A 56,578-nucleotide genomic window follows, 5' to 3' on the forward strand; every position below is an offset into this window, starting at 1 on the left:
TCTCACCGGCCGCGGCGGTGGTCCGCAGGATCCGCCGGGCCATCTCCGTGTTCCTGGTCTCCGAACCGTCCGCGTAGGCGGTGGTGGTCAGGGCGATGAGGGCCTCCCCGATGGCCCTGCCCGTGGCACCGGTGCCGTCGTCGAGGTACTCGGCCTGGGCCAGCAGTTGCTCCGCCAGACCAGGATCGGTCGCGGCACAGGCTTTCGCCGCGGTCGCGAGGACGCTGCCCCAGGCATCCGCGTCGGCGGCGGCCGGCCGCCGGAGTCGTGGCTCGGTGCGCCGCACCAAGGCAGGATCGTGTGCGGCGGCCAGCTCGAAGACCTCGATCAGGGAGCGGATGTCCGCCGAACCGAAGTTCTTCCTGACCTTCGCCAGAACATGCAGGCACGCGCGTTCCAGGTAGCGGCCGACGAGGACGGTTCGCTGATCGGCCGCGGCGCGGGCGAGCCTGAGGTACGCGTAGGCCAGCCACTCGTCGCTCGTGATCAGGCCCGCGGAGCGCTCGGCCCGCAGCAGGTCGTGCCTGGCCACCCCCTCCACGAGCCAGGCCACGTGAGTGTCCGTGCCTGCCGTCCCGGTGGCGTGGTCGTCGACGAGTTGCCGCCACAGACGTGTGAAGCGCCCCTTCGGCTGCTGTGCCGGGAGCTGTGGGGGAGGTGTCCGACGCGGCCCGAGCACTGCCCGCTCGGCCGCGTCGAGCAGGGAGCGGGTCTCCGCGCTGTCCTCGTACGTTGCGTCGCAGAGCACACTCTTCCAGACGAGGGCGACTAGATGCGGTTCCTGGACATGGGCGACGATCTGAGCGACGCGACGCGCGACATATCCGTTCTCGGCCAGTTCCTCCGCCAGCCGCGACAACCGGAGCCAACGGCCGCGGTCGTCATCCGGCCCGGACAGCACGGCCTGCTCCACCATGTCCACGATCCGGGCTCCGAAGACGGGAGACACGCGCGTCGCCGAGGCGGCGGTCGCCCAGAGCCACGAGCCTCCTGGCGACTCCCGCGTCATGAGGAAACACAGCTCCCGCACCTTCGCCTCGATGCCCGGCAGGAGGAGCTGCGCCGACGAGGGTTCGCGGGCGGCCAGTGCGGCCGCGAGTTCCACGACGTCCGGGAGGTCTTCGCCGTCCATTACGGGCAGCTGCCGTGCCACCCGCTCGACCCAGGGGCCGGCCCTGTCGGGAGCCACCCGTGCGATCACCGCCGCGGCCTGCACCGTCCGGGCCGCGTCACCGTGCGGGCTCAGCAATGGCTCGGCCGCCGTGAGCAGCTGTCGGGCCCCGCCCGCGTCCGGCGCCTGCTCGGCCAGCTCCAGCAGCACCCAGCCGAGGTGCTCGTCCCCGACCTCCCGCAGCGTGAACCGGCGCGCGGCGTCGACGTCCTGGCGTGCGAGGGCGTCGGCGATCCAGAACATCGCACCTGCGCGCACCGCCGGATCCTCGACGCACCGGGCGAGCCGCACCGCACGGTCCAGCGGCGGGAGCAGCACCACGTCGCCGTCCCCGAGCCCACCGGCCCGCTGGGCCGAGGAGTCGTCGAGGACGGTTGCCGGGGGCGCACCCTCGGTGGGGCCGTGGCCGGTGGCCAGGGCGCGGATCCCGCGCAGCCGGCGGCCGACCTCGCCCGCGTCGGCCGGGCGCGACCGCGGATCGCGCTCCAGCAGGTGCGCCACCAAGTCTCCGACACCAACGGGCAGATCGGGGCGCAGGGTGTCCAGACGAGGGGCGTCCTCGGACATCTTCCGCGCGATGATCGCCCAGGCGTTCTGCCCCATGAACGGCGGTTGCCCGGTGAGCATCGCGTACAGCACCCCGCCCAGTGCGTACAGGTCTGCGCTCGGGCCGCCGCGCTCGCTGCCGAACTGCTCGGGCGCGGCGAACTGCGGGGTGCCCGCCGGGGCGAGCGCCGAGGAGTGGGCCAGTGAGAAGGTGGCCTGCAGGAAACCGGCGATTCCGAAGTCCACCACCTTCACCGTGTCCGAACCCGTGATCATCACGTTCTGCGGTTTGAGGTCGTAGTGGACGATGCCCGCGGCGTGCGCCGCGGACAGCGCGTCGCAGATCTGGGCCGCCAGTGACAGGGCCCGGCCCACATCGATCCGCCCGTCCCGGTCGATGAGGTGCGCGAGCGAGGCGCCCTCGACCTTCTCCATCACGAGGAAGAGCAGGTCGTCGTGCACGCCGCTGTCGAAGAAGGCGACCACGTTCGAGTGACTGATCTGCGCCCCGGCGACGGCCTCGCGCTCGAACCGCTGACGCAGTTGCGACTCCGCCGGGTCCCCGGGGGCCAGCAGCTTGACGGCGACCGCACGGTGCAGCCGCTGGTCCCAGCCGGCCCAGACCTCGCCCATCCCACCGCGCCCGAGCCGCTCCACCAGCTCGTAGCGGTCGGCCACCCGTACTCCACGCTCCACCACAGCTCCCGCAGTGATCCGTGCCGCTCCTCATGGCCCCCACGAGGTCACGACTCGTACCAGAACACCCCGTCGAGCCCCTCCTCCGCGATGGTGCGGGTCATGACGTTGCCGTCCAGGAAGTAGCGCCGGTGCGTGTCGGTGAGGAAGAAGTCGAAGGCGGCCTGGGCGGTCGTGGCGTTGCAGGCGAGGTCGCCGCGGATGCAGAAGCGGGCGACCGGGATGCCCGCGAACTCCTCGGGGCCCGGTCCCGCCGAGGTGAAGCCGAAGGTGCCCACGCCGCGCGGGACCTTGGCCCACATGCCGGTGCCGGGCTGCTTCGGGTCGGCGTACAGCATGCCGTTGACCAGGTCCTTCGGAATGCCGGTGGCGCCGGCGGCGATGGTCTGCAGTACCGCGTCGGCGGCCTGCGCGCCCTGGGAGTAGCCGACGATCGTGAGCCGCGCGGACGGGTCCTTGCGGTGGGTCTCCTCCGCGGCGGCCAGCAGGTTCCTGTACCCCTGCGCGACGCTGCTGTCGTAGCTCGGGGCGAACAGGTCCGGCTGGTTCCGGCCGTTGAGCCAGGGGCCGGCGGTGGCCGGGTAGCAGACGGGGACCGGTGTGCCGCCGTCCAGGTGCTGGTTGGCGTAGCCGTACGTCCTGGTGCAGCCGGGCGCGTCCGCCGCGGAGCCGGTGCCGCCGAGTTCGACGTAGTAGTGGTGCGGGGCCGCGTCGGCGTGGGCGACGGTGGGCGTGAGGGTGGCGGCCGCCGCCACCGCCGCCGTGAGGGCGGCGGTCCTGGCGCGGCGCGTGAGCCTGCTGGTCTTCAGCATTGGGTGTTCCCCCGGGAGCCGATGGCGTGCTGGTGATGGACGGGACGGTGTCCGACGGTAGGGAGCGGCGATGAAATCGCCATGACACGCGAGCCGGTGACGGTTCATCCGCGGCGGTGGGCCTCCGCGAGGTGGCTCTGCAGCCGGGCGTGGCGGAACTGGTAGACCGCGCCGGCCTGGCGCAGGACGCCGCGCCGGTAGGCGTCGTCGAGGAAGGCGGCGACGGCCCAGGGGAGGCGTCCGGTCAGCGGCAGCCAGAGGCGGGAGAGCAGGCACCACTGGCCCCAGGCGGTGAGGGTCAGGGTGTAGCCGAGGGCGCCGCCCAGACCGCTGATGGTGCCGAGCATGAGATCGGCCGTGGTGTCCGGTGGGAGCAGGCCCAGGTACCCCTGCAGCAGGTGGACCACCAACCCGGCCCCGAGCCCGACGGCCAGGCCGAACGCGGGTGCCCAGACCGCCAGTTGGGTGATCACCGTCGCCCGGTCGGCGTTCAGGACGCTGCGCGGGCTGACGGCGGAGACGATGTCGAGGGGGGTCTCCAGCAGGCCGAGGAGGCAGAAGGTGAGTCCGGCACCGCCGCCGAAGACCAGGCCGAAGACGATCGCGTCGACGAACCCGAGGTGCAGCGCGGACGGGAGCCCGGCCTGCCGGGCGAACGCGCGGATCAGGCCGACCGCGAAGCCGTAGGCCAAGCCGAAGAGCGCGCCGCCCAGGGTGCCGATCAGCAGCCGGGGACCGGCCGTCCACGTGGTGGTCCCCGTGCGGCCGTGGATCCGCAGGCGGACGGCGGACGGCGCCACGTCCTTGCCCGTGACCGTGTACGTCAGCCAGTGCACGAGCCCGAACAGGAAGCCGGAGAGGAGCCCGACGACCGTCCCGTCCACGAGGCTGCCGACGAGCGGGCTCCCGAACGCGGCGGCGACGACGCCGTCGACGAGTCCGATGACCAGCCCGGTCATCAGGGCGGTGACCAGGGTGCGGGTGGAGTCGCGCAGCCCGTTGCCGAGCCGCCACCAGGCCAGGTCGGGGGTCCTGAGTTCCGTCAGGTGGTGGGCGAGGTAGCCGAGCCATCGCCGGGCCCGGTCCGGGTCCCAGTCGTCCGGACCAGGCCGCGGCCGGGGCGGATAGACGGTGGGCAGGAAGTCGTCGAGCAGGTGCTCCTCCAGCTCCTCCGCGGTGGCGAACCGTTCGGTGTCGAGCAGGGCCACCGGATCGCGGCCCGGGGTGTCGCTGTAGACGGTGCGGGCGAGCGCGACCATCAGCGGAGTCGACAGGACCGTGGCGAGCGGGGCCGCCGTCCCCTCCGGTGACGGCTCGCGCAGTTTCTTCAGTACGGAGTCCCAGGCGCCCGCCGCCGGGTCCGAGCGGTCGGACTTGCGGGTGGTGCGGGGCAGGTAGTGGTCCAGGTCGTCGAGGGTCAGGTCGGTGAGTTCGATCGGCGCGGCGGCGGTCAGCACGTCGGTCTCCTCGACCGCGGCGGCGTACTCGGCGGGGCGGCTGGTGAGCACCAGCGGGAGCGTGGTGGCGTTGAGGGCCTCCAGCGCCGGGCGGCGCAGCCCGTCGGCCACCTCGTCGAAGCCGTCCAGCACCGGCAGTACGCGGCCGGAGTCGACCAGCGCGGCGGCCAGGCTCGCCCTGCCGGGTCCCCGGGCGGCCGTACCGGGGTGGTCGCGCGTCAGCCGCTCGGTCAGCCAGTCGCGCAGCGTGATGGCGGTGGGGTCCCAGGCGCCGATGCTGAAGATCACCGGGACGGGCTCCGCGGGCGTCCGCGACTTCAGGTGGTCGAGGACGAAGCGCAGGGTCAGGATCGTCTTCCCGGACCCGGACCTGCCGAGGACCACCAGCCGCCCGGAGGGGATGCTCCGGTAGGTGTCCGCGATGTCGTCCAGCCCGCCGCTCAGGTCCAGGGGATCGCTCGCGGCTCCCGGCGGGAGGCGGCGGATGTTGGCCCAGTGGTCGGTGAGTGTCCGGCAGGCGGCCTTCCAGCGGACCGGCAGCGGGAAGGGATCCTGGACCCGGCGCTGCTCCTCCTCCCGCAGCCAGCGCGCCGCCACCGCCTTCGCGAGTTGCTCGGCCGCGTCCGCGAGCGCCCTCTCCGTCGCCGAGGCGGGGTGCTGCGCGGCGGACGGCTCGGAGGCCGGTTCCTCCGGCCCCGGCCCACCGGGGGCGCCCGCGCCGCCGTCCGGGTGCCCCGGGACGGCGGCCCGCAGTAACTCCTCGCGGTCCGCGCGGTTCAGGGCGAGCGCGTCGGCCAGCTTCTGCACCGTGGTCATCCGCGGGTTGCCGCGCCTGCCGTTCTCCAGACCGCGGATGGTGCTCACACTGATCCCGGAACGCCGTTCCAGCTCCTCCTGGGTCAGCCCCGCCCTCTCGCGCAGTCGTCGCAGCACCGTGCCGAACTCACTGGCCACAAGTCACGGCCTTCCCCCAGAGTTGTCCGTGTTTTCGCAGGTGAGGACTCTAGCGCCGACACCGGTCACATATGACCGGTTCAATGCTCTGTCCACATTTCCTGCACGGCGGCCAGTCTCGGCGGCACCGACGAGACCGACCGGGGCGAGTGGATCGACCGGTCCCGAGAACGGGGAGCCGCCATGCCGACGACGACACCAGCCGGGGGCGATCCGGGCGTCACGGCCCTCACCGATGAGGAGCGCGAGGTGCTGTACGCGCTCGGCTGCGGCCTGGGGGACGCCGAGATCGCCGGCGCCCTGGCCCTGCCCGAGCACGCGGTGGCCGAGCGGCTCGGCCGCGTCCTGGCGAAGCTGGGGCTGCGGGACCGGGCCGCCGCGATCGTGCACGCCTTCGACTGCGGTCTGGTCGTGCCGGGACAGGGCCCGCGCGGGCAGGCACCGGGGCCGGGGACGACCGCCGGGCGGCGGACGGGCACCGCACCCGGCCCCTGGCTCCGGGTGTCGGTGCTCGGCCCCCTGCTCACCACGCTCGCGGGGCGGCCCGTGGACGTCGGCCCCGTGCGGCAGCAGGCCGTGCTGGCGGCGCTGGCGCTGAGCGCCGGCCGCTCCGTCAGCCGGCGGCGGCTGCTGGAGGACGTGTGGGGCAGGGAGATGCCGGACGGGAACGTCGTACCGGTCTACGTGTACCGGCTGCGCCGGCGCCTGCGGCTCGGGGAGTCCCCGGAGTCGGTGATCCGGCGCGACCGGTACGGATACGGGCTGGTCCCCGGTGTCGCCGAGGTGGACGTGCTGCGCATGGAGGACCTCGCCACCCGGTCGGCGGAGGCCGAACGCGCCGGCGACCTGTCCGAGGCCGTGCGGCTGTGCGGCCGGGCGCTGGACCTGTTCCGCGGTGAGCCGCTGGCCGGACTGCCCGGGCCGTTCGCCGAGGCGGAGCGTCTGCGGCTCACCCGGCGCCGGGTCGCCCTCGCGCAGCGGAAGGCGGACGGGCAGCTGAGGCTCGGCCGGCACGCCGAGGCGATCGCCGGGCTGTCCGCCCTGGCCCAGGAGGAGCCGCTGAACGAACCCGTCGCCGCGCTGCTGATGCACGCGCTGTGGCGCGGCGGCCGGCGGGCCGAGGCACTGGCCGTCTTCGACCGCGCCGGCCGGCGCCTCGCCGACGACCTGGGCGTGGGGCCGGGCGACGTGCTGGTGCGGGCGCGGCGGGCGGTCCTGCGCGGGGACGGCGCCGGCACCGGTCTCGTGCGGGCGCGTGCGGCGTGAACGCGGGAGCCGCCGGCGGACGCGACGAGGAACTGCTGCTGGCGCGGATCTCCGCGGCCGCCGGCCGGGCACGTCTCGGCAGGCGGCGCGTCACCTACCGGGCACCGCGCACCGCGCCCGGGGCCCGGTGGGCCGCCACCGCGGGCGCGTGGCTCCTGCCGCGGACCGGCGGCGGGCCGGCCGCGAGGGCGGGCGCACGGCTGGACCTCTACGAGTACGGGATGACGGCCGCCGTCGGCAAGCGGATCCATGTCGTTCGCTTCGACACCACGGTGGTGCGCCGCCGCTGGGTGCTGTCCGCGCGGGGCGTCACCCGCGCGCTGGTGCTCGTGGACGTCGACGGCGACCGGACGCTGCTGCGCTGCGGTGCCTTCGGCCGGCCGGCGCGGTGGTGGCCCGAGATCCGCCGGGCCGTCACCGACGCGCAGGCGCCGCGGGCCCTGGCCGCGCTGCGGCTGGGCGCACGGCTGGACTTCGGCCCCCTGTGGATCACCAGGGACGAAGTCGGCTCCGGCCGGACGGCCCTGCGGTGGGCGCAGGTCGAGCGGATCGAGAGCCGCAACGGCTCCGTCGTCGTCCGCGCCACCGGCCGCTGGCAGGTGTGGGCCACGGGCGCGTCCGGCATCCCGAACCTCTGCGTCTTCCAGGCCCTCGCCGAGCAGCTCGCCGGTGCCGAGCGTGACGAGGACTGACCTACGGCCGTCCCACACGGCCGCTTCACCGGCCGCTCCCGGCGTCCGAGGACCCGGCCGGCGGTCACCCGCGCGACCCACGAACCGAAGGAGACAGTCATGGCCGACAGCTACCGGTACCGGTGCGGCGAGTGCGGGCACCACACCGCCTGGGGGAGCGAATCGCAGGGGGAGGAGGCGATCGAGGCGCACTACGGCCGAAGCCACCCGCATGTCGTTCCCGGCGGGATGGTCGAGTTCCGCAAGGGGTCGTCCTCCGGCGGCTGCTCCGGGTGCCTGATCGCCCTGGGCGTCCTGGTGCTGCTCCTGATCCTCGCCTCGCGGCACTGACGGCACGGAGGGCACGGACGACGGCCGGCGACCCGGCACGTCGAGCACACACAGCGGACACGGCAGACACGGCAGACACAGGAGTACGGCGATGGAAGCGGAACTGGCGGCACTGGTGCACCTGGCCGCGTCGACGGTGGTCGGCGCGATGGCCACGGCCGGGTGGGAGAGCGCGCGGCGGGCGATGGGCGAGCTGTGGCGCCGGGTGCACCCCGAGCGGGCGGACACGGTGGTGGCCGAACTGGAGGAGGCGCGCGCCGACGTGCTCGCCGCCCGGGAGCGCGGGGACGAGCGGGCCGAGAGCGAACTCGTGGGCGAGTGGCAGACGCGGCTGCGCCGGCTGCTGGCCGCCGACCCGGAGTTGGTCCCCGAACTCCGGCGGATCGTCGACGAGTTGCGGCCCGTGGCCGAGCAGGCGGGACCGCCCGCCGGCGGTATCCGTCTGACCGCGAACGCGTCGGGGCGGTCGCGCGTCACCATGGCCGGCCGAGACGTCAACATCACCAAGGGGTGACCTCTTGGACTACGGAGGGTCCCCGGGCGGCACCGGGCAGGACGGCGCCGACGGTGGCGGGACGCACATCAGCGCACGAGCGGACGGCCGGTCCACGATCACGGTGGCCGGCCGGGACATCAACAGCATGTACTTCATCAGCGCCTCGTCGGCGGCGCTCGCCGCGCTCGTGGGCCTCGTGATCCTCCTCGGCATGTGGCAGCCGTGGCAGGAGACGGCCGGGTCCGGCACACGCGACCGCACGGGGACCGCCGCCGGACCGGAGCGCCCCGGCGGGTCCTCCACGACGACGGCGCCGAACCGGGAGCCGACGCCCGCCGCCGGGGACGACGAGGAGCCGGAGGACTCGGGGAGCCCGGAAGCCTCCCCCAGCCCCAGCCCCAGCGACTCCCCGACCCCGGACCCGCCGGATCCGGTCGACGTGGCGTTCGCGTCCGCCGGCGTCGGCACCTGCCTCAACGTGTACGACGCCGGCTGGGGCAGGCTGAACCGCGACCGGCCGGCCGCCGTCGACTGCGGTGCCGACTTCGCGTTCTCGAAAGTCACCACGGTGACGACTCTGGCCGCCAACTGCCCGAGCGGACCGGGCAGATGGGGCTGGGGTCACGTCAACCACGACGGGTCGTCCACCGCCCTCTGCCTGGACCGCGTGTTCGCCGCGGGGCAGTGCTTCCCCGCGAAACTGAGCAGACAGGCCGACGGGACGATCCGCGGCGAGGGACGGTTGTTCAGCGTCTGGGGCTGCGACCGGACGCAGGTGCCGAAGGGGCTCAACGCGATCATGGTGATCACGGCCGTGCTGAACGGCGGCGGCTGCCCCCAGCGCACCGACCGGCAGACCCTGTCGTGGCCGGTCTTCAGCGGCGCGGCCACCGTGTGCGCCGTGCAGAGGCCGAACTGACGGGCGCGCGGCCTGCGGCCGGTGTACGCCGCGGGGGCCGGCACCCGTCGGTGCCGGCCCCCGCGGTCCCTCACCGGTTCACCCCTTGCGGCGGCAGGCCAGCCACAGCAGAACGGCAGTGCCCCCCGCGATCAGCAGGGTGCGGTTGTCCCGCGCCCACCGCGCGCTGCGGGCGGTGCTCTGGCGTACCGGCTCGGGAGCCTTGTCCTGCCACAGCCGGCCCGCCTGCGCGGCCTTGGCGCGGGTCTGACCGGCCACCTGGGACGCCTTGTCCTTGAAAGGGTCGGGGAGCTTGTCCTGCGCCTGCTGCGCGATGCCGGCGGCCTTGTCCTTCAGCTGCGCGGCCTTGGTGGCGGCCTGTTCCCTGACCTCGGCGGCCTTCTCCTGGGCGCGAGCCCGGACATCGGTCTTCTCCGCCAGCGCCTGCACCGTGGCGCCGAGCTCGTGGCGGGTCTGCTCCACCTGCTCACGCAGCTCCTCGGGGCCGGCGGCGGTGGGCTCGTCGTGGGGCGGCTGGGTCATCGGTGCGCACTCTCCTTGATCTCGGCCACATCGGCCTTCACGTTGTCGATGGTCTGCTCCGGTGCGGGGGGCGCGGCCTCGGCGATCTGCTTCTTGCCGGTCAGCGCCATCACCGCGGCGATCGCACCGAGTACGGCGGTGACGATCAGGGCCGCGGCCCACACCGGAAGCGCCACGGCCAGGGCCGCGATGACGGTGGCGACCAGGGCCTGAAGCATCAGGAACCCGACCAGCCCGGCGCCGCCGAACAGGCCGCCGCCCTTGCCGTAGCGCTTGCCCTTCTCCTTCATCTCCGCCTGGGCCAGGCGGAGCTCGCCGCGCACCAGCTCGGTCAGCTGCTGCGAGGCACGCTGCACCAGTTGGCCCACCGGTTCGGAGCCCTGCGCCTGGGGGCCTGTCTCGTGACGAGGCTGCGTACTGGTCACGGCGATTCCCTTCCGGATTCTCTGTGCATGACATGCGGTCCTGACGTCGTGAGCGCGCGGGTACCCCGGTGCGGGCGGTTCAGGGGTCACCTAGCTCTTGGTTCCGGTCTGCCGGGGCGCGTCGGCCGGGTCGTCCCCCCGCATCGGCAGCCGCAGCGGGCGCCCCTCGCGATGCGCCCAGACGTCGCGGAGGACGACCTGGACCATCCCGGCGACGGGGATGGCCAGCAGGGCGCCGAGGATTCCGGCGACTTCGACGGCGAGGAGGATGGCCGGCAGCACGGTGAGCGGGTTGAGCTTCACCGTCCGGGACAGGATGACCGGTTGCAGGAGGTGATTCTCGACCTGCTGGTAGACGATGAAGAACACGACGGCGCCGATGCCGGCCGGCAGGGAGTGGATGAACGCCGCCAGGGAGGCCGCGACGGCCCCGAGCGTGGCCCCGACCAGCGGAATGAGGTCGGCGATGGCGACGAACAGGGCCAGCAGGGCCGCGAACGGTACCCCGGCGATCAGCAGCACGGCATAGGTCAGCGCGCCGCAGATGACGCTGATCAGCAGGTTTCCGGTGAGGTAGCCGTTCACGGTACGCGCGCACCCGGCACCCACGCGGCGGATACGGGCGGCCTGCGCCTCGTCCAGCCGCGACAGGGCGCCGTCGACGGCCTTGGGTCCCTCGAGGACCATCAGATACGCCAGGACGAAGATGGTGACGGCGCCCGCCAGGCTGGTGGCGGTGGAGCGGACGAACGCCCAGGCGGGGGTGCCCAACCCGGTGGCGAAGGAGCGGATCTGCCGCTGGTGCCGCTGGACGTAGCGCAGCTCGTCACCACCGCCTACCTCAAGGCCCCGCACCGCGAGCTCGACGAGGAGCGCACCACCGAGGGCGACCCGTACCACCCGCACACCCGCGCGGTGCCGGTCGAACCGGGGCGGATCGAGGAGTACGTGCTGCGCGTCTACCCGTTCGCGGCGACGTTCCTGCCGGGCCACAAGCTGGTCGTGGAGCTCTCCAACGACGAGCCCCTGGCCGACGAGCACAACGCCCTGCCGCCGCCGGACGCCTTCCACCTGCCGGTGGGCCGCCCCGTCACCCACAAGATCTACCGCGACGCCGCACACCCGTCCCGGCTGGTGCTGCCGTTCACGACGGCCGAGGGGGCGACCGCGACGGGACGTCACTGACCGTGTCCGCCTGCGTGTGCCGTGGCGACGCCGGGTCACTAGGCTCGTCCTCGTGTCCACCGTGCACGCGATGTCGGCCTCCCTGATCCCCGCCGGGATCACGGTCGCGACGCGCTACCTCGACCTCGCCGGGGTCTTCTCGTGCGCGCTGCTGGGCGGCGCCGTGGCCCGCACGGCCGGGCTGGACCTGTTCGGGTTCCTGGTGGTGGGCATCCTCTCCGGTCTGGGCGGAGGCATGATCAGGGACGTGCTGCTGCAGCACGGCACACCGGTCGCGCTGACCGACTACGCCTACCTGCCGACCGCCGTGGCCGGCGCCGTGGTGGTCTTCCTCATCAAGATCAGCGAGGCGTCCTGGACCCGGCTGTTCACCGCGCTCGACGCCGCCGTCCTCGGGTTCTGGGCGGTCACCGGGGTCAACAAGACGCTCGCCGTGGGGCTGGGATGGCTTCCGGCCGTCCTCCTGGGCACCGTGACCGCCGTCGGCGGCGGCGCCCTGCGCGACGTCGTCCTCGGCCGGATGCCGGCCGTCTTCGGCGGCAACGGCCTGTACGCCACCGTCGCCGTCGTGGTCGCCGGAGCGACGGTGGTGTGCGCGTACCTCGGCGTGCCGGCGATCGGCGTCGCCCTGGGCATCACCCTGGCCCTGGCCTTCCGGCTCACCGCCGTGCGGTTCGGCTGGAACCTGCCCACCAGCCTGGACTGGCAGCCCCGGCCGCCGATCCCCGCGACGCTGCGGCACGGCACCCGCACCACCGCCCGGAACGGGGAGGAAGAGCAGCCCCACCCGCGCAAGGAGACGCCGTGACCGACCGAAACCGCGCAGTGCTGTCCGGCCTCTCCGGGATCCGCTCCGGTCTCGAGGACCTCTACCGGGACCTGCACCGGCATCCCGAACTCGGCCTGCGGGAGCACCGCACGGCCAAGAAGGTGTCCGACGCGCTGCGGGACCTCGGGTACGAGGTCACCGACGGTATCGGCGGGACGGGCGTGACCGGCGTGCTGGCCAACGGCGACGGACCCACCGTCATGGCCCGCGCGGACATGGACGCCCTCCCGGTACGCGAGCGGACCGGCCTGCCGTACGCCTCCACCGCGACCCTGACCGGCCCGGACGGCACCGAGCAGCCGGTCATGCACGCCTGCGGGCACGACGTGCACGTGACCGCCCTGCTCGGCTGCGCCCGGCTGCTGGCCGAGGCCCAGGACGCCTGGCGCGGCACCTTCGTGGCGCTCTTCCAGCCCTCGGAGGAGAACGGCGACGGCGCCCGCGCCATGATCGACGACGGTCTGACGACCAGGGTGCCCCGGCCCGACGTGGTCCTCGCCCAGCACGTCCTGCCCTACCCGGCCGGCTACGTCGGCACCCGCCCGGGCCCCTTCCTGTCCGCCGCGGACAGCCTGCGCGTCACCGTCCACGGCCGAGGGGCGCACGGCTCCATGCCCCAGGCCGCGGTCGACCCCGTGGTGATGGCCGCCATGATCGTCGTACGGCTGCAGACCATCGTCTCCCGGGAACTCGCCGCCACCACCCCCGCCGTCGTCACCGTGGGCAGCATCCGCGCCGGCAGCGGCCCCAACGTCATTCCGGACAGCGCCGTCGTCGAGCTCAACGTCCGCACCTACGACACCGCCACGCGCACCCAGGTCCTGAAGGCGATCGAACGCATCGTCCGGGCCGAGTGCGAGGCGTCCGGATCGCCGGCGGAACCCGAGTTCGAGCGGACCGCCGCCTTCCCGCCCACCGTCAATGACGAGGAGGCGACCCGGCGCGTCGCCGAGGCGTTCGCCGCCCACTTCGGCGACGACGCGCACACCATCGACCTGCAGACCGCCAGCGAGGACATGAGTGAGATCCCCGCGGCGTTCGGCGTGCCCTTCACCTACTGGGGCATCGGGGGCATCGACCCCGGCCGGTACGCCGAGGCCGCGCGGAAGGGCACCGTCGCCCAGGACGTCCCGGTCAACCACAGCCCCGCCTTCGCCCCCGTCGTCCAGCCCACCCTGGACACCGGCGTCAGCGCCCTGACGGTGGCGGCGCTGGCCTGGCTGGGCGGCTGAGACCGAAAAAGGCCGGCGGCCGGACCCGATCCGCGGACCAGGGCCCGGCCGCCGGCCGGTGGCGTGGAGCGGGGGCCGTTCAGCCCAGTTCGGCTCCCTTGGCCGCGGCCTCCTTCTCCGTGTGGGACCGGCCGGTGGCGAGGGTGCCGCCCGAGCTCTCCAGGTGCGCCCGGACGAACCACTGGAACTGCTCCAGGTCGCGCAGTTGCCCGATGAGCAGGTCCTCGGTGGCGGGGTCGATGTCCCCGGCCTCCTTGACCGCGGCCCGGACACCCTCGATCACTCCGGTGTAGACCAGGTCGAGCGCGCCGAGATGGGCGATCGCGTCGGCCCGGCCGATGGAGTAGTCGTCCCAGGTGCGCTCGGCGACGAGCACTCCCGGGGTGCCCTGGGCGACACCGCCGAGTGCGGCGATGCGCTCGGCCACGTCGTCGGCCATCTCCCGGACCCGGTCCACCTGCGGGTCGATCATCTCGTGCACGGCGATGAAGTGCGGCCCGACCACGTTCCAGTGCACGTGCTTCAGGGTCAGATGGAGATCGTTGAGTGCGTGCAGGCGCAGCCGGAGCGTGCCGATCAGCCGGCCGGCCGCCTCGCGCTCGATGCCGGGGACCGTGTACTTCGGGGTCAGATCCTGCGTCATGGCTCACCTCGGTGTTGCCTCGGGGGGTAGCTGCACCCTCCCGGTTGCCCAGGTTCGGCCAGGTCAGACATGTCCGACGGACCCGCTGCGTGGGTCAGTCGCCGCCCAGGGCGTCGACCGCCTCCTGCACGCTGGGGTGCAGGACGAAGATCTGGTCGAGTCCCGCCACGCGGAAGAGCTGGGACATGGCGGGGCTGAGCCCGCCCACCGAGAAGGACGAGCCCATGGCCTGGGCGCGGTGGAAGGCCGTGATGATCACGGTGATGCCCGTGGAGTCGCAGTAGTCCAGTCCCGACAGGTCGGCGACGATTCCCGGGCCGCCGGGAGTGCGCAGCAGGTCCTCGACGGCCTGCCGCAGGTCGGGACCCGTGTAGTGGTCCAGCTCTCCGGCCAGGCGCAGCACCACGGGCCCCGCCGGGCTCGGATGCGTGCTGATGGCCAGAGCGCCGTCTGTCTCGTTCACCAGGTCTCCTGTGGGGCGAGTCGAAAAACGACCGGGGCGGCGGATCGTGTTCCGGCAGTCCTCGTGAGCGGGGCGCACGCCCTCTCCGACCCGCGCACCTGCCGTGCGCCACCCGCGCGGGTTTCCCCGCCCGCCGGGATTATCCTACGGGGTCGCGATTGCTCGCCTTGTCGAGCGGACGGCGTCCGCCGGCGTCGGGCGGCGGTTCGGGGGCAGACGGCAAAGGCACGCGGACGGCCGCGTGCGCGTTGGGCACGGGAGCGGCCTCGGGGCGGGCCGGCACGAGGAGACGGGTGTCGTGGTGGAGCGTAGGGACGAGTCCGGCCACCGGCCGACGGCGGCCGACGGCGACGTGTTCGCCGCCGACCGCGAGGTGGGTGCGGACCTCGCCGCGGTGGACTGGGCGGCCACCCCCCTCGGTCCGCCGCGGGACTGGCCGCAGAGCCTGCAGACGGCCGTCAGCATCCTGCTGTCCTCCCGGTTCCCCATGTGGATGGCCTGGGGCGAGCAGCTGACCTTCTTCTGCAACGCCGCGTACCGGCGTGACACGCTCGGCCGCAAGTACCCGTGGGCGCTGGGGCGTCCCGCGAACGTGGTGTGGGCGGAGGCCTGGGAGGACGCCGGCCCCCGCATAGAGACCGTGCTCGGTACGGGCGAGGCCACCTGGGACGAGGGGCTGCTGCTGTTCCTGGAGCGGGCCGGCTACCGGGAGGAGACCTACCACACCTTCTCCTACAGCCCGCTGCGCGACGACGCCGGTGACGTGGTGGGCATCCTGTGCGTGGTCAGCGAGGACACCGAGCGGGTGATCGGCGACCGGCGGATGGCCACGCTGCGGGACCTGGGTTCGGACCCGAGCGTGATCCGTACCGAGCGGGAGGTGCTGGCCTTCACCGACCGGCAGCTGGCCGGCAACCGGCGGGACCTGCCCTTCACCCTGACCTACCTGTTCGACGGCGACACCGCCCGGCTGGCCGGTGCGACCGGCATCACCGCGGACCATCCGGCCGCACCGGCCGTGCTCGCCGTCGACGACCCCGGCGCCGTGTGGCCCGCCGCCGCTCTGGCCCGCGGTGAGACGGCCCTGGTCCCGCTGGCCGGCGGTGTCTTCGCCGGCCTGCCCGCCGGCGACTGGCCCGAACCGCCCGTGCAGGCCCTCGTGGTCCCGCTGCCGCAGCAGGGGAGCGCCCCCTACGGCTTCCTGGTGGCCGCGCTCAACCGCTACCGCGTGCTGGACGGCGGCTACCGGGGGTTCGTCGAGCTGGCGGCGGGGCACATCGCCTCCGGCATCGGCAGGGCCCGGAGCTACCAGGCGCAGCAGCGGCGGGCCGAGGAACTGGCCGAACTGGACCGGGCCAAGACCACCTTCTTCTCCAACATCAGCCACGAGTTCCGGACCCCGCTGACCCTGATCATGGGGCCCGTCGAGGAACTGCGCACCCGGTTCCCCGACGGACGGGAGCCGGTGCGGCGGGAACTCGACCTCATCCACCGCAACGTGCTGCGCCTGGGCAAGCTGGTCAACACGCTGCTGGACTTCTCCCGCATCGAGGCCGGCCGCGTGCAGGCCCGCTACGAGCCGGTCGACCTGGCCGGGGTCACCGCGGAGCTGGCCAGCGTCTTCCGCTCGGCCGTGGAGCGGGCCGGACTCGCCTTCGAGGTGGACTGCCCGCCCCTGGACGAGCCGGTGTACGTCGACCGCGGCATGTGGGAGAAGGTCGTCCTCAACCTGCTGTCCAACGCGCTGAAGTTCACCTTCGACGGTGCGGTCCGCGTCGGCGTCCACCGGGCGGGCACGCACGCGGTGGTCACCGTCGCCGACACCGGGACCGGTGTGCCGGCGGCGGAGATGCCCCGGCTGTTCGAGCGGTTCCACCGCATCGAGAACGGCCGCGCCCGCTCCAACGAAGGCAGCGGCATCGGGCTGGCCCTGGTGCAGGAACTCGTCGCGCTGCACGGCGGCGCGATCACCGCCGAGAGCACCGAGGGCGAAGGCACCACCTTCACCATCCGGTTGCCGTTCGGGGCCGGTCACCTGCCTGCCGAGGCCGTGGCGCCCGAGGCGGGCCGCACCGCGGCTCACGCCGGCGCCGACCCCTACGTCCAGGAGGCCCTGCGCTGGCTGCCGGCCGGTGACACCGGCACCACCGCCGACGACACGGCGGTGCGGACCGGGGCGGGCGGCGGCGCGTCCGGCGCGGGAGCGGCCGCCGGCGCCCGGGTGCTGGTGGCCGACGACAACGCCGACATGCGCGAGTACCTCACGCGCATGCTGGCCGGGGCGGGATACGACGTCACGACCGTGAACGACGGTGTCGAAGCCCTCCACTCCGTCCGCCGCGACACCCCGGACCTCGTCGTCAGCGACGTGATGATGCCCCGCCTCGACGGACTGGAGCTGGTGGCCCGGCTGCGCGGTGACCCCCGTACGGCCTCGGTGCCCGTGCTGCTGCTGTCGGCGCGGGCCGGGCAGGAGGACTCGATCGAGGGCCTGCGGGCCGGCGCCGACGACTACCTGGTCAAGCCCTTCGCCGCCGCGGAACTGCTGGCCCGCGTGCGCGCGAACGTCGAACTGGCCCGGCTGCGCAGCCATCACGCACGCTGGCGGACCGCGCTCATCGACTCCCTCCAGGAGGCGTTCTTCGTCTGCGACGAGTCCGGGGCCGTCCTGGAGATCAACGCGGCCTTCACCGACATCCTCGGCTACGGCCCCGAGGACCTGCCGTACGCGCCGGTCCAGCCCTGGTGGCCGGACGCCGCCACCGACCCCGAGGCGCACCGCCGGGTCGGTGACGCCTTCGCCGACCTGCTGGTGCGGGGGCAGGGCTCGTACACCATCCCGGTCACCCACCGCGACGGCCATCGCCTGTGGGTGGCCGTCACCTACAACAAGGCCCAGGACCCCGACACCGGACGCGAGGTGACCGTCGGCACCTTCCGCGACGTCACCGCCGAGCACTACGCCGTCCAGCGCGAGACGGCGCTCGCCGCGCTGCACACGTCCCTGTCCCGGGCCGCCAGCCTGCCCGAGGCGCTGTCCGGTGCCCTGGCCGAGCTGAGCACCCTGTGGCGGGCGCGGAACGTGGTGGCCGCCCTCTTCACCCGCGGTGACGTGCCCGCCCTCACCACCACGGCACCGGACCTGCGGTGGGAGGACCTGCCCGCGCGGCGCCGGGAGGCGATCACCGGACTGCGCGACCGGGCACCGCTCACCCCGGTCGCCGAGGACAGCGGCGCCGGTGTCCTGCTGGAACACCCCGACGGCCCGCTGGCCGTGTGGATCGACCTGGGCGAGAACCGGCCGTTCACCTCCGAGGACCAGTTCCTGCTCTCGCTGCTCGCCGGGCACCTCGCGCAGGGCCTGGTCCGGGCGCACCAGATCGACCAGCAGCGGGAGACCGCCATCGCGCTGCAGCGCGCCATCCTGGGCCCGGCCCGCCTCCCCGAGGGCTTCGCCGTGCGTTACGAGCCCGCCACCCGCCCGCTGGAGGTGGGGGGCGACTGGTACGACACCGTCGCCCTGCCGGACGGGCGGATCGGCATCGTCGTGGGCGACTGCGTCGGACGGGGCCTGGAGGCGGCCAGCGTCATGGGGCAACTGCGCAGCGCCTGCCGCGCGCTGATGCTGCAGGACCCCGGCCCGGCCCGGACGCTGACGGCACTCGACCAGTTCGCCGCGAGCGTCCCCGGCGCGCTGTGCACCACCGTGTTCTGCGGTGTCCTCGACCCCGGCACCGGCGAGCTGACCTACTCCAGCGCCGGGCACCCGCCGGGCATCCTCGCGCATCCCGACGGCACCACCCGGCTGCTGGACGAGGGGCGCTCGCTCCCGCTGGCGGTACGGCCCGGCAGGGAGCGCCCGCAGGCCGCGTGCGTCCTGCCCGCGCGGTCGACGCTGCTGCTGTACACCGACGGGCTCGTCGAACGCCGCCGGCGCCCGCTCAGCGCCGGGATCGACGAGGCCGGCAACGCCGTGCAGGAGGGCCGCGACGCGCCCGTCGACGACCTCGCCACCCAGGTGATGACGCGGCTCGCCCCGGCCGGCGGCTACGACGACGACGTGGCGCTGCTGCTCTACCGCCACCCGGCGCCGCTGGAGATGTCCTTCCCGGCCGAGTCCGCCCAGCTCGCGGCGGTCCGCAAGGCGCTGCGCGGCTGGCTCGCCCAGTGCGATCTGCCGCCGGACACCGTGCAGAACATCCTCGTCGCCGCCGGGGAGGCGTGCGCCAACGCGATCGAGCACGGCCACCGGTACGCCCCGGGCGGCGGCGTGCGGCTGCGCGCCGAGGCCCTCGTGAACAGCCTGCGCCTGACGATCGCCGACAGCGGCCGGTGGAAGACCCCCCAGCCGGAGCTCAACACCCACCGCGGCCGGGGCGTGGCCCTCATGCGGGCCATGATGCAGCAGGTCACCATCACTCCCGGCCCCACCGGAACCACCGTCGACATGCAGATGAGGATCGCCCGATGACCACCCCGCTCACCCTCACCCCAGGCCGGCGCCCGGACGGCACCGCCCGGCTCACGGTCGGCGGCGAGATCGACATGAGCAACGCCGGCTCCCTGGCCGACGCCCTCGACGGTGGTTCGGGCCCCCTCCTCCTCGACCTGACGGCCGTGGAGTACCTCGACAGCGCCGGTCTGAGCGTGCTGTTCGCCCACGCCGACCGGCTGGAGATCATCGCCACGCCGCTGCTGGAGCCCGTCCTCACCGTCTCGGGCCTCGCCCAGCTGGCCATCGTCCGCGGCCTCGGCACCGACGGCGAGCGGCCGCCCGGCCCGGTGTGACACGGGGGGTTTCCGACATCCCCGGGGGTGCGCCGGTGCGCGCGGCCCGCCGGGATCGCTCAGGGCGCCGTCGGGGCGCCGAGGTGGGCCGGTACCGTCAGGTCCGCCGCCGTGGCGGCCCGGATCTCCTCGACGGTGACCCCCGGGGCGGTCTCGGCCAGGACGAAGCCGTCCGCGGTGACGTCGACGACCGCGAGGTCGGTGATCACCCGCTGGACGACGGCCCGGCCGGTGAGCGGCAGGGTGCACGAGGACACCAGTTTGGGGCTGCCGTCCTTGGCGGTGTGCTCCATGAGGACGACGACCCGGCCGGCGCCGTGCACGAGGTCCATGGCGCCGCCCATGCCCTTGACCATCTTGCCGGGGATCATCCAGTTGGCGAGGTCGCCGGCGGAGGAGACCTGCATGGCGCCCAGCACGGCGGTGTCGATGTGGCCGCCGCGGATCATCCCGAAGGACAGGGCGGAGTCGAAGAACGCGGCGCCGGGCAGCGTGGTGACGGTCTCCTTGCCGGCGTTGACGAGGTCGGCGTCGAGCTCGTCCTCGGTCGGGTAGGGGCCCACGCCCAGGATGCCGTTCTCGGACTGCAGGACCACCTCGACGCCGGGCGGCAGGTGGTTGGGGATCAGGGTGGGCAGACCGATGCCCAGGTTGACGTAGCTGCCGTCGGCGAGTTCGCGGGCGGCCCGGGCCGCCATCTGCTCACGGGTGTACGGCATGTCGGGCGCCGCCTTCCTGTCGAACGGTACGGCGCTCGATGCGCCGCTCGGCCGCGGGGTCGCCGGGGGTCACGCGCACCACGCGCTGCACGAAGACGCCGGGCAGGTGGACCTCGTCGGGGTCCAGCTCGCCGGGTTCGACGAGGTGGTCCACCTCGGCGACGGTGATCCGGCCCGCCATGGCGGCCAGCGGGTTGAAGTTGCGGGCGGAGGAGCGGAAGACGAGGTTCCCGTGCCGGTCGCCGATGGTCGCGCGGACCAGCGCGAAGTCGGTCGTGATGCCGTGTTCGAGCAGGTAAGGGCGTCCGTCGAACTCCCGGGTCTCCTTGGCGGGCGAGGCCACGGCGACCGAACCGTCGGCCGCGTGGCGCCAGGGCAGTCCGCCCTCGCCGACCTGGGTGCCGGTGCCCGCCGGGGTGTAGAAGGCGGGGATGCCGGCGCCCCCGGCCCGCAGCCGCTCGGCCAGGGTCCCCTGCGGCACGAGCTCGACCTCCAGCTCCCCGCTCAGGTACCGGCGGGCGAACTCCTTGTTCTCCCCGACGTACGAGCTCGTCATGCGGGAGATCTGCCCGGCGGCGAGCAGCAGCCCGAGGCCCCAGTCGTCGACGCCGCAGTTGTTCGAGACGATCCTCAGGCCGTCCACCCCGCGCTGCCGGAGGGCGTCGATCAGCGTGCCCGGTATGCCGCACAGCCCGAAGCCGCCGACCGCGAGCGAGGCCCCCTCGGGGATGTCGGCCACCGCCTCCGCCGCGCTCGCGACTGTCTTGTCCAGACCCATACGGTCCCTTCCCTCGGGCAGCCGGGATGACGTTGCTGGTCAGAGCCGGTGCCAGTACTACGGACGGGCAGCGAGCCTAGGCAGGCGGAACAGGCGCGACCATGGGTGCCGCCCACACATCAACCTCCGGGGAGATGGTGGTGACCACCTCCCCGGAGGGGCTGCGACGGCGAGGCGGTCAGCCGGTGCAGCCCGAGTCGGCGATCACGTAGTAGCCGGGCGAGGTCTGCTCGAGGGTGTGCGTGGTGAAGGTGTTCCACAGCCCCATGGCCTGCTGCGATCCCTGGGCGTAGGTGTAGCCGCCGCTCTGGTGGGCGCGCCCGGCGACCGTGTGGTCGTAGTTGCTCGCCGTGTCGCAGGTGGGGGTGAAGCCGGTGGTGGTCGCCGTCACCGCGGCCGAGGCGGCGCCCGCGGTACCCGAGGAGTCGACGGCGGCCACGGTGTACCGGTACGCCGTCCCGGTGGCCAGGCCGGTGTCGGTGTAGCCGGCCGACGCGGTGGTGCCGACCTTCGTGCCGCCCCGGAAGACCTGGTAGGAGGCCGCGCCGTCGACCGCGTTCCAGGTCAGGGAGGCGGTGGTGTCGGTGGTCCCGGTGACGGTCAGCCCCGTGGGGGCCGGCAGCGCGCCGGTGCCCGTACCGCCGCCGTCGAGTCCCCAGAACCGGGCGGTGTGGTAGCTGGAGCAGATGGTGTCGAGGTAGTAGGTGCCGGTGCTGCCGCACTGCTCGGTGCCGCTGCCGGGGTCGACCGCGAGCCCGTGGGCCATGCCGGAGATCGAGTAGACCTCGACCGCGGGCCGCCCGGAACCGTCGTCGTAGACGCTCAGGGTGGTGCCGCCGGTCAGGCTCTCCGTGCGGGAGGGGGTCTGGCCGATGCCCCACACGTTCGTCCACTGGTCGCGCAGCTCGGTGGCGTTGGCGGGTGCCACGGTGGTGTCGGAGGTGCCCTGCCAGATCGCCACGCGCGGCCACGAGGTGGTTCCGGCGGGGGCGGCGGAGCGCACCAGGTCGCCCCACTGGGCCGGGGTCCTGTCCGGCGGGCTGTACATGCACGTGTAGGCCGAGGCGGTGTCGTTCGCGCAGTACGCGGGCAGGCCGGAGTCGATGGAGCCGCCCGCGAAGACGTCGGGGTAGGCGGCGAGCATGTTCGCGGTCATGCCGGCGCCCGCCGACAGGCCGGTGATGTAGACCCGGCCGGTGTCGCTGCCGTACTGCGCGACGGCCTTGTCGACCATCTGCTTGATCGACAGGGCCTCGCCCTGGCCGCGCGTGGTGTCACCCGGCTGGAACCAGTTGAAGCAGGAGTTGCCGTTGTTCGCGCTGCTCGTCTGCGGGAAGACCAGCGCGAAGCCGTAGAGGTCGGCGAACTTCGGCCAGCCGGAGTGGTCGTAGTAGTCGCTCGCGCTCTGCGTGCAGCCGTGCAGGGCGATCACCAGGGGCCTGCCCGCGGACAGGCCGGCGGGCGCGTACTCGTACATGGAGAGGTTGCCGGGGTTCGTGCCGAACCCGGTGACCTGGGTCAGGCCCGCGGCGGACGCCTGCGGTCCGGCGGCGACCAGGCCGGCGGTCAGCGCCAGGGCGCCCGCCGCGGCGGTGACCCAGCGGCGGACGCCCCGGACGAGGCGACTTACCTCGGTGGAACGGTGTGGAGGGTAGGGCTGGCCCATGTCGGCTGCCTCCTGAGGTGGGGAACACGGGGGCGTGCATCATCTGCGTGTCCATGCCACCGACGGCATGGGTGGGGCCCCCAGGGTTCACAGGGGCGCTGTGTAGGGGCCATCCATGGCCGCGCCCGCCACCAGGCCGATGTCCCCGGAGCCCGGGGAGGCAAGCCCCTTCCCGGCCACGTCGGTCCCCTTCTCCCCGCTTCTCCCCGAGCGGTCCCCTATAGCGGTGGAAGCCACTACCCGACGTCGCTTTGTGGTGGTCGTCCACATGGGAGGAGTCCGGCGTGCTCCCTACTGTTTCCGGCCATGACGAACACATTTCCCGCCCCGGCCTCCCTGCCGCCGCCCACCACCGCCGTCGACCTGAGCGGTCGTACGGCGCTGGTGACCGGCGGCGGCAGCGGCATCGGCCGGGCCTGCGCGTTCGCCCTGGCGCAGGCCGGGGCGTTCGTGCACGTGGTCGACCGGGACGCCGACGCCGCCAAGGCCGTCGCGGAGGTCACCGGCGGCGAGGCGCACGTCGTCGACCTCGCGGACCCGGGCGCCGTCGACCTCCTCCCGGCCGGGACCGACATCCTGGTCAACAACGCCGGACTGCAGCACGTGGCCCCGATCCCCGAGTTCCCGCCGGAGCGCTTCGAGCTGATCCAGAAGGTCATGGTCACGGCGCCGTTCCTGCTGATGCGCCGGGCCCTGCCGCACATGTACGCGCGCGACTGGGGCCGGATCGTCAACGTCTCCAGCGTCCACGGCCTGCGGGCCAGCGCCTACAAGTCGGCCTACGTCGCCGCCAAGCACGCCCTGGAGGGGCTGAGCAAGGTCGCCGCGATCGAGGGCGCCCCCCACGGTGTCACCAGCAACTGCGTCAATCCCGGATACGTCCGCACCCCGCTCGTCGAGGGCCAGATCCGGGACCAGGCCGCCGCGCACGGCATCGGCGAGGACGACGTGCTCGCCGACGTCCTGCTGGCCCGCTCGCCGGTCAAGCGGCTTCTGGAGTCCGAGGAGGTGGCCGCCGCCGTGCTCTGGCTGTGCGGTCCGCACTCCGGCTACCTCACCGGAGCGTCCCTGCCGCTCGACGGCGGCTGGACCGCCGGCTGACCCCCGGCCGCGCCGTCCCGTTCCACCCCCGTCCCCCGTACTCCGTTCGAAACCCGGTGAACCCATGTCCGACACCACCACGCCGAGAGGCGGCATCGCCCGCATCGTGGCCGCGAGCCTGATCGGCACCACCATCGAGTGGTACGACTTCTTCCTCTACGGCTCGGCCGCCGCCCTGGTGTTCAACACCCAGTTCTTCCCCACCGCCGACCCGCTGGTGGGCACGCTGATCGCCTTCATCACGTACGCCATCGGGTTCGTGGCCCGGCCGCTGGGCGGTGTCGTCTTCGGCCACTTCGGCGACAAGATCGGCCGCAAGAGGCTGCTCGTCGTCAGCCTGCTCATGATGGGCGGCGCCACCTTCGCCATGGGCCTGCTGCCCACCTACGGGAGCATCGGCGTCGGGGCGCCGATCCTGCTGACCGTGCTGCGCCTGGTCCAGGGCTTCGCGCTCGGCGGCGAATGGGGCGGGGCCGTGCTCATCGTCTCCGAGCACGGCGGGGCCGAGCACCGCGGCTTCTGGGCGTCCTGGCCGCAGGCCGGCGCCCCGGGCGGAAACCTTCTGGCCACCGGCGTGCTGGCGCTGCTCGCCGCCGTCCAGTCCGACGCCGCCTTCCTGTCCTGGGGCTGGCGCGTGCCCTTCCTGCTCTCCGGTGTCCTGGTGATGATCGGGCTGTGGATCCGGATCTCCGTCACCGAGTCCCCGGTGTTCCTGGCCGCGCAGGCCAAGGCCGAGGCCGAGGCCGCCGAGGGCGCCAAGGAGACCGCCCCCGTCGTCCAGGTGTTCCGCCGCAGCCGGCGCGAGGTCCTGTCGGCCATCGGCACCCGGTTCGGCGAGAACATCTCGTACTACATCCTCACCTCCTTCATCCTGGTGTACGTCACCGTCCACCTGGGACTGCCGAAGAGCACGGCGCTGAACGCGGTCCTGATCGGCTCCGCCGTCCACTTCGTCACCATCCCGCTGTGGGGCGCCCTGTCCGACCGCATCGGCCGCCGGCCGGTGACCCTGATCGGCTCGGTGGGCATGGCCGCCTGGGCGTTCGCCTTCTTCGGCATCGTCGACTCGAAGTCGTCCGCCGAGATCACCCTCGCGGTCATCGCCGGACTGCTGCTGCACGGCGCCATGTACGGGCCGCAGGCCGCCTTCATCTCCGAGATGTTCGACACCCGGGTCCGCTACTCCGGCGCCTCCATGGGAGCCCAGCTCGCCTCCATCGTCGCCGGCGCCCTCGCCCCGATCATCGCCGTCGACCTGCTCAAGAACTACGGCTCCGCCACCCCCGTCAGCGTCTACCTGTGCGCGGCGGCCGTGGTCACCACCCTCACCGTCGCCGTCACCCGGGAGACCCGGGGCCGCGACCTGACCCGCGCCGAGACCGAGGACACCGCGGACCCGGCGCCCGCCGTCACCGCGGGCGACCCGGCGTAGCCTCACGTCCCACGCGAGCCACCCGGTCCGCCCCGGCGACAGCAGGACGCCGGCGGGCCGGGTCGCACCCGCTCCCGTCACCGGACCACGCCAAGGAGGAGGCGCCATGGCCGCCGGCCGCCCCGCCCCCGCCGACACCCCGGGGCCCGCCGCGGTGGCCGTGCGCCGGCTGCTGGACCTCCTGGCCGCCGACGCGCCCGCCCAGGAACTCGCGGCCCAGCCGGCCCGCCTGCGCGCCGCCGGGGCGGACCCCGCGGACCTCACGTGGACCGAGGCGGCCACCGGGGCCGCCCTCACCGTGCGGCGCGTGCTCGACCAGTACCGCCGCCGCGAGGCGGAACTCGTCGCGCTGTACGACACCGCGGGCGACCTGGCCGGGCTGCGGGACCTCGACGCGGTGCTGCGCGCCATCGTCCGCCGGGCCAGGACCCTGCTCGGCGCCGACGTCGCCTACCTGACCCTGAACGACCCGGCCGCCCGCGACACGTTCATGAGGGTCACCGACGGGTCCGTCTCCGCGGCCTTCCAGCAGCTGCGCCTGGGCCTGGGGGAGGGGCTGGGCGGCCTGGTCGCGCAGACCGCCCGGCCCTACGCCAGCCGCGACTACCGCACCGACGCGCGCTTCCACCACACGGGCGCCATCGACGACGGGGTGGCCGAGGAGGGGCTGCGCGGCATCCTGGGCGTCCCGCTGCGCGTGGGCGAGGAGATCATCGGCGTGCTGTTCGCGGCCGACCGCACCCCGCGCGAGTTCACCCCCGACGCCATCGCCCTCCTCGGCTCGCTCGCCGACCACGCCGCCGTCGCGATCGACACCGCCCGCCTGCTGGAGGGCCAGCGCACCGCCCTCGCCCGTGTGGAGGCGGCCAACGAGACGGCCCGCGCCCACAGCGAGGCGCTGCGCCGCGCCTCCGACGCACACGACCGCCTCACCAAGCTCGTGCTGCGCGGCGCCGGCATCGACGACGTGGCGGCGGAGATCGCGACCCTGCTCGGCGGCGGGCTGGCCGTCCACGACACCGACGGCAGCGAACTGGCCCGGGCCGACACCGACCCGGTCACGCCCCGCGCCGAGGCCCTGGCCGCCTCCCGCGCCGACGGCCGCGCGGTGCTCGCGGACTCCCAGTGGACCTGCGCGGTGCTGGCCGGGACCGAGCCGCTCGGCAGCATCACCCTGACCCGGCGCACGGACCTGTCCGAGGCGGACCGCCGCCTGTTCGAGCGGGCGGCGCTGGTCACCGCGCTCCTGCTGCTGATGCGCCGGTCCGTGGCCGAGACCGAGGACCGGGTGCGCGGCGAACTCCTCGACGACCTGCTCGCCGGCCCGTCGCCGGCGGCACGCTGGGACAGCGGCAGCCTGACCCTGCGCGCCCGCCGCCTCGGCGTCGACCTGAACCGGCCGCACGCCGTCGCCGTCCTCGACTGCGACCCGTCCCTGCGCTCCCGGCTGACGGCCGAGACCGCCCGCAGGGCCCGCTTCCTCGACGGCCTGGCCGGAACCCGGCAGGGCCACGCCGTGCTGCTGGTGCCCTGCGACCGGCCCGGCACGCTGGCCGCCACCCTGGCCGCGGACCTCACCCGCGTGCTCGGATCCCCCGTGACGGTGGGCGCCGCCGGCCCCGGGCACGGACCGGACCGCCTCCCGGCGATCCACGCCGAGGCCCTGCGCTGCCTGCGGGCGCTGCACGCGCTCGACCGCACGGGCGACGGCGCCGACATCGCCGACCTGGGCTTCCTCGGCGTTCTCCTCGGCAACCGCGCCGACGTCGCCCCGTACGTCGAGCGGGTCCTCGGCCCCGTCCTCGCCTACGACGCCGAGCGCGGCACCGAACTGCTGCGCACCCTGCGCGCCTACTACGAGCAGGGAACCAGCCTCTCCCGCGCCAAGGAGGCCCTGCACGTCCACGTCAACACGGTCGTCCAGCGCCTGGACCGCGTCGCGCAGCTGCTCGGGCCGGACTGGAACACGCCGGCCAGGGCCCTGGAGACCCAGCTGGCGCTCCGCCTGCTCCAGCTCACCCGCGACGCGGACGCCGGACCGGGCGCCCGGCCCGGCCCGTGCGGGGCATGACGCCGGGCCGCCCCGGTGCACCGGGGCGGTGCGTCAGGACTCCCGCCGCCCCGACCCGAACGCCCGCAGGATGCCCTCCGCGGCCAGCGTCGCCGTCAACGTGCCCTCCCTGACCCGCTGTTCCAGGCCGGGAGCGGCCTCGCGCACCCCGGGGCTCGCGTGCAGCCGCCCCAGCAGCTCGTCGCGGACCATCGACCACGTCCAGTCGACCTGCTGCTCCCGCCGCTTGGCGGTGAGCCGGCCGGTGGAGTCCAGGAGCGTGCGGTGCTGCTCCAGCCGCTCCCAGACCGTCTCCAGCCCGGTCGACTCCCGGGCGCTGCAGTGCAGGACCGGCGGGGTCCAGAACGCGTCCTTGCCGTGCATGAGCCGCAGCGCGCCCGCCAGTTCCCGGGCCGCCGCCCGCGCGTCCCGCTCGTGGGGGCCGTCGGCCTTGTTCACGGCGATCACGTCGGCCAGCTCCAGGACGCCCTTCTTGATGCCCTGGAGCTGGTCGCCGGTGCGGGCCAGGGTGAGCAGGAGGAAGGAGTCGACCATGTTCGCGACCGCGGTCTCGGACTGGCCGACGCCGACGGTCTCCACGAGGACCACGTCGTAGCCCGCCGCCTCCATGACCACGATCGACTCCCTGGTCGCCTTGGCGACCCCGCCCAGCGTGCCCGCGCTGGGGGAGGGCCGGACGAAGGCGTCCGGATCGACCGCGAGCCGTTCCATCCGCGTCTTGTCGCCGAGGATCGAACCGCCGGTGCGGGTGGAGGAGGGGTCCACGGCCAGGACGGCGACCCGGTGGCCCAGCGAGGTCAGCAGGGTGCCGAACGCGTCGATGAACGTCGACTTGCCGACACCCGGCACCCCGCTCACGCCGATCCGCCGCGCCCGGCCGCTGTGCGGGAGCAGCTCGGTGAGCAACTCCTGCGCCAGCGCCCGGTGCTGCGGACGGGTGGACTCGACGAGGGTGATGGCGCGGGCCACCAGGGCCCGCTTCCCGTCGAGCACACCCTTCACATACGTGTCGAGATCGATCGGTGCCATCGGCGCTACAGGTCGTGGCCGAGGTCGGCCGCCAGCCGCCGCACCAGGCCGCCGGCGGCGTCCGGGATCACCGTCCCGGGCAGGAACACCTCGGCCGCGCCCATCTCCAGCAGCGTCGGCACGTCCTGCGGCGGGATCACCCCGCCGACCACGATCATGATGTCCTCCCGGCCCTCCTCCGCCAGCTTCTCCTTCAGCGCCGGGACGAGCGTCAGGTGACCGGCGGCCAGCGAGGACACGCCGACCACGTGCACGTCCGCCTCGACCGCCTGGCGGGCGACCTCCTCCGGCGTCTGGAACAGCGGGCCGACGTCGACGTCGAAGCCGAGGTCGGCGAACGCGGTCGCGATCACCTTCTGGCCGCGGTCGTGGCCGTCCTGGCCCATCTTGGCGACCAGGATGCGCGGCCGGCGCCCCTCGGCCTCCTCGAACCGCTCCACCAGGGCGCGGGTGCGGTCCACGGACGGGGACTGGCCTGCTTCGTTGCGGTACACGCCGGAGATCGTACGGATCTGGCTCGCGTGCCGGCCGTACACCTTCTCCAGGGCGTCGGAGATCTCCCCGACGGTCGCCTTGGCGCGGGCCGCCCGCACGGCCAGCTCCAGCAGGTTGCCGTCGCCGTCGGCCGCCCGGGTCAGCGCGTCCAGGGCGTCCCGGCAGGCGGTCTCGTCGCGCTCCGCCCGCAGCCGCCGCAGCTTCTCGATCTGCTGGGCGCGCACGGAGGAGTTGTCGACCTTCAGCACCTCGATCTGCTCGTCGCTGTCGACGCGGTACTTGTTCACGCCGATCACCGGCTGGCGGCCGGAGTCGATGCGGGCCTGGGTGCGGGCCGCCGCCTCCTCGATGCGCAGCTTGGGGATGCCGGCGTCGATCGCCTTGGCCATGCCGCCCGCCTGCTCGACCTCCTGGATGTGCGCCCAGGCCTTGCGGGCGAGGTCGTACGTCAGCCGCTCCACGTACGCGCTGCCGCCCCACGGGTCGATGACCCGGGTGGTGCCCGACTCCTGCTGGATGAGCAGCTGGGTGTTGCGGGCGATGCGCGCCGAGAAGTCCGTCGGCAGGGCGAGGGCCTCGTCGAGGGCGTTGGTGTGCAGCGACTGGGTGTGGCCCTGGGTCGCCGCCATCGCCTCCACGCAGGTCCGCGTGACGTTGTTGAACACGTCCTGCGCGGTCAGCGACCAGCCCGAGGTCTGCGAATGGGTGCGCAGCGACAGCGACTTGGTGTTCTTCGGGTCGAACTGGGAGACCAGCTTGGCCCACAGCAGCCGGGCCGCGCGCAGCTTGGCGACCTCCATGAAGAAGTTCATGCCGATCGCCCAGAAGAACGACAGCCGGGGCGCGAACGCGTCGACGTCCAGGCCGGCCTCGCGTCCCGCCCGGATGTACTCCACGCCGTCGGCGAGGGTGTACGCCAGCTCCAGGTCGGCCGTCGCACCGGCCTCCTGGATGTGGTAGCCCGAGATGGAGATGGAGTTGTAGCGCGGCATCCGCTGCGAGGTGTACGCGAAGATGTCGGAGATGATCCGCATCGACGGCTTCGGCGGGTAGATGTAGGTGTTGCGGACCATGAACTCCTTCAGAATGTCGTTCTGAATGGTCCCGGCCAGCTTCTCGGGCGGTACGCCCTGCTCCTCCGCCGCCACGATGTACAGCGCCAGCACCGGCAGCACGGCGCCGTTCATCGTCATCGACACGGTCATCCTGTCCAGCGGGATCCCGTCGAACAGCTGCCGCATGTCGAGAATCGAGTCGATGGCCACGCCCGCCATGCCGACGTCGCCGGTCACCCGCGGGTGGTCGCTGTCGTAGCCCCGGTGCGTGGGCAGGTCGAAGGCGACCGACAGGCCCTTCTGGCCCGCCGCCAGGTTGCGCCGGTAGAAGGCGTTGGACTCCTCGGCGGTGGAGAAGCCCGCGTACTGGCGGATCGTCCAGGGCTGGTTGACGTACATCGTCGGGTACGGGCCGCGCAGGTACGGCGCGACGCCCGGGTAGGTGCCGAGGAAGTCCAGGCCCTCCAGGTCACGGCCGGTGTACAGCGCCTTGACCCCGATGCCCTCCGGGGTCTCCCACAGCGGCTCTTCGGCGCCGGTCGCCCGCTCGACGGCGGCACGCCACTCCTCGGCGCCGCCGTCGACGGCCGGCGTCCCCAGCTCGATGCCGGAGAAGTCGGGGATTCCCATCAGGACACTCCCATGCGGTCGAGGGTCGCGGAGAGCACGTCTATGGCGTCGCAGCCCGCGAAGACGTACGAGTCGATGCCGGAGTAGTCGGCCGGACGCCCCGCCAGGACGACGTGCCGGGCCCCGGCCGCGCGCAGCGACTCGGCGGTCCGCTCGGCCTGTTCGGCGTACACGGCGTCGCTGGAGCACAGCACGGCCTCGGTGGCCCCGCTGTCCTCGAAGCGGCCCCCGGTGACCGGCTCGATGCCGCCCGCCTGGAAGAGGTTGGCGGCGAACGTCGAGCGGGCCGTGTACGCGGCGGGCGAGCCGAGCGTGGCGAGGAAGATCCGGGGGCGCGCGCCGGTCGCCGCCAGGTGGGCGTCGGAGCGGGCGCGCAGCTCCTCGTACGCCTCGTCGCGGCGCACCCGCGGCAGCCCGCCGGAGGGCGGCTCGGGCGCGGGCGTGCGCTCCACCGGCTTCTCCGACAGCAGCGGGAACTCGCTGACGCCGGTGATGGGTTCGCGCCGTTTGGCGAGCCGCTTGGAGCGCTCCGCCCACGTCGTCGCCAGGTCCGTGCGCAGCCGGCCCGAGCGCAGCACGGCCGCCAGGCCGCCGTCCCGCTCGATGGTCCGGAAGAACGACCAGGCGGCCTCGGCGAGTTCGTCGGTGAGCCGCTCCACGTACCAGGAGCCGCCCGCCGGGTCGATGACCCGGGCCAGGTGGGACTCCTCGACGAGGATCGTGGAGGTGTTGCGCGCGATGCGGCGGGCGAACGCGTCCGGCAGGCCGAGGGCGTGGTCGAACGGCAGCACGGTCACGGAGTCCGCGCCGCCGACCCCGGCGGCCAGCGTCGCGACCGTCGTGCGGAGCATGTTCACCCACGGGTCGCGGCGGGTCATCATCACCGGCGAGGTCACCACGTGCTGCGCCTGCGCGCCGGCCTCCGGCGCCCCGCACACCTCGGCGACCCGCGCCCACAGCCGGCGCGCCGCGCGCAGCTTGGCGATGGTCAGGAACTGGTCGGCGGTGGCCGCGTACCGGAACTCCAGCTGGGCGGCGGCCGCTTCGACGCCGAGCCCCGCCTCCGTCAGCTCCCGCAGGTAGGCCACGCCGGTGGCCAGGGAGGCGCCCAGCTCCTGCGCGGCCGAGCCGCCCGCCTCGTGGTACGGCAGCGCGTCGACCGTCAGCGTGCGCAGGCCCGGGTGGGTCCCGGCGCAGCGCGCGGCCAGCGCGGCGAACGGCGCGAAGTCCAGCGGGGTGCCGGTGCGGGCCTCGTGGCCGAGCGGGTCGGCGCCCAGGTTGCCGCGCACCGCCTTGGGGTCGGCGCCCGTCTCCTCGTACCGGCGCAGCAGCGCCTCGGCGGCGGCCTCCGTCTCGCGGCCCGCCTCCAGGACGACCGGCGCCAGGTCGAGGTGGACGCCGTCGAGTGCCCGGCCGAGGTCGGCGACCGGGATGCCGCCCTCGCCCAGCACCAGCCACAGCGAGGTGACGCCGTTCTCCAGGTCCGCCAGCACGGCGCCGTCGGCGAGCGCCGCGTGCCGCTGCCGGACGTCCCAGCCGCCCGCGGTGGCGCCCTCGGGGCGGCCGCCGCGCACGTACGGGGCGAAGCCGGGCAGGCCGGGGTCGGGCGCGGCGTCGCGCGCGGTGTACAGGGGCCGGGTGCGCAGCCCGTCCTCGAGCGTCGTGGACAGGGCGTCCTCAGCTGCCGCTCCCGAGACTTCCCGGCCCGACTTGCGCAGCACACCCTCGACCAGGCGTTGCCACTGCTCGTGTGTCGCGTCAGGGAACTCGGCGGCCAGTGGGAGCCCGTCGTCAGGCAGGACCGTCATGGCTCGGATGCTAGGGCAGGGCACTCGACCGGGAGCAGAGCGGGGCTTGTGACGTTTCCCTCGCCGTGGTTGTGACCTGTGCCTCCCCGGACCGGGAGTGCCCGTTTTCCTCCGGTTGGTGCGGCTGTCCGCCGAGGTCCGGGAGGCGTCGGGCGCGCCGTGGGCGGACATGCCGGCGACCGGGCCGGCGGGGGCCCGGTCGCCGGTGACGCCGGCTCAGCCGCGCAGGCCCAGGTCGGCCGGCCGCACGTCCCGGGTGGAGAGCGTCTGCGGGCCGCCCGTGAAGGCGCGCAGCCGCAGGTAGGTGTGGATCCCCACGTGCACCGGGTAGCCGCCGGAGGGCGCCCGCAGCTCCACGGTCGCCGTGGCGTGCGCGGGGATCGTCGCCGGGCCGCGCCGCAGGGACCAGTACCGGCTCATGCCCTGGCCCGTGGTGAGCATGTAGTGCGGGGTGAGCGGGGTGCCGCCGGTGTTGGTCACCCGCAGGGTCAGCGCGCCCACCGCGTGTGCCGAGGCGCGCCGCGCCGCCGTGATGTCCATGCGCAGCGGCGGCCGGCCGGTCACCGCCAGGGTCGCGCTCACCAGCGCGGGCAGCACCAGCAGCACCATCGTCCCGGCCAGCACCGGGCGGCGGCGCGGGCCGGTCAGCCACGCGGGGCGCGGCTGCCAGGCGCGGCCGAAGTCCGTGAGGGGCGCGGTGACCGCCGCCGCCAGCCACAGCGGGGTCATCATCAGGTAGTAGCCGTCCTGGGAGCGGGTCGCCAGGTAGAAGGCGCACCAGGGCAGCACGGTCGCCGCCGGGCCCAGCCGCCGCACGAACAGCACGAACAGCGCCAGCAGGGCGGCGGCGAACAGCATGCTCGCGTGGCCGTACCAGTCGAGCCGGTCGCTGCCGTGCGTGAAGTACAGGGAGACGTCCACCAGGCCCTGGCCGTGCAGGATCGCGCCCTGCGTGAGCGGCAGGGCGATCCCGTCCAGCCAGGGGCCCGGCTCGTGGACGATGAAGTACGTGTTGATCAGCAGCCAGGTCGTCGCGGCGATCCCGAGGATCCGCAGCAGCACCGCACCGGCCGCCCGGCCGCCCAGTTCGCCCCGGCGCACCGCGTACAGGCCGGCCAGCAGGAACGGCGTCACGAACCAGGGCAGTTGCTGCGTGGCGCACGCGGCGCCCAGGCACACGGCGCGCGCGATCCCCGCCGCGCCGAGCCGGCCGCCCGCGCCGATCCGCGGCCAGCGCACCACCACCGGGACCAGCAGGGCCAGGGCCACGATCGCCGGGTAGCCCTGGCGGGCGTACGACGGCAGGAAGCCGAACCCCAGGCAGACCATCGTCGCCGCCGAGCGCCACGGCACCGGCAGCATCCGCCACAGCACCGCAGCGCCGGCGACCAGTACGAGGGTCGCCGCCGCCGTCGCCGGGGCGCCGCCGTGGCCCAGCCACAGCAGCGGGGCGGTGAGCAGGGGGGCCAGCGGGGGGTAGCCGTAGGTGAAGTCGTACCCGCCGTCGATGGTCGCCGTCAGCGCGACGCCCTTGGCGTGGAACAGCCAGGGCCACGGCTGGTCGTACATCGGGTGCCCGGCGACCAGTTCGTGCGCCGCCTGCGTGGTCAGCACCGCCTCGTCGCCGCCGGCGTGGTCCAGCGCCCAGGTGCACAGCACGAGCGCGACCGCGGTCAGCAGCACGAGCAGGTCGAGGCGGGCCAGCGAGCGCGCCCGGCGGACGGTCAGCACGAGGACGCCGCTGACCAGGATGGAGACGTAGCAGACGCTGATGACCGCGGCGAGCACCGGCCGGTGGCTCGCCGCCTGGTTCCAGACCCCCCGGGTGCCGATGAAGAGGCTCACGTCCGCGAGCAGGGTCAGGACGCGGTGCCACTGCGCGGGGCCCTCCGGGGCGCGCGTGACGGCCGTGAGGGCGGGGGCCTTCGCGGCCCGCGCGGCGGTTCGGGGTCCGGCGGACACCACCGACCGCGTCCCCCGGCCGGGTGTCACCTCCTGCGTTTCTGCCAAGTGCACGCGACCGGACGCTAGTGGCGGCCGGTGAGCGGGGCGTGGCGCCTGGTGAAGAGTCCGGTGTGAGGGCGGTAAGAAGCGGGCGTATTCGTACATGTGCCGCAGGGGGTGGGATGCCGGTGCGGTCGCGCAGTGTGTCGCTGTTGGGCCGAACGGGTGACTTGGCGTAAGAATTGGCTGGTGCAGGCAACGAGTGCAAGTCAGGTCAGGGGGAGCCGGTGAGCCGTTACGACGTCACCGATGAACAGTGGGAGGGGCTCGCCCAGGTCGTGCCGCTGCGGGGCCGGGACGCCTGGCCGTCCGCGGTGGACCACCGCTCGCTGCCGGACGCCGAGACGGAGACCCGGCGCCGGTTCGTCGTCCTGCGCGTCAACGTCTTCGCGGACGCCCGCGACGTCGCCGAGACGCTGATGGCCGGGGCGCCGGTCCTCCTGGACCTCTCCAGTGCCGAGACGGAGGTCGCCAAGCGCGTCCTCGACTTCAGCACCGGCGTCGTCTTCGGCCTGTCCAGCGGGATGCACCGCGTGGACCGCAACGTCTTCCTCCTCACGCCGCCCGGCACGGAGGTCAGCGGGCTGATGGAGGGTGCGGCCGTCTCGGAGGGCTGAGGGCGGGGCGCCGGCGGCCGGCACCGGTCACCGGCGTTCGCCGGCCTGTCCCCCGTTCGTAGGAACCGGCGGCGGGCAAAACGGTTCGGCGTGTCCGCGCGGGCCTACCGTCCGCATGTGCCCGTGTCTTCCGCGCCCGCCGCGCCCGCCCCGTCGCCGTCGCCCCCGGTCCCGGGCGGGCCCGTCGACGTGCGGGCCCGGGTCACCGAGGTGCGGCTGTCCGCGTTCGCCGGGCACCGCCGGGCCCGGTTCCCGCTCGGGCCCGTCACGTTGCTCGCCGGGCCCAGCGGGGTGGGGAAGTCGACCGCGCTGGCGGCGTACGAGGCGCTGGCGCGGCTCGGGGGCGGGGCGGCGCTGGACGAGGTGTTCCCGGAGCCGGGCGCCTGCGTGCCGGAGCGGGCGCGGCCCGACGGCCAGGGGCGGCGCGGGTTCCGGATCGGGTGCACGGCCGACGGCGCGGCGGGCCCCGTCCGGCTCGACGTGGCCGTCCAGGCCGAGCCGCGGCTGCGGATCGTCGGCGAACGGCTGACGGCGGGCGACGTGGTCCTGCTGGAGACCGCCCTGCGCGACCCCGGGAGCCGGACCGTCCAGGCCGCCTGGCACACCGCGGGCTCCGCCCCGGTGACCCGCGCCCCCCTGCCCGACGACCAGCTCGGCACCGCCCTGCTGCCGCTGCGGGTGGCGGGCAAGACGGACGGGCAGCGCCGGGTGCTCGCCGCCGCCGAGCAGATGGTGGTCGCCCTGCGCTCCGTCTTCCCGTGCGACCCCCGCCCCGGGCGCATGCGGGCCCCCGTCCCGGCCGGCTCGGGGCGGCTCCTGCGCGGCTGCGACAACCTCGCCGACGTCGTCTGGCGCACCCGTTCCGAGTGCGGCCGCCGGCACGCCCTGCTGGTCGAGGCGCTGCGATCGGGCTGCGCCGGACCGGTGGCCGACCTGGTCGCCGAGCCGACGGCCGACGGCGCCGTCCGGGCGCTGCTCGACCGCGGCGACGGCTTCCGCACCGACCTGGCCCGGCTCGGCGACGGCGAGCTGCGCTACGTCGCCCTCGCACTGGTGCTGCTGACCGGGCCCGGTGTGCTGGACGTGGACACGCCGGGCGAGGTGCCCGACGCCCTGCGGACCCTGACCGTGCTCGCCGACGGCTTCGACCGCGGCCTCGACCCGGGCCAGCGCGGCGCCCTGCTGCGCACGGCGGTCCGGATGGGCGAGCGGGGGCACATCCGCTGCGTCGGCGCGGTGAGCGACGCCTCCTGGGCCACGGGAACGCAGGGCGTCACGGTGGTACACCTGGACCCGTGACGGAACACCCCGACCTGGCCGGACTCCAGCGCAGGCTCGCCGAGTTCGCCGCCGCGCGCGACTGGCAGCCCTACCACACCCCCAAGAACCTCGTGGCCGCCCTCAGTGTGGAGGCCTCCGAACTGGTCGAGATCTTCCAGTGGCTGACCCCGGAGGAGTCGGCCCGGGTGATGGACGACCCCGGCACCGCGCACCGGGTCAGGGACGAGGTCGCCGACGTCCTCGCCTACCTCCTGCAGTTCTGCGAGGTCCTCGGCATCGACCCGCTCGCCGCACTGTCCGCGAAGATCGACCGCAACGAGCACCGCTTCCCCGCGCCGGGCGCGCAGGACGGCTCCTGACCCGCCGCCAGGTCCGCGCCGCTCCGGAGTGGCAGGCTCCGCTATCACTCTCCGGAGTCAACTCCTGTGTCGCATCCGAATTGTTGTCCATTAATTTCCGTCTTGCTCTGGCATTCCGTTCCAGTCGCCCTCACTCTGGGTAATGAACAAGGGAGTTCGGCTGGCGTGCGGCCGACGCACGGAGGACGGGACGGGGGCAGCGCATGGATGCGGTGCGGCTCATTGCGACGAGCAGGCGGGCCCTGGCGGGTGGCGCCGACATGCCCGAGATGATGGCGGAGGTGTGGCAGGCACAGGCCCTGGCCCAGGCGATCGGCAGCCGCCTCGCGGTCTCCGGGCCGCCGGAACTGCGGGGCGAGGCGCTGGGCCTCACCGAACTGGCGGGCCGGGGCTGCGGAGCCCTGGACCCCCCGGTGCTCGACCCCGGCGACCTGCGCGCCGCCCAGCTCACCGAGCTGGACGACGCCCGCCAGGCCCTCCTCTGCCTCGGCGGGCTGCTCGGCGAGGTCGGCATGGCCCTGGTCGGCATGGCCAGCGCGGCGACCGACGAGACGACGTACTGGCAGTGCATGGAGGCCATCGACGCGGCGGACGAGTCCCGGGACCGCGTCCTGGAGATGCTGCGCAAGCTGGCGGCACGGGAGGAGGTCTTACCCGGGCGGACGGAGGACAGCCCCTCCGGGGTGTGAGAACAGGGCGGCGGTCCGGTGCCTGCACCGGTGGAGCCGCGCCCGGCGGCACCGGTGAGGCCGACGGGGCCGGGGCCGTGCAGGATGGAGGCATGGACCTGCGCATCTTCACCGAGCCCCAGCAGGGGGCCACCTACGACACCCTGCTCACCGTCGCGAAGGCCACCGAGGACCTCGGCTTCGACGCCTTCTTCCGCTCCGACCACTACCTGCGCATGGGCGACGTGGACGGCCTGCCCGGCCCCACGGACGCCTGGATCACCCTGGCCGGCCTGGCCCGCGAGACCAGCCGGATCCGCCTCGGCACCCTGATGACGGCGGCCACCTTCCGGCTGCCCGGCGTGCTCGCCATCCAGGTGGCCCAGGTCGACCAGATGTCCGGCGGCCGGGTCGAACTCGGCCTCGGCGCGGGCTGGTTCGAGGACGAGCACAAGGCGTACGGCATCCCGTTCCCCCAGGAGAAGTTCGGGCGCCTGGAGGAGCAGCTCGAGATCGTCACCGGTCTGTGGTCGACCAAGCTCGGCGAGACCTTCGACTTCCACGGCACGTACTACGACCTGACCGGCTCGCCCGCGCTCCCCAAGCCCGCCCAGGACCGCGTCCCCGTCCTGATCGGCGGGCACGGCGCGACTCGCACCCCGCGCCTCGCGGCCCGGTACGCCGACGAGTTCAACATGCCCTTCGCGTCTGTGGAGGACAGCGAGCGGCAGTTCGGCCGCGTCCGTGCCGCCGCCGAGCAGGCGGGCCGGGGCGCGGACGCCCTGACGTACTCCAACGCGCTCGTGGTGTGCGTCGGCCGGGACGACCGGGAGGTCGCCCGGCGGGCCGCCGCGATCGGCCGCGAGGTGGACGAGCTGAAGGCCAACGGGCTGGCCGGCTCCCCGGCCGAGGTGGTCGACAAGATCGGCCGCTACGCCGCGATCGGCTCCCGCCGCCTCTACCTGCAGATGCTCGACCTGCACGACCTGGACCACCTGGAGCTCATCTCCTCCGAGGTCCAGACCCAGCTGCGGTAGCGCCCACGCGCGACGACGGACCCGCGCCCCCGTCCCGGGGCGCGGGGCCGTGAACCGGAAAACGGGTGGTCACCGGGGGTCGCGGCCGACAGACTCGGACACGTGTTCCTGACGATCTCCACACGCGGCACCGCCGCCCTCCCGGCCACCGACCTCGGGTACCTGCTGCACAAGCATCCCGGCAAGGCGCAGAAGTTCTCGACGTCCTACGGCACCGCCCACGTCTTCTACCCGGAGGCGGACGCCGAGCGCTGCACGGCGGCGCTGCTGCTGGAGGTCGATCCGCTGGCGCTGGTGCGCCGGGGCAAGGGCAAGGGCCGCGGCGGAGCACCCGACGCGGCACTCGCGCAGTACGTCAACGACCGGCCCTACGCGGCCTCCTCGCTGCTCGCGGTCGCGCTGAGCGCCGTGTTCTCCAGCGCGCTGCGGGGTGTGTGCGCCGCGCGCCCGGAACGGGCCGCCGCGCCCCTGCCGTTGCGCGTCGAGGTGCCCGCGCTGCCCGCCCGGGGCGGCCCGGACCTCGTACGGGGCCTCTTCGGGCCGCTCGGCTGGGACGTGACCGCCGAACCGGTCGCCCTCGACGGCGAGTTCCCCGAGTGGGGCGACTCCCGCTACGTACGGCTCGTCCTGGAGTCGGAGGCGCTGACCCTCGCCGAGGCGCTGCGCCACCTGTACGTGCTGCTGCCCGTCCTCGACGACGCCAAGCACTACTGGGTCTCCTCCGACGAGGTCGACAAGCTGCTGCGGGCCGGCGACGGCTGGCTGGCCGGGCACCCGGAGCAGCAGCTCATCACCAGCCGCTACCTCTCCCGCCGCTGGTCGCTGACCCGGGCGGCGACGGAGCGGCTGGAGCTGGCGCGCCTGGCCGAGGCCGACGACAGCCAGGTCGAGGCCATCGACAACGCGGTCGAGCCGGAGACCGGGACCGAGGAGAAGCCGACGCCGCTCGCCGTGCGGCGCCGGGACGCGATCATCGAGGCGCTGCGCGCCTGCGGCGCGGCCCGCGTCCTCGACCTCGGCTGCGGGCAGGGCCGGCTGGTGCAGGAGCTGCTCAAGGACGCGCGGTTCACCGAGGTCGCCGGTGTCGACGTGTCCGTGCGGGCCCTCACCATCGCCGCGCGCAGGCTGAAGCTGGACCGCATGGGGGAGCGGCAGGCGTCCCGCGTGCAGCTCTTCCAGGGCTCGCTCGCCTACACCGACAAGCGGCTCAAGGGCTACGACGCCGCCGTGCTCAGCGAGGTGATCGAGCACCTGGACCTGCCCCGGCTGCCCGCCCTGGAGTACGCCGTGTTCGGGCACGCCCGCCCGCGCACGGTCCTCGTGACCACCCCGAACGTCGAGTACAACGTCCGCTGGGAGTCCCTACCGGCCGGGCACGTCCGGCACGGCGACCACCGCTTCGAGTGGACCCGCGAGCAGTTCCGGACCTGGGCGGGCGCCGTGGCCGAACGCCACGGCTACGGCGTCGGCTTCCGGCCCGTGGGGCCGGACGACCCGGAAGTCGGGCCGCCCACGCAGATGGCCGTGTTCACCCTGCACACCCACGCGAACGAGAAGGAGGCGAAGGCGGCATGACCGACACAGCACGGACCGGGGGACGGATCCTCCCCGTCACCGACCTCTCCCTCGTCGTCCTCGTCGGCGCCTCCGGCTCCGGCAAGTCCACCTTCGCCCGCCGCCACTTCAAGCCCACCGAGGTGATCTCCTCCGACTTCTGCCGCGGCCTGGTCTCGGACGACGAGAACGACCAGAGCGCCACCGGGGACGCCTTCGACGTCCTGCACTACATCGCGGGCAAGCGCCTCGCGGCCGGCCGCCGCACGGTCGTGGACGCCACCAGCGTGCAGCAGGACGCCCGGCGGCAGCTGATCGACCTGGCCAAGCGGTACGACGTGCTGCCCATCGCCATCGTGCTGGACGTCCCGGAGGAGGTGTGCGCCGAGCGCAACGCGGCCCGCACCGACCGCGCCGACATGCCGCGCCGGGTGATCCAGCGCCACATCCGCGAACTGCGCCGCTCCCTGCGGCACCTGGAGCGCGAGGGCTTCCGCAAGGTGCACGTGCTGCGCGGAGCGGAGGAGGCCGAGAACGCCACCGTCGTCACCGAGAAGCGGTTCAACGACCTGACCCACCTCACCGGCCCCTTCGACATCGTCGGCGACGTCCACGGCTGCTCCGCCGAACTGGAGTCGCTGCTCGGCAAGCTCGGGTACACCGACGGCGTCCACCCCGAGGGCCGCACGGCCGTCTTCGTCGGCGACCTCGTCGACCGCGGCCCCGACAGCCCCGGCGTGCTGCGGCGCGTGATGTCGATGGTGAAGTCGGGCAACGCGCTGTGCGTGCCCGGCAACCACGAGAACAAGTACGGCCGTCACCTCAAGGGCCGGGGCGTCCGGCACACCCACGGCCTCGCCGAGACCATCGCGCAGATGGCGGGCGAGAGCGAGGAGTTCAAGGCCGAGGTCCGGCAGTTCATCGACGGCCTGGTCAGCCACTACGTCCTCGACGGCGGCCGGCTGGTCGTCTGCCACGCCGGCCTGCCGGAGAGGTACCACGGCCGCACCTCGGGCCGGGTGCGCTCGCACGCCCTGTACGGCGACACCACCGGCGAGACCGACGAGTTCGGGCTGCCGGTGCGCTACCCGTGGGCGGAGGACTACCGCGGCCGGGCGGCGGTCGTCTACGGCCACACCCCGGTGCCGGAGGCCACCTGGCTGAACAACACCATCTGCCTGGACACCGGCGCGGTCTTCGGCGGCAAGCTCACCGCGCTGCGCTGGCCCGAGCGCGAGCTGGTCGACGTACCGGCCGAGCGGGTCTGGTACGAGCCGGCGAAGCCGCTGCGCACCGAGGCGCCGGGCGGTCAGGACGGCCGCCCGCTGGACCTCGGCGACGTGCACGGACGCAGGGTCGTCGAGACCCGGCACGCGGGACGGGTCTCGGTGCGCGAGGAGAACGCGGCGGCCGCCCTGGAGGTCATGAGCCGCTTCGCCGTCGACCCGCGCCTGCTGCCGTACCTGCCGCCGACCATGGCGCCGACGCCGACCTCGCGGGTCGACGGCTACCTGGAGCACCCGGTGGAGGCGTTCGCGCAGTACGCGGCCGACGGGGTGGCGCAGGTGGTGTGCGAGGAGAAGCACATGGGCTCGCGGGCCGTGGCCCTGGTGTGCCGGGACGCGGAGGCGGCGCGCGGGAGGTTCGGCGTGGACGGCCCGACCGGGTCGCTCTACACCCGTACCGGCCGGCCGTTCTTCGACGACGGCGAGGTGACCGAGGAGATCCTCGGCCGGCTGCGCGCGGCGATCGGGGCGGCCGGTCTGTGGGAGGAACTCGCCACCGACTGGCTGCTGCTGGACGCCGAGCTGATGCCGTGGTCGCTGAAGGCCTCGGGGCTGCTGCGCACCCAGTACGCGGCCGTGGGCGCCGCGTCCGGCGCGGTGCTCCCGGCCGCGCTCGCCGCGCTGGAGTCGGCGGCGGCCCGGGGCACCGACCTGGGCGGCCTGCTGGAGCGGCAGCGCGAGCGCGCCGCCGACGCGGCCCAGTTCACCGCCGCCTACCGCCGCTACTGCTGGAGCACCGAGGGCCTGGAAGGGGTCCGCCTTGCCCCCTTCCAGATCCTCGCCGCGCGGGGCCGCAGCCTCGCCGCGCTGCCGCACGACGAGCAGCTGGCCCTGCTCGACCGGCTGGTGGAGCACGACGGCACCGGACTGCTGCGGACGACCCGGCGGCTGCGCGTCGACACGACCGACCCCGAGTCGGTCCGCGCCGGCGTCGACTGGTGGCTGGAGATGACCGGCCGGGGCGGCGAGGGCATGGTCGTCAAGCCGCTCGGCGCGCTGGCCCGCACCGAGCAGGGGCGGCTGGTGCAGCCCGGGGTCAAGTGCCGGGGCCGCGAGTACCTGCGGATCGTCTACGGCCCCGAGTACACCCGCCCGGACAACCTCGCCCAGCTCCGCCGCCGGTTCCTGAACCACAAGCGGTCGCTGGCGCTGCGCGAGTACGCCCTCGGCCTGGAGGCCCTGGACCGGCTCGCGGACGGGGAGCCGCTGTGGCGGGTCCACGAGGCGGTGTTCGGGGTGCTCGCCCTGGAGTCGGAGCCGGTCGACCCCAGGTTGTAGCCCGCCGGCGGCCGCTCTTCACGGAACGCCCTTGTGCCGCACACGGATACGTCCATAGGGTGGACGGCCGTGCGGCACGGGGGTGTCCGCGCACCCGGGGAGGGGGGACCGTGGACGACGCGCAGGACGTGCAGGACGCGCAGCCGCAGGGGGCGGTGACGGTGGTGGGCATGGAGATCAGGAAGACCGTGGTCCGCGAGGACCGCGGCACCACCCGCCGGCCGGCGATCCTGGAGAAGCGGCCGACCTGCTGACCATGCGCCTCCACCTGGTCACGATGCCCTGGCAGCCGCTCGACCTGCCGTCCCTGCAACTGGGTCTGCTGAACCGGCTGGTGCGCCGGACCCGGCCCGGGACCGAGGTGACCGAGTTCCACGGCTCGCTGCGCTGGGCGGAGTTCCTGCTGGAGCACTCCGCGGGCGCGCTCCGGCCGGGCGACTACGTGGAGGTCGGCAGCGACGCGATCTTCCACGGGCTCGGCGACTGGGTCTTCTCCGGCGTCCTGTACGACGACCCCGGCTGGGGCCTGGACCGGCTGCGCGCCTACGCGGCCGACCGGGACGTCCCCGTAGCCACCGCCCTCGCCATGCGCCCCCACGCGGCCGCGTTCACCGCCGCCTGCGCCGCCGAGATCCTGGCGGCCGAGCCGGACGTCGTGGGGTTCACCACCACGTTCATGCAGAACGTCTCCTCCCTCGCCCTCGCCCGTGAACTCAAGTCCCGCAGGCCCGGGCTGACGGTGGTCCTCGGCGGCAGCAACTGCGACGGGCCGATGGGCCACGCCCTGCACCGCAACCACCCCTTTGTCGACCACGTGGTGCGCGGCGAGGCGGAGTACGCCTTCCCGGCCCTCCTGCGGCACCTGGAGGCGGGGACCGCGCCCGTGGACGTGCCCGGCCTGTGCTGGTGGGACGGGCCCGTGCCGCGGGCCAACACCGAGACCCGGCGGACCGTGGCGCCCGCCGACATCCCCTCGCCCGACTACGACCAGTGGCAGGAGGCCCTGGACGCCTCCCCGGTGCGGGAGTTCGTCCACCCCAAGCTGGTCGTCGAGGGCGCCCGGGGCTGCTGGTGGGGCGAGAAGCACCACTGCACCTTCTGCGGGCTCAACGGCTCCGCCATGGCCTTCCGGGCCAAACCGGGGGAGCGGCTGTGGGCGGAGGTCGACCGGCTGGTCCGCCGGCACCGGCTGCTCGACGTGGTCACCGTCGACAACATCCTCGACATGGCCCACTTCCGGGACTTCCTGCCCCGCGCGGCCGCGAGCGGCTGGGACCTGCGGCTGCACTACGAGGTCAAGTCCAACCTCACCCCCGACCAGCTCAGGCTCCTCGCCGACTCCGGCACCGTCCACATCCAGCCGGGCATCGAGAGCCTGGGCAGCCGGGTCCTGGACCTCATGGACAAGGGCGTCACCGCGGCCCGCAACGTCCGGACCCTGCGCGAGTGCGAGAACCACGCGCTGACCTGCTCCTGGAACCTGCTGTACGGCTTCCCCGGCGAGACGGCGGAGGACTACGCACCCGTCGTCGGCCAGCTGGCCGCCCTCGTCCACCTCCAGCCGCCGAGCGGCGCCCACCGCATCCAGCTGGAGCGCTTCAGCCCGCACTTCACCGACCTGGAGCTGGGCTTCCGGAAGCGCCGGCCGGCCCGGATGTACAGCCACGTCTACGACCTGCCCGAGAGCGAACTCGCGGACCTGGTCTACCTGTTCGACACCGACGACGCGGGGATCGGGGGAGCCGCGGAGCAGCGGCTGGGGGAGGCCGTCGCCGCCTGGCGGGCCGGGCACGCGCAGTCCCGGCTGCTGTTCGAGGAGGACGGCGCGGACCTGCTGGTGCACGATCGCCGGCACGGCTGGCCGGCCGCCACCCACCGGTTCACCGGCTGGCGGGCCGCGGCCCTGCGCCGCCTGGAGGACGGCCGCACGGTGGCCGCCCTGCACCGGCTGCTCGCCGCCGACGGCCACCCGGTCCCGGCGGACTCACTGGCCGAGTGGGTGCGGCACGCGCTGGCGCTGGGGCTGCTGTTCCGCGACGGCGGCACCTACGTCGCCCTGCCCACCTGGGGCGAGCCGGACCGGCTGCCGGACGGCGCCGACGGCGTCCTCTACCACCGGCGCGGTCCCGGCTTCGTCACCGTCATGGACCGCAGGGAGCCCGGCACGGCGGTCCGGCTCACCCTGGACCATCCCGCTCTCGTCGCCGCCTTCGACCTGCTCGCCGAGCCGACCCCGCTCGACACGCTGGACCCCGTCCAGCGGGAGGCCGTACGGCTGCTCACGGCCGAGCGCCTGGTGCGGGTGGAGGCCGGCCGGGCGGTCGCCCTTCCCCCGCGCATCCGGCGCTGGCCGGTCCCCTGCACGGCGATCTGACCTGAACGTCCCGGGACGCGGGGGCGGTCAGGCGGCCAGGGTCTGCGTCGCCCTGGTGGTGGTGACCGCCCTGCGGTCCGCCGTCATCCGCTCCAGCAGGGCGTCGGCGGCGGCCAGGGCCTCGTCCACCGTCTGGGTGCCGGTCATGACGCACAGCGTGTAGGAGGTGTCCTCGAGCTCTCGGCTCGAGTGGCCGGTGGGCTGCAGGTCGTGGCGGAAACGGGCGTCGGCGAAGCGGGCGAGCACCGCACGCAGTTCCTTCTCCGCAGGCAGCAACACAGCGACAACCTCCCTCGTCGGACGGGCCGTCGACGCGGCCCGCACATCAACGCAGCGCGCACCCACGGGGTGGCACGACAGTCGACACGGAGCAGATGGATGCTCCGTGCATCCGTGTGCCCCGCCAGGCTCACGTCATGCCTGGCGTCTCAGACGGCTGACCCACCGTCAAGGGAGACGCCCAGCCGGCCCGCCACGGCGGTGAGGGCCGCGCCGAGGGGGAGCGCGACGCGGGTGAGGGCGTGCCGGTCGCCCCGGGTCGGGTCCCGGTTGACGATCAGCACCGGCTTGCCGGCCTCGGCCGCCTGGCGGACGAACCGGAGCCCCGACATCACCGTCAGCGAGGAGCCCAGGACCAGCAGCGAGGCCGCCTCGCGGACCAGCGCGCGGCAGTGCTCGACCCGCTGCGGCGGAACGGCCTCGCCGAAGAACACCACGTCCGGTTTGAGGATGCCGCCGCAGAGCGCGCAGGGCACCACGCGGAAGTCCCCGACCTGGTCGTCGGTGAGGTCGGCGTCGCCGTCCGGGTTGATGCCGGCGGCCACCGGATCGAAGCCCGGGTTGGCCTCCTCCAGCCGCCGGGCGAGCTCCCGGCGCGGGCTGACGTCGCCGCAGGAGAGGCAGACGACCCGGTCCAGGCTCCCGTGGAGTTCCACGACGCCGTCGCTGCCGGCGGCCTGGTGCAGGCCGTCGACGTTCTGGGTGATCACACCCGAGAGCAGGCCGTGCCGCTCGAACGCGGCCACGGCCCGGTGCCCGGGGTTGGGGCGGGCCCGGCCGAAGGTGCGCCAGCCGAGGTGGCTGCGCGCCCAGTACCGGCGCCGGGCCTGGGCACCGGCGGTGAAGTCCTGGTAGGTCATCGGGGTGTGCCGGCTCAGGCTGCCGCCCTCGCCCCGGTAGTCGGGGATGCCCGACTCCGTGGAGATGCCCGCCCCGCTGAGCACCAGCACCCCGCCGCCGCCCAGCGCGTCGGCGACCGGCCGCAGGTCGGTGGTGCCGGGCGGCAGGTCCTCGGTGGGCGTCCAGGTCAGGGTGGGGCGCATGCGCATGCCGCCAGGGTACGGAACGGGTGTTCCGGCCGCCTTGCCGCTCGCGCTCATCGGTTCACCGCCCCGGGCACCGCTTCAGGAGCCGATCGCGCTGTCCCGGTCGGGATAGACCGCGAAGATCTGGTCGAGGCCGACGATGCGCAGCACGCGCAGGGTGTGGGCCGGGACCGCGGCGAGCGCGATGTCGGCCTGGGCGGCGTGTGCGTGGTTGCGGGCGTTGATCAGGGCGGTGAGGCCGCTGGAGTCGCAGAACTCCATGCCGGACAGGTCGATGACGAGGCGCTGCCCCGGCCGGAGGTCGAGTGTGGTGAGCCGCTCGCGCAACTCGTCGGCGTTGGCGTAGTCGAGTTCGCCGATGATCTCCAGGACGGGACCGGTCGTGGCGTCTCGGGTGGTGATCGCCAGCGGGCTCATGCGGGGCCTCTCCTCGGAGGGCGGGCGGCGGGGTGGGCGGGGGCACCGAGGGCGAGCAGGGCGGTGTCGTCGTCGAGGCCGTCGCCGAAGGAGGCCAGCAGGCCGGTCAGGGCCCCCACGACGGCCTGCGGGGACCGGCCCGCCAGGCCGGTGGCGAAGGCGAGCAGGGCCTCGTCCCCGTACAGGCCCGTACGGTCGTCGCCGGTGCGGGCCTCGGTGAGCCCGTCGGTGTAGAGCAGCAGGGTGTCGCCGGGGCCGAGGGTGGCGCTGGCGGTGGTGAAGTGCGCGCCGGGCACGACGCCGACGAGGAGGCCGCCGGGGGTGGGCAGGTAGCCGGCCGTGCCGTCGGCGCGCAGGACGAGGGCCGGGGGGTGCCCGCCCGCGGCGAGGTGGACGGCGACCCGGCCGGTCGCGGGGTCGGGTTCGAGCGTGCCGTAGACGGCGGTGCAGTAGCGCGGGTCGCCGCTGCCCGAGTAGCGCTCGTAGAGCACCTTGTTCAGGGTGGTCAGGGCGGCGACGGGGCCGGGGTCGTGCAGGGCGGCGGCGCGCAGGGTGTAGCGGGTCAGCGAGGTGAGCGCGGCGGCCTGGGGGCCCTTGCCGCACACGTCGCCGAGGAAGAAGGCGAAGCGTGTGCCGTCGACGGGGAAGACGTCGTAGAAGTCGCCGCCGAGCCGGTCGGGGGAGGCCGTGTGGTAGTGGGCGGCCGTCTCCACCCCGGGGACGGCCGGCAGGCTGTCGGGCAGCAGCGACTGCTGGAGTACGGCGAGGGCCTCCTGCAGCCGGGTGCGGTCGGCCTCCGCCTGCCGGCGCGCCTCCTCGGCCGCCTTGCGGCCGCGCAGGAGCTCCTCCTCGTAGGCGCGGCGCTCCCGGGCGTCGAAGAGGGTGGTGCGGATCAGCAGGGGTTCGCCGGTGCTGCCGTGCTTGACCGCCGAGGACACCAGCACCGGCATCCGGCCGCCGTCGGCCCGCCTGACGTCCAGGGCGATCCCGCTGAGCTCGCCCTGCATCCGCAGCAGCGGCGCGAAGTGCGTCTCGTGGTACAGCCTGCCGCCCACGGTCAGCAGGTCGGTGAAGCGCATCCGGCCGACCACCGCCTCGCGTTCCAGGCCGAGCCAGTCCAGCAGCGTGGTGTTGATCTTCGCGACGGTGCCGTCCATCAGCGTGGACAGGTACCCGCACGGCGCGGACTCGTACAGGTCCTCGGCGCTGTCCTCCAGCAGTGCGGCGAACGACGCCGTGTCCGCGAGCCTGCCGGCCCCGGCGTCGGCCCCGGCGCCGGTGTCGGGGTCCTGCGGGTCCGGCTGCTGGTCGGCCGGGCACATCATCGCAGGCCCGCGAGGAAGGTGGTGATCGCCTCGTTGGTGGCCTCGGGCGCGGACAGGTGCGGGCAGTGGCCGGTCGCGTCGAGGGTGACCAGGGTCGAGCCGGGTATCGCCGCGTGGACGAAGGCGCCGACCTCCCGGGGCGCTATGACGTCCTGGGTGCATTCCAGGACCAGGGTGGGCACCCGCACGCTTTTGAGGTCGTCGCGGGAGTCCGACAGGAACGTGGTCCGGGCGAAGACGCGCGCCATGTCCGGGTCGGTGGCGCAGAAGCTGTTCCTCAGTTCGTCGCCCAGTTCGGGCCGGTCCGGGTTCCCCATGATCACCGGTGCCATCGCGGCCGACCAGCCCAGGTAGTTCGACTCCAGGGACGCCAGCAGCTCGTCGATGTCGGCCGCGCTGAACCCGCCCCGGTAGCCGTCGTCGTCGAGGTAGCGCGGCGACGGCGCCACCATGACCAGCGCGCCGATCCGCTCCGGGGCCGTGCGGGCCGCGAGGACACCGATCATCGCGCTGACGGAGTGCCCGACGAACACCGCGTCGCGCAGGTCGAGCGCCTCGCACACCTCCACCGCGTCGCGGGCGTACCCGTCCAGGGAGGCGTAACGCTTCTCCGAGAACGCGGACGGGTCGGAGCGGCCCGACCCCACGTAGTCGAAGAGCACGACCCGGTGGTCCCGGGCCAGGGCGGGCACCGTCGCCCGCCACATGTTCTGGTCGCAGCCGAACCCGTGGGCCAGCACCACCGCCGGCCCCTGCGGGTCGCCGGTGACGGTGACGTTGTTCCTGCGGGTTACATCCATACCGGCCAGTCTCTCAGGCCCCGGCCGGTACTCCGGCACGGCGCCGCCCCGCCGGGCGCGGCCCGGTGCCCGGCCCCGCCCGGACGGGCACCGGCGAAAACCGCCGAGAGGGGCGTGAAGGGGGGCGGCTGCGGCCAGGATGGAGGCATGGCATACCACGTCGACTCCGAGGCCGGGCGGCTGCGCCGGGTGATCCTGCACCGGCCCGACCTCGAGCTCAAAAGGCTCACGCCCAGCAACAAGGACGCCCTTCTCTTCGACGACGTGCTGTGGGTGCGCCGGGCGCGCGCCGAGCACGACGGGTTCGCCGACGTCCTGCGCGACCGCGGGGTCGCGGTCCACCTCTTCGGCGACCTGCTCACCGAGACCCTGGAGATCCCCGAGGCCCGCGCCCTCGTCCTCGACCGGGTCTTCGACGAGAAGGAGTACGGCCCGCTCGCCACCGACCCGCTGCGGGCCGCCTTCGAGAAGCTGCCCGCCCGGGAGCTGTCCGAGGCCCTGGTCGGCGGGATGACCAAGCGGGAGTTCCTGCAGGGGCACGCGGAGCCGACCTCCGTCCGGTTCCACGTCATGGACCTCGACGACTTCCTGCTGCGGCCCCTGCCCAACCACCTCTTCACCCGCGACACCTCCGCCTGGATCTACGACGGGGTCGCCATCAACGCCATGCGCCTGCCCGCCCGGCAGCGCGAGACCGTGCACTTCGAGGCGATCTACCGGCACCACCCGCTCTTCCGCGACGAGACGTTCCGCGTCTGGTCCCAGGGGCAGGCCGACCACCCCTCCACCATCGAGGGCGGCGACGTGCTGGTGATCGGCAACGGCGCCGTGCTCATAGGGATGAGCGAGCGCACCACCCCGCAGGCCGTGGAGATGCTGGCGCACAAGCTGTTCGCGGCGGGCTCCGCGCGCACCATCGTCGCGCTCGACATGCCCAAGCGGCGCGCCTTCATGCACCTCGACACGGTGATGACCATGGTCGACGGCGACACCTTCACCCAGTACGCCGGGCTCGGCATGCTGCGCTCGTACACCATCGAGCCGGGGGTCGGCGAGCGGGAACTGAAGGTCACCGACCATCCGCCGGAGCACATGCACCGCGCGATCGCCGCCGCGCTCGGCCTCGGGGAGATCCGGGTGCTGACCCCGACGCAGGACGTGCACGCGGCCGAGCGGGAGCAGTGGGACGACGGCTGCAACGTCCTCGCGGTCGAGCCCGGTGTCGTCGTGGCCTACGAGCGCAACTCCACCACCAACACCCACCTGCGCAAGCAGGGCATCGAGGTGATCGAGATCCCGGGCAGCGAGCTGGGCCGGGGCAGGGGCGGTCCGCGGTGCATGAGCTGCCCCGTCCAGCGGGATGCGGTGTGACCGAGGGGACTCGGGACGGCTGTATATAAATGCCGGAGGTCGTATAGAATTCCAGAGTCAGTCCACCCGTACCCCTGGAGCGCCCCCATGGCGACAGTCCCGACCGCCCTCGCCGGCCGCCACTTCCTCAAAGAGCTGGATTTCACCGGTGAGGAGTTCCGCGGCCTGGTCGAGCTGGCCGCGGAGCTGAAGGCCGCCAAGAAGGCCGGGACCGAGACGCAGACCCTGCGCGGCAGGAACATCGCGCTGATCTTCGAGAAGACCTCGACGCGCACCCGCTGCGCGTTCGAGGTCGCCGCCGCCGACCAGGGCGCCCGCACCACCTACCTCGACCCCTCCGGCTCGCAGATCGGGCACAAGGAGTCCGTGAAGGACACCGCCCGCGTCCTCGGCCGGATGTTCGACGCCATCGAGTACCGGGGCGACAGCCAGGCCAAGGTCGAGGAACTGGCCGCCCACGCCGGCGTGCCCGTCTACAACGGCCTCACCGACGACTGGCACCCCACCCAGATGCTCGCCGACGTGCTCACCATGACCGAGCACAGCGGCAAGCCGCTGAACGAGATCGCCTTCGCCTACCTGGGCGACGCCCGCTTCAACATGGGCAACTCCTACCTCGTCACCGGCGCCCTGCTCGGCATGGACGTCCGCATCGTCGCCCCGAAGTCCTACTGGCCCGCCCAGGAGGTCGTGGACCGGGCCCAGGAGCTCGCAGGGCCGAGCGGCGCCCGGATCACCCTCACCGAGGACCTCGCCGGCGGCGTGGCGGGCGCCGACTTCGTCGCCACCGACGTCTGGGTGTCCATGGGCGAGCCGAAGGAGGTCTGGGACGACCGGATCGGCGCGCTCGCGCCGTACGCCGTGACGATGGACGTGCTGCGGGCCACCGGCAACCCGGACGTGAAGTTCCTGCACTGCCTGCCCGCCTTCCACGACCTCGGCACCAAGGTCGGGCGGGAGATCTTCGAGCGCCACGGCCTGACCTCCCTGGAGGTGACCGACGAGGTGTTCGAGTCCGCGCACTCCGTCGTCTTCGACGAGGCCGAGAACCGCCTGCACACCATCAAGGCCGTGCTGGTCGCCACGCTGGCCTGACCCGAATTATCCTGAGCGGCGGCCCGGAGCCACCCCTTCCGGTCCGCCGCCGCGACCGACCCCGGCCGCCCGCACCACCAGAAACGAGCACCACCCGCATGCCCGCTCCCCGCATCAAGTCCCCCGCCGCGCTCATCGCCGAATCCGGCGCCGACCGCGAAGGCCACGGTCTGCGGCGCACGATGGGCCTCTTCCAGCTCATCTGCTTCGGCGTCGGCGCCATCGTCGGCACCGGCATCTTCGTCGGCCTCTCCGACTCCGTCGCCCAGGCCGGCCCGGCCGTCGTCGTCTCCTTCGTCCTCGCCGCGATCACCTGCGTCTTCACCGCCTTCTCCTTCGCCGAGCTGGGCGGCGCGATCCCGGTCTCCGGCTCTTCGTACTCCTTCGCCTACGCCGGCCTCGGCGAGTCCACCGCCTTCCTGGTCGGCTGGTGCCTGCTGCTGGAGTACGGCGTCTCCATCTCCGCCGTCGCGGTCGGCTGGAGCCAGTACGTCAACGAGCTGCTGCACAGCCTCACCGGCCTCCAGCTCCCGCAGGCCCTGTCCGCCGGGCCCGGCGACGGCGGGATCATCAACCTCCCGGCCGTGATCGTCATCGCCATGGCCTCGGTGCTGCTGGTGCGCGGGGTGCGCGAGAGCGCCCGGGCCACGGCCGTCATGGCCGCGGTGAAGCTCGTCATCCTGCTGGCCTTCTGCGCCGTCGGCTACAGCGCCTTCAAGGACGGCAACCTCACCCCGTTCTCCCCGGCCGGCCTCGGCGGCATCGGCGCCGGCACCACGGCCGCGTTCTTCTCCTACATCGGCTTCGACGCGATCACCACCGCCGGCGAGGAGGCGAAGAACCCCCGCCGGGACATCCCGGTCGCGATCATGGTCTGCATGGGCATCGTGACGCTGCTGTACTGCGCGGTCGCGCTCGCCGCGATCGGCGCCATCGGCGGCCGGCAGGTCGCCGGCCGTCCCGCCGCGCTGTCGTACGTCGTCAACGAGGTCACCGGCTCCGCCGTCGGCGGCGGTGTCATCGCCTTCGGCGCGGTCATCGCCATCGCCTCGGTCGTCCTCGCCGTGATGTACGGCCAGACCCGCATCCTGATGTCGATGTCCCGGGACGGACTGATCCCGCGCGTCTTCGAGAAGGTCTCGCCGCGCACCTCCACCCCGGTGGCCGGCACGCTGATCGTCGCCGTCGTCTTCGCCGTCCCGGCGGCCTTCGCCTCCCTCGACGCGGTGATGAACCTGTGCACCGTCGGCACGCTCGCGATCATGGCCGTCGTGAACATCGCGGTGATCGCCCTGCGCCGCCGCGAACCGGGCCTGAACCGCAGCTTCCGGGCGCCGCTGTACCCCGTCGGGCCGCTGCTCGGGGTCGGCTTCTGCCTGTACCTGATGTACGAGACCGGCTGGCGGACCTGGATCCAGTTCGCCGTGTTCCTCGCGGTCGGCCTGCTGGTCTACGCCGCCTACGGCCGCCGGCACTCCACGCTGGGCCGGACGGCCCCCGGGGTCACAGCGGACGCCGCTGACCCGGAATTGCAGGCAGTTTGAACCACACCGCCTTGCCCGTCGGGGTCGGGCGGTGACCGCAGGACGAGCTGAGGGCGCGGATCAGCAGCAGCCCGCGCCCGCCCTCCTGCCAGACGTCGGGCTCCTCGATCACCGGACGGGTCAGATGGCCGGGCGGCGCCGGGTCCGCGTCGTGCACCTCGACCTGGCAGCCGGTCGGCTTCAGCTCCACCACCAGCTCTATCGGGCCGCGCCCGGCGGTGTGCTCCACCGCGTTGGCCACCAGCTCCGCCGTCAGCAGCTCGGCCGTGTCGCAGTCGGCCGGGTGCTCCACCTCGGCCAGAGCCGTCCGGACCAGGGCGCGCGCCACGGGCACCGCCGCGGTGGTGTGCGGCAGCGCGATGCGCCAGGAGGCAGCGCAAAGGGGCGTCACGAAGTGACCCGATGAGGGGTGGTGGTCGGGCGACGGGCGGGCGGGGCGTTCGTGCAAGGCGAGTCCGTTCATGGAGCAGGTTGTCCTGCTTTCGACTGTAGGAATGGTACGGGCCCGGCCACGGAAGCCGTCGTCGGGCACCGCACGGGGCCGGCCTCCGGCCCCGCCACCGGGCGGCCTACCCGGGCGAACGCCCCGCCTCCCGCACCGGTGCCCCTTGTTACGGCGCCGTGGCCGATCGGTGACGCAACGGACGGGACCGGGCCGGACCGGGAACATGCTGTCGCGCCATCGTGACGACGGTCACGAACAGGTGATAGCTTCGGGGGAGAGCAACGTGAGGCACGCCCCCCTAGGAGGCCGCACGTCATGAGTCCCTTCACCGGCTCCGCCGCCCCCACCCCGCACTGGGAGCACCTGCGGGTCCAGCGCGCCGACGGGGTCGCCACCGTCACCCTCGCCCGCCCCGACCGGCTCAACGCCCTCACCTTCGGCGCCTACGCCGACCTGCGGGACCTGCTCGCCGAGCTGTCCCGGGAACGCTCGGTCCGCGCCCTGGTGCTGGCCGGCGAGGGCCGCGGCTTCTGCTCCGGCGGCGACGTCGACGAGATCATCGGCGAGACCCTGTCCATGGACACCGCCCGGCTGCTCGACTTCAACCGGATGACCGGCCAGGTGGTGCGGGCGATCAGGGAATGCCCGTTCCCGGTGGTCGCGGCCGTCCACGGCGTGGCGGCGGGCGCGGGCGCGGTCCTCGCCCTGGCCGCCGACTTCCGCGTCGCCGACCCCTCGGCCCGCTTCGCCTTCCTCTTCACCCGGGTCGGCCTGTCCGGCGGCGACATGGGCGCGGCCTACCTCCTGCCGCGCGTCGTCGGCCTCGGCCACGCCACCCGCCTGCTGATGCTGGGCGAACCGGTCCGGGCCGCCGAGGCCGAGCGCATCGGCCTGATCAGCGAACTGGCGCCCGAGGGCCATGCCGACGAGGCGGCCGCCGCCCTGGCCCGCCGGCTGGCCGACGGCCCCGCCCTGGCCTACGCCCAGACCAAGGCCCTCCTCACCGCCGAGCTGGACATGCCGCTGGCGGCGGCCGTCGAACTCGACGCCTCCACCCAGGCGCTGCTGATGAACGGCGAGGACTACGCCGAGTTCCACGCGGCGTTCACCGAGAAGCGCCCGCCGAAGTGGCGCGGGAGGTGACATGAAGGTCGCCGTGATCGGCGGCGGTCCCGGCGGCCTGTACGCCGCGGCCCTGCTCAAGCGCCTCGACCCCACCCGGGAGATCACCCTCTGGGAGCGCAACGCCCCCGACGACACCTTCGGCTTCGGCGTCGTCCTCTCCGACGAGACACTCGGCGGCATCGAGCACGCCGACCCGGTGGTCTACCAGGCCCTCCAGCGCGAGTTCGTGCGGTGGGACGACATCGACATCGTGCACCGCGGCGTACGGCACCGCTCCGGCGGCCACGGATTCGCCGCGCTCGGCCGCCGCCGCCTCCTGCGGATCCTGCACGAGCGCTGCCGCTCCCTCGGCGTCGACATACGGTTGTGCGAGCAGGCTCCCGAGGCCGGCCTGCTCGCCGCCACCCACGACCTGGTCATCGCCGCCGACGGGGTGCACAGCACCACCCGCGCGGCACGCGCCGGGGCGTTCCGCCCCCAGGTGACCGAGCACCGGTGCCGCTACATCTGGCTCGCCGCCGACTTCCCCTTCGACGCCTTCCGCTTCGAGATCGCCGAGACCGAGCACGGCGTGATGCAGCTCCACGGCTACCCCTATGCCCACCCGTCTCCCGACCACCACCCCTCAACGAGGCCCTGCGGGCCGCCGCATGCATCAGGCGCCTCCACCGTCATCGTCGAGATGCGCGAGGAGGTGTGGCGGGCGGCGGGCTTCGACGAACTCGGCACCCGGGAGACCATCGACCGCTCGGCCAAGATCTTCGCCGAGGCGCTGCGCGGCCGCCCCCTGCGCTCCAACGACTCCGCCTGGACCACCTTCCGCACCGTGGTCAACGCGCACTGGTCGGACGGCAACGTCGTCCTCCTCGGCGACGCGGCCCACACCGCGCACTTCTCCATCGGCTCCGGCACCAAGCTCGCCGTCGAGGACGCCCTCGCCCTGGCGGCCTGCCTGGAGGAACAGCCGGACGTCCACGCGGCGCTGGCCGCCTACGAGGAGGAGCGCAAACCCGTCGTCGCCTCCACGCAGCGGGCCGCCCGGGCGAGCCTGGAGTGGTTCGAGAACCTGGACCTCTACCTCGGCCAGCCGCCCCGCCAGTTCGCCTTCAACCTCCTCACCCGCAGCCGCCGGGTCACCCACGACAACCTGCGGCTGCGGGACGCCCACTTCACCGGGGCCGTGGAGCGCGCGTTCGGCTGCCCGCCCGGCACGCCCCCGATGTTCACCCCGTTCCGGCTGCGAGGCCTGACCCTGCGCAACCGGGTCGTGGTGTCCCCGACGGACCTGTACCGCGCGGCCGACGGCCTCCCCGGCGACTTCCACCTCGTCCACCTGGGCGCCCGCGCCCTCGGCGGGGCCGGCCTGGTGATGACCGAGATGGTCTGCGTGAGCCCCGAGGGCCGGATCACCCCCGGCTGCACCGGCCTGTGGACCGGCCGCCAGGCCGAGGCGTGGCGGCGCGTCACCGACTTCGTGCACACGAACGCGCCCGGCACCGCGATCGGCGTCCAGCTCGGCCACTCCGGCCGCAAGGGCTCCACCAAGCTGATGTGGGAGGGCATGGACGAGCCGCTGCCCGAGGGCAACTGGCCGCTCGTCGCCGCCTCCCCGCTGCCCTACAAGCCGGACGGCCAGACTCCGCGGGAACTCACCCGCGCCCAGCTGACGGACATACGCGAGCAGTTCATCGCCTCCGCCGTCCGGGCCGCGCGGGCCGGCTTCGACCTGCTCGAACTGCACTGCGCGCACGGCTACCTGCTCTCCGGCTTCCTCTCCCCGCTCACCAACCGGCGCACCGACGCCTACGGCGGCTCGCTGGACAGGCGCCTGCGCTTTCCCCTGGAGGTCTTCGACGCCGTACGCGCGGTGTGGCCCGCCGAGCGGCCCATGACCGTGCGCGTCTCCGCCACCGACTGGGCCGAGGGCGGCACCACCGCCGAGGACGCGGTCGCCATCGCCCGGGCCTTCGCCGCGCACGGCGCCGACGCGATCGACGTCTCGACCGGGCAGGTGGTGGCCGAGGAGCGGCCGGAGTTCGGGCGGTCGTACCAGACGCCGTTCGCCGACCGCATCCGGCACGAGGCCCGCGTCCCGGTGATCGCCGTCGGCGCGATCTCCTCCTGGGACGACGTCAACTCCCTCATCCTGGCCGGGCGCACCGACCTGTGCGCACTGGCCCGGCCGCACCTGTACGACCCGAACTGGACCCTGCACGCGGCCGCCGAGCAGGGCTACGAAGGGCCCGGCGCCGTATGGCCGGCGCCCTACCGGGCCGGCAGCCGCCGCCCGCGCACCGGACGCACGGACGCCCCCAAACCCCGCCTGACACTCGGCCGTTGACCGCCGGCCGGTTCCGTCTGGTGTACTCGGTCGCAGCGCAGGCGGACGGAGAACTCATGGGCGTGCTGTACGACTACTTCCACGCGGCCGACCGGGCCACGGCGGTCGACCGGGCGATCGGA

49 protein-coding genes (2 of these 49 only partly in view) are annotated in these 56,578 nt (G+C 73.9%); 28 read left to right on the forward strand and 21 right to left on the reverse strand.

Translation table 11 applies throughout. The features are described 5' to 3' along the window. The 3 genes from AQJ66_RS00165 to AQJ66_RS00175 form a co-directional block, all read right to left on the reverse strand. Positions 1–2,413, reverse strand: partial view of a serine/threonine-protein kinase gene (locus tag AQJ66_RS00165; RefSeq protein WP_159052512.1) — the 5' portion only. The gene continues 254 nt to the left of window position 1, outside the view; the window shows 2,413 of its 2,667 coding nt (coding positions 1–2,413); the start codon lies at positions 2,411–2,413; the stop codon falls past the left edge of the window. Between the two features lie 47 nt (positions 2,414–2,460). Continuing rightward, on the reverse strand, positions 2,461–3,225 hold the full coding sequence (locus tag AQJ66_RS00170; RefSeq protein WP_061914500.1) for a cutinase family protein: 765 nt from the start codon (positions 3,223–3,225) through the stop codon (positions 2,461–2,463). Between the two features lie 104 nt (positions 3,226–3,329). Next, positions 3,330–5,636, reverse strand: coding sequence for a helix-turn-helix domain-containing protein (locus tag AQJ66_RS00175; protein ID WP_061914503.1), 2,307 nt, complete (start codon positions 5,634–5,636; stop codon positions 3,330–3,332). Positions 5,637–5,819: 183 nt separating this feature from the next. Between AQJ66_RS00175 and AQJ66_RS00180 the strand changes: the two genes are divergently transcribed. The 5 genes from AQJ66_RS00180 (at position 5,820) to AQJ66_RS00200 (ending at position 9,339) form a co-directional block, all read left to right on the forward strand. Beyond that, a complete protein-coding gene (locus AQJ66_RS00180; RefSeq protein ID WP_061914506.1) occupies positions 5,820–6,902 on the forward strand; it encodes an AfsR/SARP family transcriptional regulator in 1,083 nt (360 codons plus the stop codon). After that, a complete protein-coding gene (locus AQJ66_RS00185; protein ID WP_061914509.1) occupies positions 6,899–7,594 on the forward strand; it encodes a DUF6585 family protein in 696 nt (231 codons plus the stop codon). Before AQJ66_RS00180 ends, AQJ66_RS00185 begins: the two co-directional genes overlap by 4 nt. A gap of 99 nt (positions 7,595–7,693) precedes the next feature. Further along, entirely contained in the window at positions 7,694–7,924 is a 231-nt protein-coding gene (locus tag AQJ66_RS00190) for a hypothetical protein (RefSeq protein WP_061914512.1), read from the forward strand. 91 nt (positions 7,925–8,015) lie between these two features. Beyond that, positions 8,016–8,438, forward strand: a complete 423-nt coding sequence (locus tag AQJ66_RS00195; RefSeq protein ID WP_061914515.1) for a hypothetical protein — start codon at positions 8,016–8,018, stop codon at positions 8,436–8,438. Between the two features lie 4 nt (positions 8,439–8,442). Then, on the forward strand, positions 8,443–9,339 hold the full coding sequence (locus tag AQJ66_RS00200) for a hypothetical protein (RefSeq protein ID WP_061914517.1): 897 nt from the start codon (positions 8,443–8,445) through the stop codon (positions 9,337–9,339). Between the two features lie 78 nt (positions 9,340–9,417). Here the strand turns inward: AQJ66_RS00200 and AQJ66_RS00205 are convergent, their stop codons facing one another. From AQJ66_RS00205 to AQJ66_RS00215, 3 genes are all read right to left on the reverse strand, one after another. Continuing rightward, a complete protein-coding gene (locus AQJ66_RS00205; protein ID WP_061914520.1) occupies positions 9,418–9,861 on the reverse strand; it encodes a DUF3618 domain-containing protein in 444 nt (147 codons plus the stop codon). Then, complete coding sequence (locus AQJ66_RS00210) at positions 9,858–10,286, reverse strand: phage holin family protein (RefSeq protein WP_244162697.1); 429 nt, start codon at positions 10,284–10,286, stop codon at positions 9,858–9,860. Before AQJ66_RS00210 ends, AQJ66_RS00205 begins: the two co-directional genes overlap by 4 nt. A gap of 90 nt (positions 10,287–10,376) precedes the next feature. Further along, on the reverse strand, positions 10,377–11,057 hold the full coding sequence (locus AQJ66_RS00215; RefSeq protein ID WP_244162698.1) for an AI-2E family transporter: 681 nt from the start codon (positions 11,055–11,057) through the stop codon (positions 10,377–10,379). Positions 11,058–11,087: 30 nt separating this feature from the next. Here AQJ66_RS00215 and AQJ66_RS39615 point away from each other — a divergent pair, with 30 nt between their 5' ends. Genes AQJ66_RS39615 through AQJ66_RS00230 form a run of 3 tightly spaced genes read left to right on the forward strand, consistent with a single transcriptional unit; the run spans position 11,088 to position 13,532 of the window. After that, a complete protein-coding gene (locus tag AQJ66_RS39615; protein WP_244162699.1) occupies positions 11,088–11,471 on the forward strand; it encodes a CocE/NonD family hydrolase C-terminal non-catalytic domain-containing protein in 384 nt (127 codons plus the stop codon). Positions 11,472–11,523: 52 nt separating this feature from the next. Further along, positions 11,524–12,279: a trimeric intracellular cation channel family protein gene (locus tag AQJ66_RS00225; protein ID WP_244162700.1), complete on the forward strand. Its 756-nt coding sequence runs from the start codon at positions 11,524–11,526 to the stop codon at positions 12,277–12,279. Continuing rightward, the gene (locus AQJ66_RS00230; protein ID WP_061914529.1) at positions 12,276–13,532 is read left to right on the forward strand and encodes a M20 family metallopeptidase; all 1,257 of its coding nucleotides are present in this window, start codon (positions 12,276–12,278) and stop codon (positions 13,530–13,532) included. Before AQJ66_RS00225 ends, AQJ66_RS00230 begins: the two co-directional genes overlap by 4 nt. Positions 13,533–13,611: 79 nt before the next feature. On the opposite strand, the gene AQJ66_RS00235 is transcribed toward AQJ66_RS00230, so the two are convergent. Both AQJ66_RS00235 and AQJ66_RS00240 read right to left on the reverse strand, forming a co-directional pair. Beyond that, positions 13,612–14,175, reverse strand: coding sequence for a Dps family protein (locus tag AQJ66_RS00235; RefSeq protein WP_061914532.1), 564 nt, complete (start codon positions 14,173–14,175; stop codon positions 13,612–13,614). A gap of 94 nt (positions 14,176–14,269) precedes the next feature. Next, positions 14,270–14,638 carry an STAS domain-containing protein gene (locus AQJ66_RS00240; protein ID WP_063803990.1) on the reverse strand — a complete coding sequence of 123 codons (369 nt, stop codon included), beginning with the start codon at positions 14,636–14,638 and terminating at the stop codon, positions 14,270–14,272. Between the two features lie 487 nt (positions 14,639–15,125). On the opposite strand from AQJ66_RS00240, the gene AQJ66_RS00245 reads away from it, so the two are divergent. Both AQJ66_RS00245 and AQJ66_RS00250 read left to right on the forward strand, forming a co-directional pair. Then, a complete protein-coding gene (locus AQJ66_RS00245) occupies positions 15,126–19,109 on the forward strand; it encodes a SpoIIE family protein phosphatase (RefSeq protein WP_425264257.1) in 3,984 nt (1,327 codons plus the stop codon). Beyond that, positions 19,106–19,426 carry an STAS domain-containing protein gene (locus tag AQJ66_RS00250; protein ID WP_061914535.1) on the forward strand — a complete coding sequence of 107 codons (321 nt, stop codon included), beginning with the start codon at positions 19,106–19,108 and terminating at the stop codon, positions 19,424–19,426. The genes AQJ66_RS00245 and AQJ66_RS00250 overlap by 4 nt, the downstream gene beginning before the upstream one ends. 59 nt (positions 19,427–19,485) lie before the next feature. Here AQJ66_RS00250 and AQJ66_RS00255 read toward each other — a convergent pair whose 3' ends face one another. From AQJ66_RS00255 to AQJ66_RS00265, 3 genes are all read right to left on the reverse strand, one after another. Continuing rightward, positions 19,486–20,145: a CoA transferase subunit B gene (locus tag AQJ66_RS00255; protein ID WP_061914538.1), complete on the reverse strand. Its 660-nt coding sequence runs from the start codon at positions 20,143–20,145 to the stop codon at positions 19,486–19,488. Continuing rightward, the gene (locus tag AQJ66_RS00260) at positions 20,129–20,923 is read right to left on the reverse strand and encodes a CoA transferase subunit A (protein WP_061914541.1); all 795 of its coding nucleotides are present in this window, start codon (positions 20,921–20,923) and stop codon (positions 20,129–20,131) included. Before AQJ66_RS00260 ends, AQJ66_RS00255 begins: the two co-directional genes overlap by 17 nt. 178 nt (positions 20,924–21,101) lie before the next feature. Continuing rightward, entirely contained in the window at positions 21,102–22,589 is a 1,488-nt protein-coding gene (locus AQJ66_RS00265) for an extracellular catalytic domain type 1 short-chain-length polyhydroxyalkanoate depolymerase (protein WP_079059994.1), read from the reverse strand. A 306-nt stretch (positions 22,590–22,895) separates the two neighbouring features. Here AQJ66_RS00265 and AQJ66_RS00270 point away from each other — a divergent pair, with 306 nt between their 5' ends. From AQJ66_RS00270 to AQJ66_RS00280, 3 genes are all read left to right on the forward strand, one after another. Further along, positions 22,896–23,690, forward strand: coding sequence for a 3-hydroxybutyrate dehydrogenase (locus AQJ66_RS00270; protein WP_061914544.1), 795 nt, complete (start codon positions 22,896–22,898; stop codon positions 23,688–23,690). 64 nt (positions 23,691–23,754) lie between these two features. Beyond that, entirely contained in the window at positions 23,755–25,122 is a 1,368-nt protein-coding gene (locus tag AQJ66_RS00275; RefSeq protein ID WP_061914546.1) for an MFS transporter, read from the forward strand. 106 nt (positions 25,123–25,228) lie between these two features. Beyond that, positions 25,229–27,193: a helix-turn-helix domain-containing protein gene (locus AQJ66_RS00280; protein ID WP_061914550.1), complete on the forward strand. Its 1,965-nt coding sequence runs from the start codon at positions 25,229–25,231 to the stop codon at positions 27,191–27,193. 33 nt (positions 27,194–27,226) lie between these two features. On the opposite strand, the gene meaB is transcribed toward AQJ66_RS00280, so the two are convergent. From meaB to AQJ66_RS00300, 4 genes are all read right to left on the reverse strand, one after another. Continuing rightward, positions 27,227–28,222 carry a methylmalonyl Co-A mutase-associated GTPase MeaB gene (gene meaB, locus AQJ66_RS00285; RefSeq protein WP_061914553.1) on the reverse strand — a complete coding sequence of 332 codons (996 nt, stop codon included), beginning with the start codon at positions 28,220–28,222 and terminating at the stop codon, positions 27,227–27,229. 5 nt (positions 28,223–28,227) lie between these two features. Beyond that, entirely contained in the window at positions 28,228–30,402 is a 2,175-nt protein-coding gene (scpA, locus tag AQJ66_RS00290; RefSeq protein ID WP_061914556.1) for a methylmalonyl-CoA mutase, read from the reverse strand. Beyond that, on the reverse strand, positions 30,402–32,210 hold the full coding sequence (locus tag AQJ66_RS00295) for a methylmalonyl-CoA mutase family protein (protein WP_061914559.1): 1,809 nt from the start codon (positions 32,208–32,210) through the stop codon (positions 30,402–30,404). The genes scpA and AQJ66_RS00295 overlap by 1 nt, the downstream gene beginning before the upstream one ends. A 216-nt stretch (positions 32,211–32,426) precedes the next feature. Continuing rightward, positions 32,427–34,175, reverse strand: a complete 1,749-nt coding sequence (locus AQJ66_RS00300) for a hypothetical protein (RefSeq protein WP_425264258.1) — start codon at positions 34,173–34,175, stop codon at positions 32,427–32,429. Positions 34,176–34,441: 266 nt separating this feature from the next. Here AQJ66_RS00300 and AQJ66_RS00305 point away from each other — a divergent pair, with 266 nt between their 5' ends. The 9 genes from AQJ66_RS00305 (at position 34,442) to AQJ66_RS00340 (ending at position 44,668) form a co-directional block, all read left to right on the forward strand. After that, positions 34,442–34,831 carry a cell division protein SepF gene (locus AQJ66_RS00305; RefSeq protein WP_061914562.1) on the forward strand — a complete coding sequence of 130 codons (390 nt, stop codon included), beginning with the start codon at positions 34,442–34,444 and terminating at the stop codon, positions 34,829–34,831. A gap of 117 nt (positions 34,832–34,948) precedes the next feature. Continuing rightward, positions 34,949–36,130: an AAA family ATPase gene (locus AQJ66_RS00310; protein WP_341849395.1), complete on the forward strand. Its 1,182-nt coding sequence runs from the start codon at positions 34,949–34,951 to the stop codon at positions 36,128–36,130. Further along, the gene (locus tag AQJ66_RS00315; RefSeq protein WP_061914569.1) at positions 36,127–36,471 is read left to right on the forward strand and encodes a nucleotide pyrophosphohydrolase; all 345 of its coding nucleotides are present in this window, start codon (positions 36,127–36,129) and stop codon (positions 36,469–36,471) included. The genes AQJ66_RS00310 and AQJ66_RS00315 overlap by 4 nt, the downstream gene beginning before the upstream one ends. 203 nt (positions 36,472–36,674) lie before the next feature. Further along, positions 36,675–37,160, forward strand: coding sequence for a DUF6099 family protein (locus tag AQJ66_RS00320; protein ID WP_079059995.1), 486 nt, complete (start codon positions 36,675–36,677; stop codon positions 37,158–37,160). 92 nt (positions 37,161–37,252) lie between these two features. Beyond that, positions 37,253–38,176, forward strand: a complete 924-nt coding sequence (locus AQJ66_RS00325) for an LLM class F420-dependent oxidoreductase (RefSeq protein WP_061914573.1) — start codon at positions 37,253–37,255, stop codon at positions 38,174–38,176. A 102-nt stretch (positions 38,177–38,278) separates the two neighbouring features. Further along, the gene (locus AQJ66_RS00330; RefSeq protein WP_061914577.1) at positions 38,279–39,751 is read left to right on the forward strand and encodes a 3' terminal RNA ribose 2'-O-methyltransferase Hen1; all 1,473 of its coding nucleotides are present in this window, start codon (positions 38,279–38,281) and stop codon (positions 39,749–39,751) included. Beyond that, positions 39,748–42,294 carry a polynucleotide kinase-phosphatase gene (locus tag AQJ66_RS00335; RefSeq protein WP_061914580.1) on the forward strand — a complete coding sequence of 849 codons (2,547 nt, stop codon included), beginning with the start codon at positions 39,748–39,750 and terminating at the stop codon, positions 42,292–42,294. Before AQJ66_RS00330 ends, AQJ66_RS00335 begins: the two co-directional genes overlap by 4 nt. Positions 42,295–42,404: 110 nt before the next feature. Next, entirely contained in the window at positions 42,405–42,548 is a 144-nt protein-coding gene (locus tag AQJ66_RS38710) for a hypothetical protein (protein ID WP_159052513.1), read from the forward strand. 2 nt (positions 42,549–42,550) lie between these two features. Further along, a complete protein-coding gene (locus AQJ66_RS00340; RefSeq protein WP_167359134.1) occupies positions 42,551–44,668 on the forward strand; it encodes a RiPP maturation radical SAM C-methyltransferase in 2,118 nt (705 codons plus the stop codon). 27 nt (positions 44,669–44,695) lie between these two features. Here the strand turns inward: AQJ66_RS00340 and AQJ66_RS00345 are convergent, their stop codons facing one another. The 5 genes from AQJ66_RS00345 to AQJ66_RS00365 form a co-directional block, all read right to left on the reverse strand. Next, entirely contained in the window at positions 44,696–44,947 is a 252-nt protein-coding gene (locus tag AQJ66_RS00345; protein ID WP_061914583.1) for a DUF5133 domain-containing protein, read from the reverse strand. A gap of 149 nt (positions 44,948–45,096) precedes the next feature. Continuing rightward, a complete protein-coding gene (locus AQJ66_RS00350) occupies positions 45,097–45,996 on the reverse strand; it encodes an NAD-dependent protein deacetylase (protein WP_061914586.1) in 900 nt (299 codons plus the stop codon). A gap of 75 nt (positions 45,997–46,071) precedes the next feature. Next, complete coding sequence (locus tag AQJ66_RS00355) at positions 46,072–46,410, reverse strand: STAS domain-containing protein (RefSeq protein ID WP_061914589.1); 339 nt, start codon at positions 46,408–46,410, stop codon at positions 46,072–46,074. After that, positions 46,407–47,735: a PP2C family protein-serine/threonine phosphatase gene (locus AQJ66_RS00360; RefSeq protein WP_107118822.1), complete on the reverse strand. Its 1,329-nt coding sequence runs from the start codon at positions 47,733–47,735 to the stop codon at positions 46,407–46,409. The genes AQJ66_RS00355 and AQJ66_RS00360 overlap by 4 nt, the downstream gene beginning before the upstream one ends. Further along, positions 47,732–48,535, reverse strand: a complete 804-nt coding sequence (locus AQJ66_RS00365) for an alpha/beta fold hydrolase (RefSeq protein ID WP_061914595.1) — start codon at positions 48,533–48,535, stop codon at positions 47,732–47,734. Before AQJ66_RS00365 ends, AQJ66_RS00360 begins: the two co-directional genes overlap by 4 nt. A gap of 147 nt (positions 48,536–48,682) precedes the next feature. Here AQJ66_RS00365 and AQJ66_RS00370 point away from each other — a divergent pair, with 147 nt between their 5' ends. The 3 genes from AQJ66_RS00370 to AQJ66_RS00380 all read left to right on the forward strand — a co-directional run bounded on the left by AQJ66_RS00370 (position 48,683) and on the right by AQJ66_RS00380 (position 52,545). Further along, on the forward strand, positions 48,683–49,906 hold the full coding sequence (locus AQJ66_RS00370; RefSeq protein WP_061914598.1) for an arginine deiminase: 1,224 nt from the start codon (positions 48,683–48,685) through the stop codon (positions 49,904–49,906). Between the two features lie 87 nt (positions 49,907–49,993). Beyond that, the gene (gene argF, locus AQJ66_RS00375) at positions 49,994–51,001 is read left to right on the forward strand and encodes an ornithine carbamoyltransferase (RefSeq protein WP_061914601.1); all 1,008 of its coding nucleotides are present in this window, start codon (positions 49,994–49,996) and stop codon (positions 50,999–51,001) included. Between the two features lie 98 nt (positions 51,002–51,099). After that, a complete protein-coding gene (locus AQJ66_RS00380; protein ID WP_061914604.1) occupies positions 51,100–52,545 on the forward strand; it encodes an amino acid permease in 1,446 nt (481 codons plus the stop codon). Here AQJ66_RS00380 and AQJ66_RS00385 read toward each other — a convergent pair. Next, positions 52,505–53,008: an ATP-binding protein gene (locus AQJ66_RS00385; RefSeq protein WP_079059996.1), complete on the reverse strand. Its 504-nt coding sequence runs from the start codon at positions 53,006–53,008 to the stop codon at positions 52,505–52,507. The two genes, AQJ66_RS00380 and AQJ66_RS00385, sit on opposite strands and share 41 nt — an antisense overlap. A 297-nt stretch (positions 53,009–53,305) precedes the next feature. Here AQJ66_RS00385 and AQJ66_RS00390 point away from each other — a divergent pair, with 297 nt between their 5' ends. The 3 genes in view from AQJ66_RS00390 to AQJ66_RS00400 are tightly spaced (at most 1 nt apart) and all read left to right on the forward strand, a layout consistent with a single transcriptional unit that may run on beyond the window. Continuing rightward, a complete protein-coding gene (locus AQJ66_RS00390) occupies positions 53,306–54,133 on the forward strand; it encodes an enoyl-CoA hydratase family protein (RefSeq protein ID WP_061914607.1) in 828 nt (275 codons plus the stop codon). A gap of 1 nt (position 54,134) precedes the next feature. Further along, positions 54,135–56,456 carry a bifunctional salicylyl-CoA 5-hydroxylase/oxidoreductase gene (locus tag AQJ66_RS00395; RefSeq protein ID WP_061914610.1) on the forward strand — a complete coding sequence of 774 codons (2,322 nt, stop codon included), beginning with the start codon at positions 54,135–54,137 and terminating at the stop codon, positions 56,454–56,456. Beyond that, positions 56,453–56,578: the 5' portion of a hypothetical protein gene (locus tag AQJ66_RS00400; RefSeq protein ID WP_061914613.1), read on the forward strand. 438 nt of this gene lie beyond the right edge of the window; the window shows 126 of its 564 coding nt (coding positions 1–126); its start codon is at positions 56,453–56,455; the stop codon falls past the right edge of the window. The genes AQJ66_RS00395 and AQJ66_RS00400 overlap by 4 nt, the downstream gene beginning before the upstream one ends.

It is taken from the genome of Streptomyces bungoensis (genome assembly GCF_001514215.1).
GTDB classification, from domain to species: Bacteria; Actinomycetota; Actinomycetes; order Streptomycetales; family Streptomycetaceae; genus Streptomyces; species Streptomyces bungoensis.

What these genes read in the sequence shown, in the direction of transcription:
- AQJ66_RS00180 (WP_061914506.1), top strand. Translation starts at nt 5,820, where the DNA reads ATGCCGACGACGACACCAGCCGGGGGCGATCCGGGCGTCACGGCCCTC.
- AQJ66_RS00190 (WP_061914512.1), top strand. Translation starts at nt 7,694, where the DNA reads ATGGCCGACAGCTACCGGTACCGGTGCGGCGAGTGCGGGCACCACACC.
- AQJ66_RS00335 (WP_061914580.1), top strand. Translation starts at nt 39,748, where the DNA reads ATGACCGACACAGCACGGACCGGGGGACGGATCCTCCCCGTCACCGAC.
- AQJ66_RS00280 (WP_061914550.1), top strand. Translation starts at nt 25,229, where the DNA reads ATGGCCGCCGGCCGCCCCGCCCCCGCCGACACCCCGGGGCCCGCCGCG.
- AQJ66_RS00370 (WP_061914598.1), top strand. Translation starts at nt 48,683, where the DNA reads ATGGCATACCACGTCGACTCCGAGGCCGGGCGGCTGCGCCGGGTGATC.
- AQJ66_RS00170 (WP_061914500.1), bottom strand. Translation starts at nt 3,225, where the DNA reads ATGCTGAAGACCAGCAGGCTCACGCGCCGCGCCAGGACCGCCGCCCTC.
- AQJ66_RS00195 (WP_061914515.1), top strand. Translation starts at nt 8,016, where the DNA reads ATGGAAGCGGAACTGGCGGCACTGGTGCACCTGGCCGCGTCGACGGTG.
- scpA (WP_061914556.1), bottom strand. Translation starts at nt 30,402, where the DNA reads ATGGGAATCCCCGACTTCTCCGGCATCGAGCTGGGGACGCCGGCCGTC.
- AQJ66_RS00265 (WP_079059994.1), bottom strand. Translation starts at nt 22,589, where the DNA reads ATGGGCCAGCCCTACCCTCCACACCGTTCCACCGAGGTAAGTCGCCTC.
- AQJ66_RS00295 (WP_061914559.1), bottom strand. Translation starts at nt 32,210, where the DNA reads ATGACGGTCCTGCCTGACGACGGGCTCCCACTGGCCGCCGAGTTCCCT.
- AQJ66_RS00235 (WP_061914532.1), bottom strand. Translation starts at nt 14,175, where the DNA reads ATGACGCAGGATCTGACCCCGAAGTACACGGTCCCCGGCATCGAGCGC.
- meaB (WP_061914553.1), bottom strand. Translation starts at nt 28,222, where the DNA reads ATGGCACCGATCGATCTCGACACGTATGTGAAGGGTGTGCTCGACGGG.
- AQJ66_RS00255 (WP_061914538.1), bottom strand. Translation starts at nt 20,145, where the DNA reads ATGCCGTACACCCGTGAGCAGATGGCGGCCCGGGCCGCCCGCGAACTC.
- AQJ66_RS00275 (WP_061914546.1), top strand. Translation starts at nt 23,755, where the DNA reads ATGTCCGACACCACCACGCCGAGAGGCGGCATCGCCCGCATCGTGGCC.
- AQJ66_RS00385 (WP_079059996.1), bottom strand. Translation starts at nt 53,008, where the DNA reads ATGAACGGACTCGCCTTGCACGAACGCCCCGCCCGCCCGTCGCCCGAC.
- AQJ66_RS00340 (WP_167359134.1), top strand. Translation starts at nt 42,551, where the DNA reads ATGCGCCTCCACCTGGTCACGATGCCCTGGCAGCCGCTCGACCTGCCG.
- argF (WP_061914601.1), top strand. Translation starts at nt 49,994, where the DNA reads ATGGCGACAGTCCCGACCGCCCTCGCCGGCCGCCACTTCCTCAAAGAG.
- AQJ66_RS00355 (WP_061914589.1), bottom strand. Translation starts at nt 46,410, where the DNA reads ATGAGCCCGCTGGCGATCACCACCCGAGACGCCACGACCGGTCCCGTC.
- AQJ66_RS00380 (WP_061914604.1), top strand. Translation starts at nt 51,100, where the DNA reads ATGCCCGCTCCCCGCATCAAGTCCCCCGCCGCGCTCATCGCCGAATCC.
- AQJ66_RS00350 (WP_061914586.1), bottom strand. Translation starts at nt 45,996, where the DNA reads ATGCGCATGCGCCCCACCCTGACCTGGACGCCCACCGAGGACCTGCCG.
- AQJ66_RS00320 (WP_079059995.1), top strand. Translation starts at nt 36,675, where the DNA reads ATGGATGCGGTGCGGCTCATTGCGACGAGCAGGCGGGCCCTGGCGGGT.
- AQJ66_RS00270 (WP_061914544.1), top strand. Translation starts at nt 22,896, where the DNA reads ATGACGAACACATTTCCCGCCCCGGCCTCCCTGCCGCCGCCCACCACC.
- AQJ66_RS00325 (WP_061914573.1), top strand. Translation starts at nt 37,253, where the DNA reads ATGGACCTGCGCATCTTCACCGAGCCCCAGCAGGGGGCCACCTACGAC.
- AQJ66_RS00365 (WP_061914595.1), bottom strand. Translation starts at nt 48,535, where the DNA reads ATGGATGTAACCCGCAGGAACAACGTCACCGTCACCGGCGACCCGCAG.
- AQJ66_RS00250 (WP_061914535.1), top strand. Translation starts at nt 19,106, where the DNA reads ATGACCACCCCGCTCACCCTCACCCCAGGCCGGCGCCCGGACGGCACC.
- AQJ66_RS00360 (WP_107118822.1), bottom strand. Translation starts at nt 47,735, where the DNA reads ATGATGTGCCCGGCCGACCAGCAGCCGGACCCGCAGGACCCCGACACC.
- AQJ66_RS00205 (WP_061914520.1), bottom strand. Translation starts at nt 9,861, where the DNA reads ATGACCCAGCCGCCCCACGACGAGCCCACCGCCGCCGGCCCCGAGGAG.
- AQJ66_RS00395 (WP_061914610.1), top strand. Translation starts at nt 54,135, where the DNA reads ATGAAGGTCGCCGTGATCGGCGGCGGTCCCGGCGGCCTGTACGCCGCG.
- AQJ66_RS00245 (WP_425264257.1), top strand. Translation starts at nt 15,126, where the DNA reads ATGTGGATGGCCTGGGGCGAGCAGCTGACCTTCTTCTGCAACGCCGCG.
- AQJ66_RS00260 (WP_061914541.1), bottom strand. Translation starts at nt 20,923, where the DNA reads ATGGGTCTGGACAAGACAGTCGCGAGCGCGGCGGAGGCGGTGGCCGAC.
- AQJ66_RS00390 (WP_061914607.1), top strand. Translation starts at nt 53,306, where the DNA reads ATGAGTCCCTTCACCGGCTCCGCCGCCCCCACCCCGCACTGGGAGCAC.